Source organism: Ancylobacter sp. WKF20, assembly GCF_029760895.1.
Lineage (GTDB): Bacteria > Pseudomonadota > Alphaproteobacteria > Rhizobiales > Xanthobacteraceae > Ancylobacter.
In genome coordinates, this window is sequence record NZ_CP121679.1 from 2,963,626 (window position 1) to 3,012,500 (window position 48,875).

The window sequence follows — 48,875 nt, forward strand, 5'->3', positions numbered from 1 at the left end:
GGCAACACGGTCGGCCAGCTGACGCGCCCGGCCCCGGCGCGCCTCGGCCTGTTCGACAAGGCGGACGATGTCGGCGAGGTGGCTGTCCTCGACGCCGGCGCTGGCCCGCAGCTTCAGCGGCTGCGTGAGATTCACGCTGCCGGCGAGCACCCGCGTGCCGGGCCCAACCGCCCGTGGCAGGCTCTCACCTGTGACGATGGCAACATCGATATCGGAGCGTCCTTCCACGACGATACCATCGACCGCCACGCGCTCGCCGGGGCGAGAGAGGATGATCATGCCGGCGCGCACGGCATGGGCCGGCAGAACCGCGAGCGTTCCATCCTCCCGGCACACCGTCGCGCCATGGGCCTTCAGCATCAGCAGGCGCTCGACGGTGGCGCGGGAGCGGGCGCGCACGCGAAAATCGAGATAGCGCCCGACTAGCAGCACGAACAGCAACGCCGTCGCGCTGTCGAAATAGACGTCGCGGCCGTGGCGGATCAGTTCGATGAGGCTGATCAGGCTGGTGAGGATGAGGCCCAGCGCGATCGGCACGTCGATAGTGGTGCGTCCCTGCCGCAGCGCCCCAAGCGCCGAGCGGAAGAAGGGGCGCCCGGCATAGGCGACGGCGGGAAGGGCGACGAGCGCGGCCAGCCATTGGAACAATAGCTGCGTGCCGCCCGCCATGTCCTCGGCCTGCCCCGCCCAGACCGCCAGCGAGAGCATCATCACGTTGGACGAGGCGAAGGCGGCGATGGCGAGCGCGCGCAGGAGCTCGCGGCCGGCGTCGCTGTCGAGGCGGGTGAGAAAAGCGGGGTCGAACGGCGCCACCCGGTAGCCGAGAGCCTCGACCTGCCGGGCGAGCGTGTCGGCATGGGCGAGGTCGCCGCGCCATTCGACGCTGAGGCGGCGCAAAGCGAGGTTCAGCCGTGCCATCGTCACCGCCGGATCGTCGCGCAGCCGCTCCTCGATGGCGCTGATGCAGGCGGCGCAATGCGCGCCGTCGACCAGCAGGCTAAGCCGCCGGATGTCGCCCCTCGTCTCGACGAAACCGCAGATCGAGCGGGGCGTGAGGTCGTCTCCCGATAGGCTCCCGGCCGCATAGGCAGCGCTCATGGCATCACCTCGACCGTCTCGACCCGCTCGGTGGTGGCGCCCTGCTGCGTCAGCGTGAGCCGCACCGCCCAAGGCCCCGCCAGCGGCAGCTGCAGGTCGGCCGCGAAGCGACCGGCGCCGCGGGGATGCAGCAGGATCGGCACAAGCTGGGGGAAGCGCGTCGTCCGCTCGGCGGTGGCGAAGAGCTGTTCGGCGACGAGCGGTCGGCCGCCGCGGTCGGCCAGCGTCACCTCCAGCGTGCCGGCGAGGGGACCGGTCGGGGTGAAGGTCAGCCGCGCCGACCAGTCGGTCGCCGGCGCGGTGCCATGGGCAAGGCCCGCCGGCCGGGGATCGGTGACGAGGCCGGTGAAAGTTCGGTTCGCCAGCAGGACGAACCAGAGCTGGAGCCCGGCCAGCGCCACGAAGAACAGCACGAAGCCGGCGGGGATCCACAGGTCGCGGCGGCTCTGCGGGGCGGCGGGCATATGGCTCATCGCTCGGGCCCCCAGAAATAGCTGGGCAGACGGGCCAGTTCCTCGCCGGTCGCGGCATCGGCCAGCACCAGCTCGAAATCGCGACGCCCCTTGGGCGCGTTCGCGCGCGGCAGGGTGATCAGCAACCGTTCCTCGAGGCTGCGCCCCGTGCCGATGGCGATGTCGAGGTGGACGCCGGGCGGCTGGTCGAGCGTGCCGAGGCGGAGGCGTGCACCGTCGAGCCCCTCCACATGCAGGGTGACGGCGGAGAGCCCCGGTCGGCGATGGGCGAGACGCAGCGCCAGATCGTTGCGCACGCTGCCGTCGGAGAGCTGCACGAAGGGCGGGTTGCGCTGTGGCTCGGCATGGACGCTCACATCCGCCAGCGTCGCCATGCCATAGGCCGAGAGGCCGAAGGCCAGCAGGGCGGCGAGGCCGAAGGCCAGCGCCTTCGGCCTCATCCAGCCAATGCGCGGCGCGCTCTGCCGGCTGTCCCCCGGCGTGGTCTCGCCATCGAAGCGGATGAGGCCCGCCGGGCGCTCCAGCTTGCCCATGACCTCGTCGCAGGCGTCGATGCACAGGCCACAACCGATGCAGCCCATCTGCAGGCCGTCGCGAATGTCGACGCCGGTCGGGCAGGCGGTGACGCAGCGCGTGCAGTCGATGCAGTCGCCGCGCAGCGGGGCGGATGTCGGCGTGACCGTGAAGGCCGAGGCATCGCGCGCCAGGACGAACAACCCCGGCTCGATCAGCTCGGGCCGCAACGCATCGCGCTTGCGCCCGCGCGGCTCACCGCGCCATGCCTGATAGGTCACGACGAGGCTCTGCCGGTCGAGCAGCGCGGCCTGAAAGCGCGGCCACGGGCACATATGCAGGCAGACGCGCTCGCGGGCATGGGCGGCGAGGAGGAAGGTCGTCGCGGTCAGCAGCAGCACGGTGGCATAGGCGATAGCGGGCGCCTGTCCTCCGACGAGGAGGCCGGGCAAAGTGGGCGCGTCGATGAAATAGCTGGTGAAGCCAATGCCGGTCGCCAGCGCGATGAGGCCCCAGGCGAGAGTGCGCAGCCGGCGCTCCCGCGCCCCCTTGCCGACCAGACGTACGATCAGGCGGTCCACCGTGAAGAAGAGGTCGGACCACACCGTCTGCGGGCAGGCGAAGCCGCACCAGACCCGCCCGGCCAGCGTCGTCGCGTAGAACAGCGCCAAGGCCCCCGCCACCATCAGGCCGACCGCGATCGGCAGATCCTGCGGCCAGAACTCCAGCCCGACGACGAAGAGCCGGCGGCCCGGAAGATCGAACAGCACTGCCTGCCCCGGCAGCCCCTCCCCGCGCTCCCAGCGCAGCCACGGCACAAGGAAGAAGAAGCCGAGCATCCCCCAGGTGAGGCCGGTCTTGATGCGCCGGAACCGCCCGCGCACCGCGTGGGGAATGTCCGGCCGGATAGCGGCGCGGGCGGGAGCAAGACCGGGAAGGACGGTTGCCGGCATCAGCGCTCGCCCCCGCCCAGCGTATGGACATAGACGGCGAGCATGCGGATCGTCTCGGCGTCGAGCTTGGTGGCGAAGGCGGGCATCACGCCCATGCGCGGAGTGGCGATCTGGTGGCGGACCGCCTCCTTGGTTCTGCCATAGAGCCAGATGGCGTCGTTGAGCGTCGGTGCGCCGAATTCGCGGTTGCCCTCGCCATTGACGCCATGGCAGGCGGCGCAGTTCTGCTGAAACAGGGCGGCGCCGGGCATCTTGCCGCGCGCCGCCGCCTGGCCGGGATCGGCAAGGGTCAGCACATAATCGGCGATGGCGTCGATGTCGGTGGCGGAGAGCATCTCGCCAAAGGCCGGCATCATGCTCTGGCGAGTCTCGTCATGGCCGGAGCGTATGCCGTAGCTCACCGTCTGGTGGATGTCGGCGATGGTGCCACCCCACAACCAGTCATCGTCGATCAGAGCCGGGAACTGGCCGATCTGGCCGCCCGCGCCAACGCCATGGCAGGGCGCGCAGTTCTCGTTGAAGGCGGCCCGCCCGCCGGCGATGGCGAAGCGGCGCAATTCCGGGTTGGCCTCGATCTGGTCGAGCGGCGCCTCGTTGAGGAGCCGGCGCCAGTCGGCCTGCGCCGCCCGACCGGCGGCGACCTCCTCGGCAAGCTGGCCGCGGCTGGTCCAGCCCAGCTGGCCCTTGAACACGCCCATGGGCGTCGCCACCGAAGGGAAGAGCCACATATAGGCCACCGCGACGAAGCAGGAGCCGATGAAGACGGTGAGCCACCATTGCGGCACCGGCGTCGTCAGCTCCTTGATGCCGTCCCATTCATGGCCGGTGGTGCGGTAGCCGGTGAGCGGATCGCGTTCAGGCGTGGCCATCGGTGTCCTCCCCGCTGGCGAAGGGGATGCGGGAGCGGCGGTCCATCTCGGCGCGGGCGCCGGGGCGGAACACGCTCCAGAGGATGGCGGCGAACAGCGCGACGGCGACGACCAGCCAGGATTTCAGCGCGACGACGAGCAGGGCCTCGCTCATGGCGGCGCGCTCCCCTGTCCAGCAGGCGCGACCGGCGGCAGTTCGGCAAGCGTGCCGAGCACCTGCAGATAGGCGATCAGCGCATCCATCTCGGTGATGCGGTCGGGATGCCCATCGAAATCGCCGAGCCGCGCCTTGGGATAGCGGGCGAGCAGCCCGCCATCGCTGTCGTCCCCCGAGGCCTGGGCGCGGATGTCGGCGGCCGAACGGGCGATCATCGCGTCCGTATAGGGCACCCCCACCTTGCGCAGCGCCCGCATATGAGCGGCGAAGCCCTCCACATCGATCTCGCGGCTGGCGAGGAACGGATAGGCCGGCATGATCGACACCGGCACGACGCTGCGCGGGTCCATCATATGGGCGAGATGCCAGGCGTTGGAGTATTTCGAGCCGACGCGGGCGAGGTCCGGCCCGGTGCGCTTGGAGCCCCAGAGAAAGGGGTGGTCGTACATGCTCTCGGCAGCGACCGAGTAGTGGCCGTAACGCTCCACCTCGTCGCGGAAGGGGCGGATCTGCTGGCTGTGGCAGGTGTAGCAGCCCTCGCGCGTGTAGACGTTGCGGCCGATCTGCTCGAGCGGCGAATAGGGCCGCATGCCCGGCACCGGCTGCACCGTGGTCTCCAGCTTGAACAGCGGCACGATCTCGACCAGCCCGCCGATCAGGATGACCAGCAGGGTGAGCACGAAGAGCAGCGTGGTCGACCGCTCGATGATGGCGTGACCTTTGGGGGCTTCCTCGGTGTGGCTTGCCATGATGGGGCGCCTCACGAAGCCGGAGCCGCCGCCTGCGGCGCAGTCGCCGGCAGTCGGGCGGTGGCCGGCTGGCGGATGGTCATGACGACATTGATCGCCATGAGCACGCCGCCGGTGAGGTAGAGCACCCCGCCGACGAGGCGGATCACGTAATAGGGGTGCAGCATGGCGACGCTGTCGGCGAAGGAATATTGCAGGAAGCCGAAGGCGTCATAGGCGCGCCACATGAGGCCCTGGGCGATGCCGGCGACCCACATGGCGGTGATGTAGAGGACGATCGCCACCGAGGCGATCCAGAAATGCCACTCGACCAGCTTCACCGACCAGAGCGGGCGCCGCCACAGCCGGGGCACCATGTAATAGAGCGCGCCGAAGCAGATGAAGGCGACCCAGCCCAGCGCGCCGGAATGCACATGGCCGACCGTCCAGTCCGTGTAATGGCTGAGCGAATTGACCGACTTCAGCGCCATCAGCGGGCCCTCGAAAGTCGCCATGCCGTAAAACGCGACGGCCACCACGAGGAAGCGCAGGATCGGATCGGTGCGCAGTTTCCCCCACGCGCCGGAGAGCGTCATGATGCCGTTGATCATGCCGCCCCAGGAGGGCATCCACAGCATGATCGAGAAGGCCATGCCGAGCGTCTGCGTCCAGTCGGGCAGCGAGGTGTAGTGCAGATGGTGCGGGCCGGCCCAGATATAGAGGAAGATCAGCGCCCAGAAATGCACGATGGACAGCCGGTAGGAATAGATCGGCCGTTCCGCCTGCTTCGGCACGAAGTAATACATGATGCCGATGAAGCCGGCGGTGAGGAAGAAGCCGACCATGTTGTGGCCGTACCACCACTGCACCATCGCATCCTGCACGCCGGAGAAGGCCGAGTAACTCTTGGTGCCGACGAGGGAGACCGGCATCGCCAGGTTGTTGACGATGTGCAGCACGGCCACGGTGATGATGAAGGCGAGGAAGAACCAGTTCGCCACATAGATGTGCGGCTCGCGCCGGCGCACCAGCGTGCCGACGAAGATGGCGAGATAGGTCACCCAGACGATGGCGAGCCAGATGTCGGCGTACCATTCCGGCTCGGCATATTCCCGGCTTTGGGTGATGCCGAGCACATAGCCGGAAGCGGCGATGACGAGGAATGTCTGGTAGCCCCAGAACAGGAAATTGGCGAGGCGCGGACCACCCCACAGGCCGACCTGGCAGGTGCGCTGCACGACATAGAGCGAGGTCGCCATCAGCGCATTGCCGCCAAAGGCGAGAATGACGCCGGAGGTATGGACCGGGCGCAGTCGCCCGAAGGTGAAATATTCGCCGAGATTGAGCTGCGGGAAGGCGAGTTGCGCCGCCACCACGACACCGGCGGCGAAGCCGACCAGCGCCCACCCCACCGTCACCAGCGTGAAGCGACGGATGATCGCCTCATTATAGCCGGGGATTGTCGTGGCGTCACTGCGCGCCCTTTCTATTCCGGGCAATGAAGCAAGTGAAAGTGTTGATGCCGTCATATTGCCTCAACGTCTATTGATTTCGATCAATTAGAATGATGCTTTGATTATCGAATGAAATACAATATTGACTATTATTGATTTTTGATTTGTTTTTCTGACGTTCGAATATGTTTGGAGTCTTCCATGACGTCTTCCGTCCTCATAATCCTGGCGGCTGCGCCACTGGCGTTGCTGTTTCTCGCGCTGCGCGGGCGTGGCGATGTGGTCGGCTGGTGGCTCGGGCTCGGCCATGGCATGCTGGCCTTGCTGGCGCTGGCTGGCGTGGCCATGGCCGGGGATCGCGGCTTCGCGCTCTTCGCTGCCCTGGCGAGCGTCTATGCTGGCGCCATGTGCGCCGCCGAGGTGGTCCATCTCATGCGCCGCCCGGTCCGTTCGGCCTGACGCGGAGACCCGGCCATGCCCCAACTCGTCCGCTTCCTGCTGCGCCACGCGCTGGTCGGTCTCGTGCTGGCGGTGGTCTTCGTCGGTGCCCTGCTGGCCTTCGACATCGCGCGGCTCGGCTCGCTGATCGCGGCCTCGCCGATCGGCGTGATCGCGGTGCTGGTGCTGACCGTCTCGGTCGGCATCACCTTCGCCAGCGTGCAGATGGGATTTGCCATCATGCTGCTCGCCGATCGGGACGAGGATGACGGCAACGGACGGCGTGCCCCACTGGCGCGGCTGCTGCCGGCGCGCGTGCCCGTCGCCCTGCGACACAAGCCCCGCGCGCCGGCCCAGCGGCCGGGCGCACCCTGAGCCCTGCCCGGTCCGCCGGGTCGCGTCGGGCAGCGTTGCTGTGCCGGGCCTTGACGACGGCATGAGTCTCCCCGCCATTGCCACACGGGGTGTGCAACGGTTCTTTGGGCGGCCCGTCGGACCGCCGCGCGTGACAGATCAGGGGCATGACCTAGCAGGAGGGGGGAGGCGGCGCGCTTGGACAGAATGCCCAATGGGCGTCAAGGCGCCTCGCCCCTAGAAGCGGCAGCAAGGCGCGGTTCGTCCGCGCGCCGAACGCCGGTCCCCGCGGGACGAGAACACGCAGCCGCGCGCCGGCACCGGGAGTTTGAGTAGCCGTGGCGCCGCTGACCACCGTCGACACCACCAACCGCAAAAACCTGCTGCTGCTCGCGCAGCTGCGCTGGATCGCCGTCATCGGCCAGTTGGTGACGATCTGGCTGGTGCATTTCGAGTTCGCGATTCCCCTGCCGCTGGCGCAGATGCTGGCGGTGGTGGTTTTTCTGCTCGCTCTCAACATCGTCAGCCTGCTGCGCTACCGCCGGCAGGAGAGCGTGACCAATACCGAGCTGTTCATCGAGCTGCTGCTGGATGTCGCCGCGCTCACCGTGCAGCTCTATCTGAGCGGCGGCGCGCAGAACCCCTTCATCTCGCTGTTCCTGCTCCAGGTCATTCTTGGTGCGGTGCTGCTGGAGGCCTGGTCGGTCTGGACGCTGGTAGCGATCACCACAGGCTGCTTCGTCAGCCTCACCGTCTGGCATCGCGATCTGGTGATGCCGCACAGCCATATGGGCGGCTTCTGGAACCTGCATGTGCAGGGCATGTTGATCTGCTTCGTGCTGGCGGCCTGCCTGCTGGTGCTGTTCGTCACCCGTGTCACCGCCAATCTGCGGGAGCGCGACGCGCATCTGGCCGAGTTGCGCCGACAGTCGGTCGAGGAGGAGCACATTGTGCGCATGGGCCTGCTCGCCTCCGGGGCGGCGCATGAGCTGGGCACGCCGCTCACCACGCTCTCGGTCATCCTCAAGGACTGGGAGAGCCTGCCGGCTATTGCTACCGACCCGGACCTTGCACAGGACATCGCGGAGATGCAGGGCCAGCTCGCCCGCTGCAAGGCGATCGTTACCGGCATCCTTCTGTCGTCCGGCGAGGCGCGGGGCGAGGGCACGGTGCGCACCACCGTGCGGCACTTTCTCGATGAGGCGGTGGCGGATTGGCGCACGGCCCGCGCGCCGGCCGGCTTCGCCTATGACAATGGTTTCGAGCCCGATGAGGCCATCATCTCTGATCTCGCGCTCAGGCAGGTGCTGGTCAATGTGCTCGACAATGCGCTGGAGGCCTCGCCGGATGGGGTGGAACTGCGCGCGATCCGCCGCGATGGCAACCTTGTCGTCGAAGTGACGGATCGCGGCAGCGGTTTCCCCGCCGCTATTCTCGCCGAACTCGGCACGCCCTATCGCTCCACCAAGGCGCGGGCCGGCGCGGGGCTGGGGCTGTTCCTCGTGGTCAATGTGCTGCGGCGGCTGGGCGGCTCGGTCGTCGCGCGCAACCGCCCGGAAGGTGGGGCCTGCGTGACGCTGCGCCTGCCTCTTGCGGCACTGTCGGAGAGCAATGCGTGATGGATCGGCAGCTTCTGATCGTGGAGGACGACAGCAGCCTCGCCCGCGCCCTCCGGCGCTCCTTCGAGCGCCGTGGCTATGCTGTCGACCATTGTGCCGATCTCGATGCGGTGACGCGGCTTCTCGCCGACAGGGCCCCCGGTTTCGCCGTGGTGGATCTCAAGCTCGGCGGCGAATCCGGGCTGGAATGCGTGAAGGCGTTGCACGCCCACGATCCCGCCATCCGCATCGTGGTGCTCACCGGCTTCGCCAGCATCGCCACGGCGGTCGAGGCCATCAAGCTCGGGGCGAGCCACTATCTGCCCAAGCCCGCCAATACCGACGACATCGAAAAGGCCTTCGCGCGCGTCGAGGGCGATGTGTCGGTGCCGCTGCAGGGGCGCCCGACCTCCCTCAAGAGCCTCGAATGGGAGCGCATCCACGAGACGCTGGTGGAGACCGACTTCAACATCTCCGAGACCGCCCGCCGGCTCGGCATGCACCGCCGGACGCTCGCCCGGAAGCTCGAGAAGCGACCGATGAAGTAGACCGCCGTCTCGCAAAACTTGTCTCGTAGGCCTCGCGAGTGCGCGTACCTGGCCGGTGCGACGCCGGGGGGCGGCTTCGACGGACCTTCCTCTGGCCGCCCATGCGCTGCCGGGTGCCAAGCGGATCGAGCAGCCCATCACCGGCACCGAATTCCCGCCGCCGGCCAGCCGTGCGAATTCGCAACATTCCAGCGCTCGTGAAAGCCGGTCGGCGCGTGGGCTGCCATAGTACCTGACCGACAGGCCGCGCCGACGCCGGAGAAGGCGCCCCTGTCCGGATGGGGAGCCTCCATGTCAGACTCATCTGCGCCGGGCACGTCCGGCTCGCATTCACCCGCGCCGAAAGCTGGCGGTCCATCTTCCGCACGGGCGCCGCTGGCGGTGATCGGCTCGCTCGCCCTGATCGGCGGCATCGTCGTCGTTGTGGCGGGAGCCTTCGCCTATACGGGCGGCTTCCTCTCGCCCGGGCGGATCACACCGACCAAGCTGGTGGACGCGCTGGCGCCGCCCGGCGGGCCGGCCCTCGGCCACCGCCGCAACCACGCCAAGGGTATCTGCTTCACCGGCGTGTTCGAGGCGAACGGCAATGGCGCCGCCCTCTCGACCGCTCCCATGCTCGCCGCCGGCCGCCACCCCGCCATGGGCCGCTTCAATCTCGCCACGCCGGACCCGAAGGCGCCGGATGCCACCGTGCGCGTGCGCGGGCTGGGGCTTGAGATCGTCGCCGATGGCCAGACCTGGCGCGCGGCGATGATCGACCCGCCCTTTTTCCCCGTGGCAACGCCGCAGGCCTTTTTCGATCTCCTGACCGCCGCGCACAGCCCGGCGCCGGAGGCGATGAAGGACTTCATCGCCGCCCATCCCGAGTTCGCGACCTTCGCCGGCTGGGCCGGCAGCGCGCCGTGGACGGCGAGCTACGCGCAGGACCAGTTCAACAGCCTGAACGCCTTCCTGTTCACCGATGCCTCCGGCACCGCCCATGCGGTGCGCTGGAGCTACCGGCCGCAGGCGGCGGTGACGCCGATCTCCAAAGACGACCTCGAAAAGCTGGGGCCGGATCATCTGGAGCAGGAGATCACCAGCCGCGTCGCGCAGGCGCCGCAGCGCTGGACGCTGGAATTGACGGTTGCGAACCCCGGCGACCCGACCAACGACCCGAGCAAGGCCTGGCCGGAAGGCCGGCGCACGGTCGATGCCGGAACGCTGATCGTCGACAAGATCGAGCCGGAGCCCGACGGCCCCTGCCGCGACATCAATTTCGACCCGACCATCCTGCCGGCGGGCATCGCCGTCTCGGACGATCCCTTCCCGGCCGCGCGCTCGGCCGCCTATGCGCGCTCCTTCAATCTGCGCACGGCGGAATGGCGGGACTATCCCTATCAGACCCCTGCCGCACCGCCCGCGGCCGCCACCCCCGCCACACCCAAGCCGTGAGGACGCCATGAGCGAAGAGCACACGACCTTCTCGCCGCTTCAGCGGACCCTGCACTGGCTGATGGCGGCCGGCATCCTCACCATGCTGTTCGTCGGCGTCGGCATGGTCTCGACGGTGACGCCGAAATATCTGCCGCTGGTCAGCTTCCATAAGACGCTCGGCATCGCGCTGCTGGTGCTGGTGGCGGTCCGGCTGCTGGTCCGGCTGCGGCGCGGCGCCCCGCCTTTGCCGGCCGAGATGCCAGCGCCGATGAAGCTGGCGGCGCATCTGTCGCACTATCTGCTCTACGCGCTGATGATCGCCATGCCGCTGATCGGCTGGGCCATGCTCTCCGCCGGCGCCTACCCGATCGTGCTGCTCGGCGGCCTGCACCTGCCGCCCATCGTGGCGCCCAGCGACGCGCTCCACGCGCTGCTGTGGAACGCGCACCGCTATCTGGCCTTTCTGTTCTTTGCGGTGGTGCTGATGCATCTCGCCGCCGCCCTGTTCCACGGGCTGGTGCGGCGCGATGGCGTGTTCTCCAGCATGGCACCGCACGGCAAGCGCGGCGTCTCGGGCTGAGGCGGTGACGCTCAGCCCAGCCGCGCGCGGCGGTTGGCGACCCAGCGGCCGATCATGCGGTCGGCGATGATGCCGAGAAAGGCGATGGCAAGGCCGGCGGAGAGGCCCTTGCCGGGATCGGCCTGCGAGATCGCGACCTGGATCTGCTTGCCGAGATCATTGGTGCCGACGAAGGACGACACCACCAGCATGGACAGCGCCATCATGATCACCTGGTTCACCCCCAGCATGATCTCCGGCAGCGCATAGGGCAGCTCCACCTTGGCGAGGCGCTGCGCGCCGGTGCAGCCGGCCATGGTACCGGCCTCCTGCAGGCTGGGCGGCACGCGGCGCAGGCCATGGTCGGTGAAGCGGATCGCCGGCACCATGGCGTAGAGCACGATCGCCACCAGCGCCGAGACGTCGCCGATGCGGAACAGCATCACCACCGGCAGCAGATAGACGAAGGACGGCAGCGTCTGCAGCGTGTCGCACATCGCGCCGAGGAAATGGTGCATGCGCTCCGAGCGACTGCCGAGGAAGCCGAGCGGCAGGCCGATAAGCGTGGCGATGATGACGGAGATCGCGCACAGATAGATCGTCGTCATGCCACGCTCCCACAGGCCGGCCATCGGGATGAAGGCCATGAGCGCCGCCATGCCGAGGCCGAAGCGCCAGCCGCCCAGCGCCCATGCCCCGCCGCCGACCACCGCCAGCAGGCCGATCCACGGGAAGCCGATCAGGAAGGTCTTCACCGGCACGAGGATGTAGAGCAGCAGGAAGGTGCGCAGCGCGTCGGCGGTGGAGAACAGGTTGACGTTCACCCAGCTCACCACATCCGACCACATCGAGCCGGTGGAGATCCGGTACTCGGCCGGCAGCGCCTCGAGCGCGGGAAAAGCAAGGGAGAGCACGGTGAAGCCGATCAGCGCGGCAAGGCCGGCCCAGAAGAGCTGGCGCCGGCGGGTGGCGGCGGCGCCATGCACCGGACGCAGCTCCACCAGCGCGCGGCTCATCCGGTCGAGCACGATGGCGAGCGCCACCACGGCAAGGCCCGCCTCCAGTCCCTTGCCGAGGCCGTTGGCCTGACGCAGCGCGTTCAGCACGTCGAAGCCGAGGCCGCCGGCGCCGATCATGGCGGCGATGATGATCATGTTCAGCGTGAGCATGATGACCTGGTTGACGCCGACCAGCAGGTCGTCGCGGGCCGAGGGCACCAGCACCTTCCACAGCACCTGGCGCGGCTGGCAGCCGGTCATGCGCGCGAGTTCGTCGAGCTCCGGCGGCACGCGCTTCAGCGCCATCATGGTCACGCGCACCATGGGCGGCATGGCGTAGAGGATGGTCGCCAGCATGCCGGAGACCGGGCCGACGCCGACCAGAAACACCAGCGGCACGAGATAGGCGAAGGTCGGCACGGTCTGCATGAAGTCGAGCGCGGCGACCACCGCGTTCTCCAGCCGCGGCACGCGGTAGGCGAGGATGCCGAGCCCGATGCCGCCGGCGACGCCGCAGAGCACGGCAAGCAGCACCTGCGACAACGTCACCATGGCGCTGTCCCACTGGCCGAAGACCAGGATGTAGGTGAACCCGACAAAGCCGAGAGCGGCGAGGCGCAGCCCGCCGAGCAGATAGCTCCACACCGTGACGGCGACGATCAGCCCGGCCCAGGACAGGCGCGGAATATGCAGCGCCCCTTCCTCGTCGCCGAAGGTGATGCCGGTGGAGAGCAGCGCCTTGGGCACGGCCAGCGCATAGCCGAACAGGCCGGAGATGAAGCGCGTCATCTCCTTGAAGGTGAACAGGCCGAAGGAAAGATCCCGCGCCAGCCAGTAGAGGAAGGCTTTCAGCCAGTCGCTCACCGGCACGATCCACGCCGCCGGGTAAGCCTTGGCCCAGGCGAAGGTTTGCGGCGCCGCATAGGGCACCAGCACGGCGAGCGCGACCAGCCCGGCGACGATCCAGCCGGTGGGGATGCGGGCCAGCGCCCGGCTCTGCGGCAGCGCGACCTCGCTCACTGGCTGCTCCCGACGAGATCGGCGATGAGGCTCGCCCGGTCCAGCTTGCCGAGCAGCGCGCCATCGGCATCGACCACGGCAGCCGGGGCGTCGGCAGCAAGCACCGTCGCCGCCACCTCGGCCAGCAGCGCCTGCGCGGGAACCACCGGGCCGAGCGGCTCGCCGGGCGTGACCGGCACGCAGACGCCGCCGGCGGTCAGCACCTTGGCGCGGGCGACATGGCGGGTGAAGGCGGCGACATAGTCGGAGGCCGGCTTCAGCACGAGTTCCTCGGGCGTGCCGACCTGGATGATGACGCCGTCCTTCATGATGGCGATGCGGTCGCCGAGGCGGATGGCCTCATCGAAATCATGGGTGATGAAGACGATGGTCTTGGAGAGCATGCGCTGCAGACGCAGGAACTCGTTCTGCATCTCGTGGCGGATCAGCGGATCGAGCGCGGAGAACGGCTCGTCGAGGAACCACAGCGCCGGCTCGGCGGCGAGCGAGCGGGCGATGCCGACGCGCTGCTGCTGGCCGCCAGAGAGCTCGCGCGGGTAGTGTCCGGCGCGCTCGGTGAGGCCAACGAGCTCGATCACCTTGCGGGCGCGCTCCTCGCGCTCCTCCTTGCCCACGCCCTGCACCTCCAGCGGGAAGGCGACATTGCCGAGCACGGTGCGGTTGGGCAGCAGGGCGAAGTTCTGGAACACCATGCCCATCTTGTGCCGGCGCAGCTGGATCAGCTCGTCCGGCGTCATGCGCAGGAGGTTCTGGTGCTCATAGAAGACGACGCCGGCGGTGGGCTCCACGAGGCGCGAGAGGCAGCGCACAATGGTGGATTTGCCCGAGCCGGACAGGCCCATGATGATGAAGATCTCGCCCTGGCGGATTTCCAGCGTTGCGTCGCGCACGGCGGCGAACAGGCCGGCGGCGCGCATTTCGGCGGGCGTAGCTTCCGGGTTCTCGCGCAGGAAGGTCTCGGCATTGGCGCCATAAACCTTCCACAGATTGCGGCAGACCAGAGCAGGCGGCGCATCGGCCGCGAGACGGGCCTTGCCGGTCGGGAGTGCCGGCGCCGGCGGGGCTGAACCTTGGGCGGGCGCCCCCTGGGCGAGCGAAACCATGGCCATGGGGCCCTCATCTGTCGGTCGTGACGGCGGGGTCGATGCCGCCGCTCTCGGGCGGCGGCATCCGCGCTCAGGCCGGCCGGCGGAGTGCCGGCCGGGTCCGGTCGGCCGGGATCAGTATTCGGCCTTGTGCTTGGTCACATAGGCGGCGACCACCTCGTCGAGCGGCTTGCCGTCGACGTCCACTTCCTTGACCATGAGGTTCAGCTCCGGTCCGTCAACCTTCAGCTTCTTCAGCACGGCATAGGCGCCGGGCCACTTCTTCTTGGTCTCGGCGGAGGTGTATTTGAAGATGTCGCCATGCGGCTTGCCGCAGTCGAAGGCCTTGTCGGGATTGATGCCCCATTTCGGGTCGGTGTAGCAGGCGGCGGTATATTCGGGGAACTGCACCCACTCGCCCTCGAAGACGGAGGGCACCCAGTGCGGCGAGTAGACCCACAGCATGATCGGCGCCTTGCGCTCATAGGCCGACTTCAGCTCGGCGAACATCGCCGATTCCGTGCCGGCATCCACCGCGACGAAGGGCAGGCCCAGCGCCTCGATCCGCTCGGGGTCATGCCCACCCCAGGTCGCTTCCATGCCGAGATAGCGACCCTTGGGCGCGGTTTCCGGCGCCGAGAAGGCCTCGCCGCACTTCAGCAGCGCCTTCCAGTCCGGCAGACCCGGGCACTTCTCCTTCATGTAGAGCGGATACCACCACTCTTCCTTGGCCGCCGGGCCGAGCGGACCGAGATTCTCGGTCTTGCCGGTGGCGTCGGAGGCCTTCATCGCGTCGCCGGCCGTGGTCGCCCACAGCTCGGTCATCACCGTCACGTCGCCATTCTCCATGGCGGTGAGGCCGGTGAGATAGTCGATGGTGACGTACTCGACCTTGTAGCCCTTGGCCTTCAGCAGCTCGCCGGCGATGTGCGAGGTGATGTGCTGCCCGGTCCAGTCATGCAGGGCGATGATGATCGGATCCTTGGATTCCTGCGCCTGGGCGACCAGCGGGGCGGTGAGGCTGGAAGCGGCCAGCATGCCGCTCAGGATAGCGGCCTTGAGAAGACGGTGAACGCGCATCGTGCTTATTCCCTCGGATGGATTTTTGGAGGCAACGCGTCGTCAAAGGATCGTTCGTGGAGACGGTCTTTCGTCGTCAAAGTGTCCTTACAGGAACATCTCTTTCTTGAGAGGCAAATTGTGGGCCACACAGCTCGGCCGGGCGCGGGCGGGCGCCGCGGCGCTCACTCCTTTGGGTAGACGATGATCGACAGGTAGCTCATCGGCAGCGAATAGAGCTCCTCCGGCCCGTGCTGCACCGAGGCGTCGAAGTAGAGCGTGTCGCCCGGCTCCAGGTGGTAGAGCTTGTCGGCGTGGCGGTAGCCGACCGAGCCGGTGAGCATGTAGATCAGCTCAACCCCGCTATGGCGGAAGGCCGAATAGGGCGCCGCACCCTTCGGCAGGGTGATGAGGAACGGCTCCATCGCCACATCGGTGCCCAGCGATTGCGCCAAGAGCTCATAGATGTGGCCGGCCTTGGTGCCGCGCCGCTCGGTCGCCGCCCCCTGCCCGGCCTTGACGAAGGAGCAGTCGCGCCGGTCGTCATAGCCGGCGAACAATGAGGCGATGGGCACGTTCAGCGCGCTGGCGATGGCGGTCAGCGTCGCCAGCGAGGAGGAGATCTGCCCGTTCTCGATCTTCGAGATCATGCCGGGCGAGATCCGGGCTGTGGCGGCAAGCTCGGCGCTGGTGATGTCGAGCCGCTTGCGGTGCTGGCGGATCTGCGCGCCGATGGCCTGCTCGACGGTGAGGCTGACGACGCGCGGCTCGCTCGACGGCGCCGGCACAGCCGGGGACGCGGGCGCCGCCGCCGCGATGGCCGCGTCGATGAGGGCGACGGTCTGGTCCACCCGAACCTCGTCCTCCGGCGTGGCCGGCGGCCGGGTCATGCTCCGCAGAGGCATACGCATGAAGGCTCAGCCCCGAGACGTCAGGGTGGATCGCGGCGGCAGGGTCGACTGGCGCGGCGCCGTGCCGGTCGGCAGCGCGGCGCCGTCGTCGAAGGGCGCGAGATAGGCCACCGCCATCTCGCGGTAGCGCGTCGTGCCCTTATAGTCGGCGATGTCGGGATTGAGGTCGCGCAGCACGCGGTGCAGGCGCTTGCCCCAGATCTCGACGCGGGCGAGATCCTCGATGCTGCACAGGTAGCAGCGGATGCCGAAAAGAATGGCATTGGAGCGCGGCAGGCGGAACAGCGACTGCAGTTCCACGCGCAGATGCAGCTTCCGGCCGACATTTTCGGGCGTGACGGTGGTGCGGTCCGGCCCCCATTGCGGGTAGTTCTCCGGGCTGGTGTCGAGCCGCGGATTGACCGTCATCGTCCAGTTGAGCCGGCGCACCGGCGCGCCGTACTGGAGCCGCAGCAGGAATTTCAGCGCGCGGTCGAACACGCCCTTCTCATGCGCCAGCGGCACCGGCCCGTGCCATTGGTGGAAGGTCATGCCGACATTGAAGTCCATCGACCAGTCGGCCTGCGTCGTCACCATGCCGCCATCGATGAACAGATTGTCCTCGCGCTGGTCCTGCAGGGTGAAGTCGCCCTGCGCCTGCCGGGTGATGTACTCGAAGGGCGGCAGCGGCAGCGTTGAGGCATCGCCGAAGGTGAAGCTGTCGCGGATGCCGAGCGGGCGGTTCTCCCAGGTCCAGTTTATGCCCTCGCGGGTCAGGGTGAAGTGCTCGGGATAGGACGTCGCGAAGCTCTCCATGATGAGCTCCAGCGTGTCCCATTCCGCCGCCATCATGTGCGGCAGCACCTTGCAGCGGCTGGGATCCTGCTCCAGCACCTTCGCCCGCTCGCGGCATTCGGCGACATAGTGCTCGTCGACGTCGAACGGGTTGTCGAAGGCCGGGGTCGGCCCGCCCGGGACATGCGGCTCGATATTCACCGAGTACATGTAATTGTCGTCGGGGAACGGGAACGGGAAGCGCAGCACCGCCGCGTCCGAATTGGCGTAGCTGTAATCGTCCCGGAAGGTCTCGTTCGGCTTGAACGGAATGTTCATGGCGGGTCTCCGTCGCCGTCAGAGGTCGAGGACGAGGCGCGGCGTTCGCGAACGCGACACGCAGGTCATGATGAAGCGGTTGGAGGCGCGCTCCTCCGCGTCGAGGAAATGGTCGCGATGCTCCGGCACGCCGTCGGCCACCTCGATGAGGCACTGGCCGCAGGCCCCGCCCCGGCACAGGCACGGCGCCTCGACGCCCGCCGCCTCGATGGCGTCGAGCAACCCCGTCTCGGCATCCACCGCGACCTCGATGCCGGAACGCTTCAGCACGGCGATGAAGGGCTCACCGCCCGCCACCGCCCCGCCAAAGGATTCCGAATGCAGCCGCACCTTGGGCCAGCCAAGCGCCTGCGCCTGCCCCAAGACCGCGCCCATCAGGCTCTCCGGCCCGCAGGTATAAAGATGCGTGCCGAGCGGCTGGCGCCGCAGCGCGGCGTCGAGCCCGTCCAGCGTGCCGTCGCAATGGATATGCAGGCTGCCCCCGGCATAAGGGGCGAGCAGCGCCGCGAACACCTCGCGCTCGTCCGGCCGGCAGAAATGGTGCAGTTGCCAGGGCGTGCCCTCCGCCGCGAAGGCGGCGATATAGGCGAGGAAGGGCGTCACCCCGATGCCGCCGCTGACCATGAGATGGCGGCGCGCGGTGCGGGTCACCGGGAACAGGTTGGCCGGCAGCCCGGCCTCGATCACATCGCCCTCGCCCACCTGCTCATGCAGGAAGGCGGAACCGCCCTTCGAGGCGGCGACGCGGCGCACGATGATCGACAGATGGCTGCGATCGGCCGGGTTGGCGATCAGCGAATAGGCGTTCTTGTGGAGCTTTGCCCCATCGCGCAGGAACAGGCGCAGATGCGCGCCCGGCCCCGAGGGTGGCACAAGGCCGCCGGCGGCGGGCACGAAGGTGAAGGCCTTCAGCGTCGGCGAGAGCGGGGTGACCGCCGCCACCCGCAGGGCGATTGTCTGCGCCATCATGGAAACAGCTCCTCCACCGGGGGCAGGTCGCCCGGCGCCTCGGCATCGGCCTGCACGCCCATGAAGGCGGCATGGCTGCGGGAGAAATGGTCGCGCACCACGAGTTGCGCGCCACAGCCGGCGCAGGCGGCAAGGCTGGTGGTCACACCCTCGGTGATGGTCTTGCAGTGGACGCAGAACACCCGGCGGCGCAGCGAGCCGGCATGGGCGGTGCGGCATTCCTCGGTTTCCAGCCCGGCGGCGCGGGCGAGCTTCGCGACTTCCCAGATGAAGCCCTCCTCGCCCACCGCGTAGAGCCGCAGGCCCACCGTCTCCTGCCCGAGCCGATGGGTGAGCCGGTCGAACAGATGGGCGGCGGCGCGGAAGGCGCGGGTCTCGACCTCCGCCGCGTTGCCGGCCGGGCCCGTCTGCGGCTGGCCGTCGACGGCGGAGGTGCCGGCCACCACCCAATAGGCCAGCGGTGCGCCGGCGCTCTCGGTGCCGTCGATCACCTCACCGAGCGGGCGCGGCGCGTCGCTGAGCACCAGATGGCGGCGCCCGGCACCGTCAATCGCCAGGCGCTCATAAACCGGCCGGCTCTTGATGTTGGAAATCAGCATGGGAGCGGTCTCGCGAGCCGATTGGCACGAAGGATGCTCGCCCGGAACATGCCCCAAGCGGGAGGCAAAAAGTTTCCTTGCGATAAACAGAAGTGTTTCCCAGGAAACTTTGGCCGTCAAGAAGCGGGCCTGCTCATTGTTTAGGCGCGCTGATGATCGCGGCGGCGCGACCCCCGCCAAATTCTCATCAGGAAACTATATTGACAAGAAAGAAATATGAGCGAGGCTTTGCACCAAGACCGGCAAAAGGCCCGCCGCCCTAAGGACGGGCCAACCGGCACCTCCAGAGAACCGTCCAGAGACCAGTGTCGACCAGGACAACGGGAACACGCACATGAGCATCCGCGTCGCCATTATCGGTGCCGGCCCCTCGGGCATGGCCATGCTTCGAGCCTTCCAGTCCGCGCAGAAGAAGGGGGCGGAGGTGCCCGAATTCGTCTGCTTCGAGAAGCAGTCCGACTGGGGCGGCATCTGGAACTATACCTGGCGCACCGGGCTCGACCAGTATGGCGAGCCGGTCCACGGCTCCATGTACCGCTATCTCTGGTCGAACGGGCCGAAGGAGTGCCTGGAATTCTCCGACTATTCCTTCGAGGAGCATTTCGGCCGGCCGATCCCCTCCTACCCGCCACGCGCCGTGCTGCATGACTACATCATGGGCCGGGTCGAGAAGGCCGGGCTGAAGCCGAGCGTGCGTTTCAACTCGCCGGTGCGCTGGGTCGACTATTCCGATGAGACCGGCAAGTTCACCCTCACGGTGAAGGACCATGTGAAGGACCACCTCTATTCCGAGGTGTTCGACTATGTGGTCGTGGCCACCGGCCATTTCTCCACGCCGAACGTGCCCTATTTTCCCGGCATCGAGATGTTCCCCGGCCGCGTCATGCACGCCCATGACTTCCGCGCCGCCGATGAGTTCGTCGGCAAGGATCTGCTGGTCGTCGGTTCGTCCTATTCGGCCGAGGACATCGCCAGCCAGTGCTACAAATACGGCGCCAAGTCGATCACCTTCAGCTACCGCACCCGGCGCTCCAACTTCAAATGGCCGAGCTGCTTCACGGAAAAGCCGTTGCTTGAGAAGTTCGACGGGCGCACGGCGCATTTCATCGACGGCACCAGCACGGATGTCGACGCGGTGATCCTGTGCACCGGCTATCTGCACCACTACCCGTTCTTGCCGGACGAGATGCGCCTCAAGAGCTCGAACCGCATGAACCCGCCCGATCTCTACAAGGGCGTGATGTGGGAGAAGAACCACAAGCTGTTCTATCTGGGCATGCAGGACCAGTACTACACCTTCAACATGTTCGACGCCCAGGCCTGGTATGTGCGCGACATCATCCTCGGCCGCATCACCCTGCCCTCGGATGCCGATATCGCCGCCGACATCGCCCGCTGGCTGGCGAAGGAAGGCACCATCGAAACCGCCTTCGACGCCATCGACTTCCAGACCGACTACATGAAGGAGCTGATCCCGGCCACCGACTACCCGATGTTTGACCTCGACGCTGCCGCCGCGCTGTTCAAGGTGTGGGAGCACGACAAGGAGCGTGACATCATGGGCTACCGGGACAATTCCTACACCTCGATCATGACCGGCAACCAGGCGCCGCCGCACCACACCAAGTGGCTGGAGGCGCTGGACGATTCCTTCGACGCCTTCATCAATCCACCGGCGGTGGCGGCCGAATAGGCCGGCGTCGCCCCGCGGGAGGAAACGCCATGAACATTCAGCTCGGCACCATCCCGCCGGGATCGACCGGCACGGCGGCGCGGCGGATCAATCCCGCGCGGTTGCGCCATGTGGCGCAAGGTGGCGGCTTCGTCAGCTTCGAGCTGAAGCCCGGCGACCGCGCCCATATCATCGACCCCGAGGGCGGCCAGCCGGGCCTCCTCGTCGTAGCGGGACTGGATGGCCCGCTCGGCGATCTCACCCCGGCCCCCGCGCCCGAGGCGCAACCCGACGCCGTGCCGGAAGCCGCTCGCGCCTTTCTCGGCGCACCAGCGGTGGCCTTCGCGCTTTTTCCGCCCGAGGCCGTGCCGGGTAGCGCCGTCAATCTCACCGCCCCCGCTCCTCTGCGCTGCGTGCTCATCGCGCCGGGCGGGCCGATGGACCCGGCCGCGCAGGACGCGCCGACCGATCTGATCGTCGAGATCGAGCCCGCCGCGCCCTCCAGCGGCACGGTGCCCCCGCCGCTCGCTGAGCCCACGCTCGATCTGCGCATCCGCGCCGCCTCGGCCAGCGCCTATGAGGTGAAGGCCGGCGACTACATCCAGATCATCGACGTGGACGGGCAGCAATGCTCGGATTTCCTCGCCTTCGACGCCGCCAAGCTCAGGTCAGGCCGCGAGAAGGGGCTGGACCCGACCACCACCCGCACGCTGATGGGCTCCGCGAGCCCCGGCCCCGGCCTGCACTCGAAATATTTCGACGAGGACCAGACCGCGCTGGTCGAGGTGATCCGCGACACGGTCGGCCGGCACGACACCTTCATGCTGGCCTGCAACGCCAAATATTACGACGACATGGGCTATCCCGGGCACGACAACTGCACGGACAATTTCAACCGCGCGCTCGCGCCCTATGGCATCGCGCCGAAAATGGGCTGGCCGGCGGTCAATTTCTTCTACAACACCTTCGTTTCGCCGGGCGACCGCATCGGCATGGACGAGCCCTGGTCGCGGCCGGGCGACTATGTGCTGCTGCGCGCGCTCACCGATCTCGTCTGCGCCTCCTCCTCCTGCGCCGACGATATCGACGCCTCCAATGCCTGGCACCCGACCGACATCCATGTGCGCGTCTATGACGGCGCCAACAGCTTCTCCAGAGGGATCGCCCACCGCATGACGCCCGATTCCGCCCCGCGGCTGACGCGCGAGACCGCCTTCCACGCCCGCACCTCGGCGCTGACGCGCAAATTCAGCGAGTATAAGGGCTTCTGGCTGCCGGACTGCTTCAACGCCGGAGGCCCGATCGAGGAATACTGGGCCTGCCGCGAGCGCGCCGTGGTGATGGACCTCTCGGCGCTGCGCAAATTCGAGATCCTCGGCCCGGATGCCGAGCGGCTGGTGCAGCTCGCCGTCACCCGCGACATCCGCAAGCTCGCCGTCGGGCAGGTGGTCTATACCGCCCTGTGCTACGAGCATGGCGGCATGCTCGACGACGGCACGGTGTTCCGCCTCGCCGAGAACAATTTCCGTCTGGTCTGCGGAGATGATTATTGCGGGGTCTGGCTCCGGGAGCTGGCGGCGAAACACGGCCTCCACGCCGTGGTGAAATCCTCCACCGACCAGTTGCACAATCTCGCGCTTCAGGGGCCGAAATCCCGCGATATACTGCGCGCCATCCTCACCACCCCCGCGCACCAGCCGAGCGCCGATGAGCTGAAATGGTTCCGCTTCACCATCGGCAAGGTGACCTCCGAGACCGGGGCGGATATCCCCGTCATGGTCTCGCGCACCGGCTATACCGGTGAGCTCGGCTTCGAGATCTGGTGCCACCCGAACCGCGGCGCGGAGCTGTGGGACGCGATCATCACGGCGGGCGCGCCGCACGGGCTGGAGCCACTCGGCCTCCTCGCCCTCGACATGGTCCGCATCGAGGCCGGGCTCGCCTTTGCCGGCTATGAGTTCTGCGACCAGACCGACCCGTTCGAGGCCGGCATCGGCTTCACCGTGCCGGCCTCCAAGGAGGACGACTTCGTCGGCAAGGCGGCACTCGCCCGCCGGCGCGAGCATCCCTCAAAGAAGCTGGTCGGCCTCGCCATCGCCAGCAATGAGCCGGTCGGCCATGGCGACCCGATCTTCAACGGGCGCGCGCAGATCGGCGTCGTCACCAGCGCCACCCGCTCGCCGACGCTCGGCCACATCATCGCGCTCGCCCGGCTCGATGTCAGCGTGGCGGAGGCGGGCGGCAGCGTCGAGATCGGCAAGCTCGACGGCCACGCCAAGCGCATCACGGCCAGCATCGTCCCCTTCCCGCATTACGACCCGAGCAAGAGCCGCGTGCGGGCGTAGAACGCGACACCGACAGGCTGAAACGACAAGGCCGGAGCACAGGAGCTCCGGCCTTGTCACATCCGATGGCGTCATCCCGGCCAAGCGAAGCGCAGAGCCGGGATCGCTCTCCATCCTGCGCACGATCCCGGATCGGCCTCCGGCCGTCCGGGATGACAAAAGCCGTGCCCCGGACCAGCGGAGGCGAAGCCTGAGCGCAGAACCGGGATCGTATGACGCCCCATCCCCACCCGCGCGCCGTCATGGCCGGGCTTGTCCCGGCCATCCACGACTTGCCTTGCCGCACCCGGCTCCAAGTCGTGGATCCCCGGACCAAGTCCGGGGATGACGGTGTTCTGAGAGGGAGGCCGCGTCAACGAGCCGACACGCGATCCCGGATCGGCCGTCGGCCGTCCGGGATGACGCCCGGCAAAAGCCTCACCGCTCCTCGAGCGGGTGGGTGCGCAGGCGCAGCGGGTCGTAGAAGGGGGTCTTCACCAGCCGGCCGGTGAAGCTGCCCTGCGGGCCGACCACCTCGAATTCCGTGCCGAAGGCGCCCAGTTCCGGCACCACATGCACCAGCGCGATGGAGCGCATCAGGTGGCGGCTGTAGATGGAGGAGTTGAGCGAGCCGACCTCCACGCCGTCCTTGAACAGCTTGGCGCCGGGCTCGATCTGCTCGTGATGGTCGATCTCCATGCCACGCTGCACGACGCGCGCCTCGGCTTTCCGGCGGATCAGCGCCTCCTTGCCACGGAAGGCCGGCTTGTCGAGATCCACCGTCCAGTCGGCGCCGACCTCCCAGGGGGTCTCGTCGCCCTTCGGCATGTCATAGGGGAAGAACAGCAGCGCGCCCTCGACGCGGACAATGTCAAGGCTCTGCCAGGACACCGGCATGGCACCATAGGGCTTGCCGGCCTCCAGGATCGCGTCCCAGATGAACACGGTGTCGGCCGCCTTGGAGAACACCTCATAGCCGCGCTCGGCCGAATAGCCGCCGCGCGCCAGCGTCACCTCGCGGCCGAACAGGATGGCCGGGGCGTGCTCGAAATATTTCAGCGTGGTCAGGTCGATCGAGGCGTAGGGCTTGAGGATCTCCAGCGCCAGCGGGCCCTGCAGCGAGAGCACATGGGTGTCGCCATCATTGGCCACCGTCACGTCGCGCCCGGCGCTGAACTCAGCCAGCACCTCCTCGAGCTTGCCCGAGCCATGCGACAGGCGGAAATCCTGCGGGCCGTTGCGATAGACCAGCACGTCGTCGATCAGCGAGCCCTCATCGTCGACGATGTTGCTGATGGCCGACTGGCCCGGCTTCATCTTGGCGATGTCGGAGGTCAGCACCGCGTTGAGCAGCGCCTCGGCCTCCGGGCCGGTGACGTTGACGAGGTTGAGGGACGACACATCGATCAGCCCGGCCTTGGAGCGGATCGTCGCGACTTCCTCATAAGGATCGGTTGCATAGAATTGCGGCAGTGGCATCCCGTTCCAGGAAGATTCAAACTTGGTGCCGAGCGCGATGTGCCGCTCGTTCAGAATGGAATTGCGCGGAAAGGCAGCGGTCATGGCAGAGGAAACCTTCGTTCCACGAGGCGGGCGGCAGGACGCTGGACAGTTTCACTGGAAACAAGCCACCGCCGCCGGACGAATGCACGGCCACGGCTCAGGCTCACAGTGAGGATGCTTGCACCCACCCGTGAGGCTGTCAAGAATATTTCTCCAAGAGAAACGCATTTTCTCGCCATGAACAGAACGGGCGGCACCATGCGGCCAAGGGGCCCGCAAAACCGTGCGCAGACCGCCCGCAAGCCTCGGCTTTTCATGGCGTCGCTGTGGGATTTCGTGGCATTCAGGCGTGAGGATCACACAGGCGGGAGCTGCCCATGTCCGCGAAGCGTCGCACCGAGCTGATGCAGATCGTGCGCGGCACGGGCAGTTGCTCGATCACCGAACTGGCGGTGCGGCTCGGCGTTTCCACCGAGACGATCCGGCGCAGCATCGAGCCGCTGATCGCGGAGGGCGAGTTGCTGCGCTTCCATGGCGGGGTGATGGTGCCCGAGCGCGCCGAGGAGCCGCCCTTCCAGCGCCGCATGCAGGTGAACCGCGAGGCCAAGCTCGCCATCGCCCGGCTGGTGGCGGCGCGGATCGAGGATGGCGACAGCCTGTTCCTCGACAATGGCACCACCTCCGCCTATGTCGCGGACGCGCTGACCGCCCGCGCCCGGCTGACCATCGTCACCCATTCCGCCCACATCGCCTACCGCCTCGCCTCGCGCAACGGCAACCGCGTCTTCATGGCCGGCGGCGAACTCGGCGGGGAGGACGCGGCGGCGTTCGGCGCCTCGGCCATCGCCTTCATCGGCCAGTTCAAGCTGCGCTACGCCCTGCTCTCGGTCGGCGCCATCACCAGTGACGGCGCGCTGGCAGACTTCCATCTGTTCGAGGCCGAGTTCTCCCGCGCCGCCATGGCGCAGGCCGAGCACACATGGGTCATCGCCGACCACAGCAAGTTCGGCCGCGAGGCCTCCGTCACCGTCTGCCCGCTGGCCGCGGTCGACGCCATCGTCACCGACCTGCCGCCCCCCGACAGCTTCACCGCCCAATGCGCCGCGGCAGATGTGGCAATCCTGCTGCCGGAGGCGCGGGGGTGAGGGACTCGGGTGAGAGGCCGGCCCCGGCCTTGTCGGCCTCTCCCACCCTCCCGTCATCCCGGCCGGAGGCGAAGCCGCAGAGCCGGGATCGTCATCCGTTGGTGAGCCTGAGACGGAAGCATCAAGCATGGCGGCACGCGATCCCGGCTCGGCCTTTGGCCGTCCGGGATGACGGAAACAGAGACGACGGCAAACAGGGTTTGTAGGAAAAAAAACCTAGACACGCACCCCATTCTCCGTCATCCTTCCCGCACCTGTCCTCACCGAGGGGTGCGTCCGGAGCGGCCGGCGTGGGGGATGGGGGCGGTGGCTTATTGCGCGGGAGTAACGCACCCGGGCAATACGCGGCCCAAGTCGGGTGTTCCCGGGCGGCGGAGCGCCGTTCACGGGCGGGATGCTACGCGCCTTCAAGCGCGTGGGCGCCGCCTTCAGTGGAGGATAACAAGTCTGACTCCTCCAGGGGCCTCCCGAAGCAAGCCACAAAACACCGCGTGCGGGGCGCCGGGAGCGGCGCGTCGGTTGGCTGAGTGAAGGCTTGCACCACCTTTTAAAACAAAGGTGCAGGCGGCCGCCGTCGGCGTCCGCCCCGGTGCCCCGCGCGCCCTTCTTTGGGCTGTCGGCGCCTGAAACAGAACCCCGGCCGCGACAGCGGCGCGGGGGTTTTGGTGCGACATCCATTTTAGGGGCCGTCAGGCCGTCCCCGGACGTGAGCCGGGGGACGGCTTCCATTCAACTCTGGCGCGGCGCCCTACACCCTCAGGCCGTCATGGCCGGGCCATCCACGACTTGCCGCTGTCGCGCCCGGCCCAAGTCGTGGATCCCCGGGCCGAGCCCGGGGATGACGGCGTTCTGTGAGGGGAACCGCGTGAACTAGGCGGCATGCGATCCCGGATCGGCCGGCGGCCGTCCGGGATGACGGTGGACGAGGGACGAGGGCAAGGGACAGGTGGGCGTCGCGGCGGGCAGGGCCGGCACCCCGACCACGACAACAGCTCCTCCAAACCCACAAATCATGTGGCATTGTGTGGAAATTTGTTGACATACCCCACTGCCTCGCCCGACCCTTCCGGCACCCTTCGCAGCAGGAAAGCCCCGCGATGTCCGCCTTCCCCACCCAGGCCCGCATCGTCATCATCGGTGGCGGCATCATCGGCGCCTCCACCGCCTATCACCTCGGCAAGATGGGCTATCGCGACACGGTGCTGGTCGAGAAGCACAAGCTGACCTCCGGCTCCACCTTCCACGCCGCCGGCCTTGTCGGGCAGCTGCGCTCCAATGCCGGCATCACCCAGCTGCTGGGCGAGAGCGTGAAGCTCTACCGCACGCTGGAGGCCGAGACCGGCCTTGCCACCGGCTGGAAGATGAATGGCGGCCTGCGCCTCGCCTGCAATGAAGAGCGCTGGACCGAGGTGAAGCGCCAGGCCACCACCGCCCGCTCCTTCGGGCTGGAAATGCACCTGCTCACCCCGCTGGAGGCGCAGAAGCTCTGGCCGCTGATGGACGTGTCGGATGTCGTCGGCGCCGCCTTCCTGCCGACGGACGGGCAGGCAAACCCTTCCGACATCACCGCCTCGCTCGCCAAGGGCGCGCGGATGAACGGCGTCACCATCTGCGAGGATACGCGCGTCACCGGCCTCACCGTCGAGAAGGGCCGCGTCACCAGTGTGCGCACCGATCGCGGCGACATCGCCTGCGAGATCGTGGTGAACTGCGCCGGGCAATGGGCACGCGAGGTCGGCGCCATGGCCGGCGTCAATGTCCCCCTCGTCTCGGTGCAGCACCAGTACATGGTGACCGAACGCATCGAGGGCGTGACGCCGGACCTGCCGACCCTGCGCGATCCCGACCGGCTGACCTATTACAAGGAAGAGGTCGGCGGCCTCGTCATGGGCGGCTATGAGCCGAACCCGATTCCCTGGGCCGAGGGCGGCATTCCCGAGGGCTTCAACTTCCAGCTCCTGCCCTCGAACTTCGACCATTTCGAGCCGATCATGGAGCTGGCGCTCGGCCGCGTGCCGGCGCTGGAGACGGCGGGCGTCAAGGAACTCATCAACGGGCCGGAGAGCTTCACGCCCGACGGCAATTTCATTCTCGGCCAGGCGCCGGAGCTGACCGGCTTCTATGTCGGCGCCGGCTTCAATGCCTTCGGCATCGCCTCGGGCGGCGGCGCCGGCAAGGCGCTGGCGGAATGGATCGCCGGCGATGGCCGCCCACCCTACGACCTCTCGCCCGTCGATATTCTGCGCTTCGGCCGCAACCATCAGGATGTCGCCTGGGTGCGGGCCCGCACACTGGAGGCCTATGGCAAGCACTACACCATCGCCTGGCCGCATGAGGAGCACGCCAGCGGGCGCCCGCTGCGCCGCTCCCCGCTCTATGACCGGCTGGCCGCGCAGGGCGCGGTGTTCGGCGAGAAGCTCGGCTGGGAGCGGCCGAACTGGTTCGCCGCGCCCGGCGACGAGCCACGCGACATCTACACCTATGGACGGCCGAACTGGGCGGACGCGGTGGCGCGCGAGAACCGCGCCGCCCGCGCCTCGCTCGCCATTCTCGACCAGAGCTCCTTCGCCAAGTTCCTTCTGATCGGCCGCGATGCCGAGGCGGCGCTGTCGATCATCAGCGCGGCCGATGTCGCGGGCCCGGTCGGCACGGTGACCTACGCGCCCATGCTGAACCGCCGCGGCGGTATCGAATGCGACATCACCGTCGCCCGGCTGTCGCCGACCTCCTACTACCTGATCGCCGGCACCGGCGCGGCGACCCATGATTTCGACTGGATCCGCCGCAACATCCCCGAAGAGCTCGACGCCCATCTCATCGACATCACCTCGGCCTATGGCGTGCTGACGCTGATCGGCCCGAACAGCCGGGCGCTCCTGGAAAAGCTCACCGGCGACGATGTGTCGAACGCCGGCTTCCCCTATGCGTCGCTGCGCGAGATCCGCCTCGCCGGCGCGCCGGTGCGGGCGCTGCGCCTCACCTATGCCGGCGAGCTCGGCTATGAGCTGCATATGCCGACCGAATTCACCGCCAGCGTCTATGAGGCGCTGATGGCGGCGGGGGCGGAATTCGCCATCACCAATATCGGCTACCGGACGCTGGAAAGCCTGCGGCTGGAAAAGGGCTACTGGGCCTCGGGCTCGGATGTCGGGCCGGATCATTCCCCGATCGAGGCCGGCCTCGGCTGGGCGGTGAAGCTCGGCTCCGGCCTGCCCTTCATCGGCCGCGAGGCGCTGGAGGCCAAGGCCGGCCAGCCACTCACCAAGCGCCTCGCCGGCTTCACCGTGGCGGACCCCGCCATCATCCTGCTCGGGCGCGAGACCATCTACCGCGATGGCGTGCGCATGGGCTGGCTCGCCTCGGCAGGCTTCGGCCCGACGATCGGCCTGCCCATCGGCTATGGCTATGTGCGCCGGCCGGAAGGCGGGCTCGACGACGATTTCCTGATGGCGGGGAGCTATGAGCTGGAAGTCGCCGGCGAGCGCGTGCCGGCCAAGCTGCATCTCGCCCCGCTCTACGACCCGGAGAATGCCCGCATTTTCAGCTGAGAGAACGAATGGTTGTCCTCTCCCCCTTGGGGAGAGGTGGCCCGCGAAGCGGGTCGGTGAGGGGCTAGCAGGTTGCGAAGCGTTGAGCCCCCCTCACCCCACCCCTCTCCCCACCGGGGAGAGGGAGAGGCCACGCCCCCGCGAGCAAGCATTGCGGACACATCGGCACGCCGATTGCCTCGCCTGGCGCCAGCACGCATCCTTTCTCGCCCACCGGATAGCCCGCCCATGACCACCGCCGCCGACCGCATCCGCGCCCTGCCGATCTGGCGCTCCCGCGTCGAGCCGCAACCGCTCGGCGGGGGCATCACCAACACCAATTTCGTGGTGGAGGATGAGGGAGCAAAATTCGTCGTGCGGCTCGGCGACGACATTCCCCGCCACAATGTCATGCGCTTCAACGAGCTCGCCGCCGCCCGCGCGGCGGAGGCGGCGGGCATCTCCCCTCGCCTGCGCCATGCCGAGCCGGGGCTGCTGGTCATCGACTTCATCGAAGGCCGCACCTATGGCGAGGCCGATGTGCGGGCCAACCTGCCGCGCGTGGTCGAGCTGGTGCGCCGGGCGCATGTCGAGGTCACCCGCCACCTGCGCGGGCCGGCACTCGCCTTCTGGACCTTCCATGTGCTGCGCTCCTATCTCCACGCGCTGCGCGACGGTGACCACCGGCTGAAGCACGACCTGCCCAGCTATGCGGCGCTGGCCGCGCGGGTGGAGGCGCTGGTCGGGCCGAGCGAGATCGTGTTCGGCCATAACGACCTGTTGCCGGCCAATTTCATCGACGACGGCGCGCGGCTCTGGCTGATCGACTGGGACTATGGCGGCTTCAACACGCCGCTGTTCGACCTCGGCGGCCTCGCCTCGAACAATGGCTTCGACGCCGCCCAGCGGGCGGAAATGCTCGGTCTCTATTACGACCGCGCGCCGGATGATCCGCTGATCCTGAAATTGCAGGCCATGCTGGTCGCCTCGCTGCTGCGCGAGGCGCTCTGGAGCATGGTCTCGGAGATGCACTCGACCATTGATTTCGACTACCGCGCCTATACGGCCGAAAACCTCGCCCGCCTCGCCGCCGCCGTCGCCGAACTGCAGGCACTGGGAGGCTAGTCCCTCAGCCCCCGCGCGAGCGCCGCGAAGACGCGCTCGTCCAGCGTCTGCGCCACGTTGAAGCGCAGGAAGCCGCTCGCGGTCTGGCCCCGGCTGAACGCATTGCCGGGCGCGAGCACCACGCCTTCCTTGAGGCAGGCGCGGGCAAGGCTCGCCGCGTCGCGCCCCTCCGGCAGCCGGCACCAGAGGAACATGCCGGCGCGCGGCACGAGCCAGGGCGTGATGCCGAGCGGTTCCAGCCTGTCGATGGTCCGCGCCATCGCGACGGCGAGCCGGGCGCGCACGCTCTCCATATGCTTGCGGTAGCCGCCATCGGTGAGGGCGGCGAGCAGGATTTCCGAGGCCAGCCGTCCGCCGCCGAAGCTGGTGGCGATCTTCAGATCCGCCAGCGCGTCGATGAAATCCGGCCGCGCGGCGATGTAGCCGCAGCGCACCGAGGCCGAGAGCGTCTTGGAAAAGCTGCCGATGTGGATCACCCGCGCGAGGCCATCAAAGGCGGCGAGGCGCGGCGCCGGCGTCGGCTCGAAATCGGCGAAGATGTCGTCCTCGACGATGAGGAGGTCCGCCCGCTCGGCAAGCTTCAGCACCCGGTGCGCGACGACGGGGGAGAGCACGGCGCCGGTCGGGTTGTGGATCGCCGAATTGGTGATGTAGAGGCGCGGCGCATGGGTGGCGAGCGCCTGCTCGAACGCCTCCACATCCGGCCCCGTAGGCGTGTAGGGCACGCCCACCACGTTCACCCGATGCGCCGCCAGCAGCGCGTGGAAGTTGAAATAGCAGGGATCGTCCACCAGCACCGTGGCGCCCGGCTCCAGCAGAAGCCGGCCGATCAGGTCGATGGCCTGCGTGCCGGACTCGGTGAGCAGGATCTGCTCCGGCCCCGCCTCGATGCCACTGACCGCCAGCCGGCGGGCCAGCACCTCGCGCAGCGCCAATAGGCCGAGCGGCGTGGCGTAGTCGGTCAGCGTCGCCGCCTGCGCGCGGGCAAGGCTCCGCAAGGCGCGCCGCAGCCCGGCCTCATGCATCCACGACGCCGGCAGCCAGCCGCAGCCGGGCTTGAGCACCTCCTCGCCAGCCTCCAGCGACTGGCGGGAAATCCAGAGCGGATCGACCTCGCGCTCGCGCGGCGGGCCGGGTATCGCCAGCATCGCGGGGGCCGCCACGCCCGTCACATAAAAGCCCGAGCCGGGCCGCGCCTGAATGACGCCTTCGGCGGCGAGCCGCTCATAGGCTTCGACCACCGTGGACACGGAGACCTTCATCGCCCGTGCCTGCGCCCGCACCGAGGGGAGCTTCGCCCCGGCGGCAAGGCCGCGCGGCCCGATCCGCCCGCGCAAAGCCGCCATCACCGCCTCGATCCGCGTCGCCATCCGTACCGCCTTCAACACCCATACAGTTCTTGCCAACTGTACGGGACCGTCTCTGGAGCGTCCACGCCGCGCGGCGCATGACGCTCCGAGGCCAGGGAGCGAATGATGACCGTGAGCGCAAGCGTCGGGACGAGGGACAAGACGGGCGGCTGGATCAGCGGCTTCACCGGCATGGTGATCTTCTCCGGCTCGCTGCCGGCGACGCGCGCCGCCGTGCTCGCCTTCGATCCCGTCTTCCTCACCACCGCGCGGGCGAGCATCGCCGGGCTGCTCGGGCTGGCGCTGCTGATCCTGCTGCGCGAGCGCCGGCCGGCGCGGGCGGATATCGTGCCGCTGCTGGTCGTCGCGCTCGGCGTGGTCGTCGGCTTCCCGCTGCTCACCGCGCTGGCGCTGCAGCACATCACCTCCGCCCATTCCGTCGTCTTCATCGGCCTGCTGCCGCTCTCCACCGCTTTGTTCGGCGTGCTGCGCGGGGGCGAGCGGCCGCGCCCGGCCTTCTGGGTATTCTCGCTCTTCGGCAGCGCGCTGGTGGTCGGCTTCGCCCTGCGCGAGGGCGTTGGCGCCGCGCCGCTGGGGGATGCGCTGATGCTGGCGGCGATCATTGTCTGCGGTCTCGGCTATGCGGAAGGCGCCCGCCTCTCGCGCCGACTCGGCGGCTGGCAGGTCATTTCCTGGGCGCTGGTCCTGTCGCTACCGCTGATGCTGGTGCTGACCGCGCTGATGTGGCCGGCCTCGTTCGCGCAGGTGCCGGTGAGCGCCTGGGCGGGGCTCGCTTATGTTTCGCTGTTTTCCATGCTGATCGGCTTCATCTTCTGGTATCGCGGCCTCGCGCGCGGCGGCATCGCCGCGGTCGGCCAGTTGCAGCTGCTCCAGCCCTTCTTTGGCCTTGCTCTGGCCGGGCTGCTGCTCGGCGAGGCGGTGAACGCCACCATGCTGGCGGTGACGCTCGGCATCGTCGCCTGCGTCGCCGGCGCCCGGCGCTTCGCCGGCTCCGCCACGCCGCGCGCCGCGCCCGTTCCGGCGCGTTGAAGTGTTCGGCTGGAAGTCGTGCGAGTGAGCGCGTCTGCTATCCAGGGTGGTGCAGCCGCGCAACACTCGACGGCTTCTTGGTGGGTAGGGTTCCCCAGGGAAGTTTTCCCCTCTTGATGCCTGCGGGCATATTGGTACCGTTCAAATCTTGCTGGATGTTACGGCAAGAGGACTCTTCCTCTAGGGCACTGGGGTGCTCTGGCGGCAGGGCGGGTTGGCCGGCCACGCCGGTCTAGGTACTCACCTGCCAGAAAAAGGCGGGGAGCGGGGGGTGCAATGTCCAAGTTCGATTTCCGGAGGACGCTGTTCGCGTCCACCGCGCTGATTGCTTGCTCTCTGTCGAGCGCAGCTGCTTTCGCCAATGGCTATGACACTCTGTACGTCAGCGCCCCCCCACCGGGCCTGAGCGAGACGCTCAGCGCGACGGAAACCTTCTATGCTGCCTATATCGGTATCGCCGATGGCGAGAGCGGCACGCTGACCATCGCTCCGGGCGTGACGATGACGACGCTCGGCCTCGTCGGCTTCATCTCCGATCCCTATGGCGGCATCATCGGCCAGGACCAGGGCTCGACCGGCACGGTCATCATCAGCGGCACGGGCTCCACCTGGACCGACGAGAGCGACTACGTCATCGTCGGCCAGTCGGGCACCGGCACGCTGCAACTCTCAAGCGGCGGGACGTTGAATACCAACAACGTCACGATCGGTGAGTACGAGACCGGCAATGGTACCGTCACGATAGACGGCGTGGGCACCACCTGGGACAATCTGTACACGACGAATATCGGCCCACGCGGTACGGGCAGCGTCACCGTTTCCGGCGGAGCTGTTGTCACCAATGGCGAGACCCTGAATATCGGCGGGCGTGGCTTTCTATCCCGGGCACCGGCACCGCTGTCGGGCACGGGCTCACTGACCGTCACCGGCACCGGCACGACCTGGTACAATACGGGCGGCGTCAATGTGGGGCGCGGCGATGAGTCGACCGGCTCCCTCACCGTCGAGAACGGCGCCAGTTTCCAGACCTATGACGGCAGCATCTATGCCGGCCTTGGCGCGACGATCACCGTCACCGGGCCGGGCACCACCATGCTGCTCGGCACCCGCAACACGACGCCTCCGGTGGACTGGGACGCGGCCGCCGGCTATTTCAGCCCGGATGACGGCGCGACCTCGGTCATCAGCAATGGCGCCACGCTGAACGCCGACGCGACCTATATCGGTGGCGCGGGCACGGCGGCGGTCACCACCCTCACCGTCACCGGCGCCGGCACGACGTGGCACAACTGGCTGAACATCTATGTCGGCGGCACCGGCAATGGCGATGGCGGTTATGGCGCGGCGACCGTGTCGGACGGCGCCGTGGCCACCGCCTATACGGCTGGCGTTGGCGTGGATGCCGGCTCAGTCGGCACGCTGCTGCTGACGGGCCAGGGGACGCTGTTCCAAGTGCTCTCCCGCGACGGATTCTCCGGCAATTTCCGGGTCGGCTATGAGGGCAACGGCACCGTCACCGTTCAGAACGGCGCGACGCTGACCGCGGCGAATCTGGTGCATATCGCCAATGAGGTCGGCTCCGTCGGCGTGCTCAATATCGGCGCCGCCGAAGGCGAGGCGCCGGTCGCGCCGGGCACGGTGCTCGGCACCAATGGCGTGTTCTTCGGCAGTGGCGACGCCACGCTGGTGTTTAACCACACCAGCACTGGCCTTACCTTCAACAATGAACTGTCCGGCACGGGCGGCGCGATCCGCCACCTCGCCGGCGTCACCAATTTCACCGTCGATTCCCCGGACTTCGAGGGCACGCTGGATGTGATCGGCGGCACGGTGAAGCTGAACGCATCCATCCCGGATCTCGCCGTCACGGTCGGCGCCGGCGGTACGCTGGGCGGCAACACCACGATCGCCTCCCTCTCCGTCGAGGCGGGCGGCACGGTGACGCCGGGCAACTCCATCGGCACCCTGGTCGTCACCGGCGACGTGACTTTCGCGCCGGGCTCGATCTATGTCGTGGAGCTGGACGGCGCCGGCAATAGCGACCTCATCACCGCCTCCGGCCAGGCCTTCCTGAACGGGGCGACGGTGAACCTCGTCGCGCTGGACCCGCAGGCGAGCTACAAGTCCGCGCAGGTCTACACCATCGTCGCCGCGACCGGCGGCGTGGTCGGGGCCTTCGGCGCGGTGACCACGGATTCGCTGTTCCTGACGGTGGACGTGAACGACCTCGCCAACGGCATCAATGTGGTGATCTCGGCCTCCGACAACGCCTTCACCAGCGTCGCGGTGACGCCGAACCAGATCGCCACTTCGGCGGCGCTGGGTACGCTGCCGCAGACGGGGGCGTCGCTCGCGCTGTACAACTCGGTGCTGTTCCTCACCTCGGCCAGCGAGGCGCAGTGGGCCTATGACCAGCTCTCCGGCGAGGTGCATGCCTCGACGCAGAGCCTGTTCATGGAACAGTCCTCGCTCATTCGCGGCGCGCTGAATGATCGCCTGCGGGCGGCGCAGGGCGGCGTCGGGGCGTCGGCTGGCACGGTGGTCAATGTGGTCGAGACGTCCTCGGGGGCGCTAGCCTATGCCGCGCCCTCGCCCGTCAAGGTGGCGGCGGATCTCAGCATCCCCGTGAAGGCGGCGCCCGCCGTCGCGCCGGTGGAACGCTTCGCTTTGTGGTCGACCGCCTTCGGCAATTGGGGCGACATGGACGGCAACTCGAATGCCGCCGGCGTCTCCGATTCCACCGGCGGCTTCCTGATCGGCGCCGATACGCTGGTCGGCGACGGCTGGCGCCTCGGCGTGGCCGGTGGCTACAGCTACACCGATTTCTCGATCTCGGGCCGCAACTCCTCCGGCTCGAGCGACAACTGGCATATCGGCCTTTACGGCGGCAACGAATGGGGCCCGCTCGCGCTGCGCACCGGCCTAGCCTATACGTGGCAGGACATCTCGACCAACCGTAGCGTCGCCTTCACCGGCTACACGGACAGCCTGTCGGCCGATTATGACGCCGGCACGGTGCAGGCCTTCGGCGAACTCGGCTACCGCATCGACGCGGCCGGCATCGCCTTCGAGCCCTTCGCCAACCTCTCCTATGTCAGCCTGCACCAGGACGGCTACAGGGAAGAGGGCGGCGCGGCGGCCTTGACGGGCGATTCCCAGACCATGGACACGACCTTCACCACGCTGGGCGTGCGCCTTGCCAAGGAGATCGCCTTCGGCTCGACGGCGGCGACGCTGCGCGGCGCGCTGGGCTGGCGCCATGCCTTCGGCGACATCGACCCGACGGTGACGCAGGCCTTTGCGGGCTCGGACGCCTTCACCGTCACCGGCGCGCCGATCGCCGAGGACGCGGCGGTGGTCGAGGCCGGGCTCGACGTGCTGATCAGCGCCACCGCCACGCTGGGCATCGCCTATACCGGCCAGTATGGCGACGGGGTCAGCGAGAACGGTTTCAATGCGCGGCTGAGCGTCAGGTTCTGAGCATACGGTTCTGAGGCGGGGGAAGACGTCGCCCTCCCCTCACCAACCCTGCAAACGAAAACCGCCCCGCATCGCTGCGGGGCGGTTTGTTTTTGGGTGACGCGCGAAGCGATCAGCCGGCGCGCAAATTGCGCACGAAGTCCGCCACCTCGCGCTGGAGGTCGCCGGCCTGCGCCGAGAGCGAGTTCGACAGCGAGGAAAGCTGCGTCGAGGCCGCGCCCGTCATCTCGGCCGAGCGGCCGACGCCGGCGATGTTGTCGTTCACCGCGCCGGTGCCGTTCGCCGCCATATGGGTATTGCTGGCGATCTCCTGCGTCGCCGCGGTCTGCTCCTCCACCGCCGAGGCGATCATCGAGGTGACGTCGCGGATCTGCGTGATGGTGCCGACGATCTTCTCGATCGAGGTCACCGTACGGCTCGTCGCCTGCTGGATGTCCTGCACCTTGGAGGCGATCTCCTGCGTGGCGCGGGCGGTCTGCTCGGCGAGCTGCTTGACCTCCTGCGCGACCACGCCGAAGCCGCGGCCGGCATCGCCGGCGCGTGCTGCCTCGATGGTAGCGTTGAGCGAGAGCAGGTTGGTCTGGCCAGCGATGTCGGTGATGAGCTTCACCACTTCGCCGATCTGGTTGGCCGCTTCCGAGAGTTCGCGGATCTCGCTGGCGGCGCGGGTCACCTCATCCGAACCGGACACGGCGATGTTGGCCGCCTGCGTCACCTGCGAGCCGATCTCGCGGATCGAGGAGCTCATTTCCTCGGTGGCACTGGCCACCGTCTGCACATTGGTTGAGGCTTCCGAGGCGGCATTGGTCACGGCGACCGCCTGGCGGGAGGTCTCCTCGGCGGTCGCCGAGAGGTTGCGCGCCGCGACCGAGACTTCGCCGGAGGACGAGGCGAACTGGTCGGCCAGCGCGCCCATCTTCACCTCGAAATCGTCGGCGATGGCGTTGCGCTCGGCGACCATGCGCTGGGCGGCGCGCAGCTCGGCCATACGGGCTTCCTCGCGCAGGCGGTCGGCCTCTTCCAGCGCGGCGCGCAGCGCCTCGGCGGCCTTGGCCATGATGCCGATCTCGTCCTTGCGGTCGGTGCCGGAGACGGTCATGTCGAACTTGCCGGCGGCGAGTTCGCTCAGCGTCTGGCTGAGGCCGGTGATCGGGCGGACGATGCCGAGGCGGGTGACGAAGAAGGCGATGAGCAGGACGAGAACCAGCACCCCAGCGGTGCCTGCATAGACCATGGTGACGGTCTCGTCGGCATCGGCATGGAGCTGATCGGTCAGTGTGCCGAGAGCCTTTTCGCGCTCATCGACGAATTTGGCGATGTCGGCGACGATGCCGCGCGAGATCGGGATACAGGTCTTGGTGTACTCAGCGGCAATAACGCCGGCCTGCGCCACATCGGCGTTGTCGATGGCGCGCTTTACGATGTCACTACAATCCACCTTGATCATCTGATCGAAGCGGCGGACGAACTCGCTCGCCGTGGCGGCCAAGGCCGGATCGAGCTCGGCAACCGCGTCCATGCGCTTGTGGAAGCTATCGACCGCCTGCTGCTGAACCTCGATCGCCCGCTTGTTGTCTTCGGGCGTCATCGCCACGGCAGACTGATAGACGGCCTGATTGTACCAGACGACGAAGCGGTTGGCGCGGGCGGCGGCGACCGCGGCGCGGGCCGGGCCTTCCAGCGCGTCGCCATAGGAATCGTCGATGGCCTGCATCTTGGTGCCGGCGAAATAGACGAGGCCGGTGGCGAACAACGCCAAGAGCAGAAGAAGCGAAGAAATCTTGCCGATCAACGGCAGGTTCTTGAAGGACATGGGCGATCCAATGGGGGTGCGGGGCGGATTTCGACCCTGCCCAGCCGACCCGGCGCCGGGCATGGCGCTCAGCCCGTTTGTCGCCCTCTTGCCTTGCGCCAAACTGTCGGTCGCGCCCTAACCGCCGGCCGTCGGGCGCGCGCCGCGCAAACGGAAACCGCCCCGCATCGCTGCGGGGCGGTTTGTTTTAGGCGCGTGCCGAGGCGGAGCGGATCAGCCCGCGCGCAAATTGCGCACGAAGTCCGCCACCTCGCGCTGGAGGTCGCCGGCCTGCGAGGACAGCGAGTTCGACAGCGAGGAAAGCTGCGTCGAAGCCGCGCCCGTCATCTCGGCCGAGCGGCCGACGCCGGCGATGTTGTCGTTGACCGCGCCGGTGCCGTTCGCCGCCATATGGGTGTTGCTGGCGATCTCCTGCGTGGCGGCGGTCTGCTCTTCCACGGCCGCGGCGATCATCGAGGTAACGTCGCGGATCTGGGTGATGGTGCCGACGATCTTCTCGATCGAGGTCACCGTGCGGCTGGTGGACTGCTGGATGCCCTGCACCTTCAGCCCGATTTCCTGCGTGGCGCGGGCGGTCTGCTCGGCGAGCTGCTTGACCTCCTGCGCGACCACCGCGAAGCCGCGACCCGCCTCACCCGCACGCGCCGCCTCGATGGTGGCGTTGAGCGCGAGCAGGTTGGTCTGGCCGGCAATGTCGGTGATGAGGTTGACCACCTCGCCGATCTTGTTGGCGGCCTCGGAGAGCTCGCGGATTTCGGCGGCGGCGCGGGTCACCTCATCCGAACCGGAGACGGCAATGTTGGCGGCCTGAGTCACCTGCGAGCCGATCTCGCGGATCGAGGAGCTCATCTCCTCGGTGGCGCTGGCCACCGTCTGCACATTGGTCGAGGCTTCGGCGGCGGCGTTGGTCACGGCGACGGCCTGGCGCGAGGTCTCCTCGGCGGTGGCCGAGAGGTTGCGGGCGGCGACGGACACCTCGCCGGAGGAGGAGGCGAACTGGTCGGCCAGCGCGCCCATCTTGACCTCGAAATCGTCGGCGATGGCGTTGCGCTCGGCGACGACGCGCTGGGCGGCGCGCAGCTCGGCCATGCGGGCTTCCTCGCGATCACGCTCGGCCTGCTCCAGCGCGGCGCGCAGCGCTTCGGCGGCCTTGGCCATGCGGCCGATCTCGTCCTTGCGGTCGGTGCCGGAGACGGTCATGTCGAACTTGCCGGCGGCCAGCTCGTCGAGCACATGGCTGACATTGCTGATCGGGCGGACAATGCCGAGGCGGGTGACGAAGAAGGCGATGAGCAGAACGAGAACCAGCGCGCCAGCGGTGCCGGAATAGACCAAGGTCAAGGTGCGGCTGGTCTTGTCGCCGAGGTTCGCCGCCAGATCCTGCATGTACTGTTCGTTGTTATCGACGAACTTGGCAACATCGGCGACGATGCCGCGCGAGATCGGAATGCAGGTTTGCGTGTACTGGATGCCGAGCGCCACATTCTCTTCGGCATTGGTGCTGGCATTGGCGCGCTTGACGATGTCGCCGCACTGGCCGGTGATCATCTGGTCAAAGCGGCCAGTCAACTCGTCCACGGCGGCGGCCTTGGCCGGATAGAAGGTCTTCACCGCTTCCATGCGCTTGTGGAAGCTATCGACGGCCTGCTTCTGAACATCAATCGCGCGCTGGTTGTCCTCATCCGAGACGGCGGTGATGGACTGGTAGACGGCCTGATTGTACCAGACCACGAAGCGGTTGGCGCGGGCGCTGGCGACGGTCGCGCGGGCGGGGCCCTCAAGCGCCTCGCTATAGCTGTCATCGATATTCTGCATCTGGGATCCGGCGAAATAGATCAATCCGGAAGCGAAGGCGGCCAGCAGCAGGAGAAGCGAGGAAATCTTGCCGATCAACGGCAGGTTTTTGAAGGACATGGGCGATCCATACGATGGAAGACGGGTTCTGATCCTGCCCGGCCCACACGGCGCCAGGCATGCGCTCGGACCGTTTTTCGATTCATTCCCTTGCGCGAAGCTTTCGCGCCCGCCCAAAAAGCAACGGCGCCCGGGGTCTCCCCCGAGCGCCGCCCTGTCCTACACGCGCGGTAAAGCGCGTCAGATATCCAGCGTGTTGTCGCGCTCCCACTGGGTGAGATGGCGCGAATAGGCGTTCCATTCCTCGTTCTTCAGCTTGATATAGCCGTCGACCAGCGGCGCGCCGAGCGCGTTGCGCAGCACGGACGACTTTTCCAGCGCGCGGATAGCGTCGAGCAGGTTGAGCGGCAGCTTCTTGGCGCCGCGCACCTTGTGCCCGTCCGTGTACATGTTGATGTCGAGCCGCTTGCCCGGATCGCGCTGGTTCTGGATGCCGTCGAGACCGGCCGCAAGCATCGCCGCCGGGGCGAGATAGGGGTTGGCCGCGCCGTCCGGCAGGCGCAGCTCAAGCCGCCCGCCATCGGGAATGCGGATCATGTGGGTGCGGTTATTGCCGGTATAGGTGACGGTATTGGGCGCCCAGGTGGCGCCGGAGATGGTGCGCGGGGCGTTGATGCGCTTGTAGGAGTTCACCGTCGGGTTGGTGAAGGCGCACATCGCATCGGCCGAGTGGATCAGGCCGCCGATGAAATTGTAGCAGAGGTCGGAAACGCCGAGCTCGCCATCCTCGTCGGCGAACAGGTTCTCGTCGCCATTCCACAGCGAGGTGTGCATGTGGCAGCCCGAGCCGGTGAGGTCGATGAAGGGCTTGGGCATGAAGGTGGCGCGGAAGCCGTGCTTCTCGGCGATGGAGCGCGCCATGTACTTGAAGAAGACATGGCGGTCGGCCGTCACCAGCGCGTCGGCGAAGTCCCAGTTCATCTCGAACTGGCCGTTCGCATCCTCATGGTCGTTCTGGTAGGGGCGCCAGCCGAGCGTGAGCATGCTGTCGCAGATTTCCTTGATGACCTCGTAGCGGCGCATCAAAGCGGACTGGTCGTAACAAGGCTTGGTCGCGGTGTCCGAGCCGTCGGAGATCTTGGTGCCGTCGGCATTGGTGAGGAAGAACTCGCACTCCACGCCGGTCTTCATGTGGTAGCCGATGGACTCGGAAGCCAGCATGGTGCGCTTCAGCACATTGCGCGGCGCCTGCGCCACCAGCTCGTCATTCATGACGAGATCGGAGGCGAGCCAGCCCACTTCCGGCTTCCAGGGAAGCTGGATGAGGCTCGACGCGTCCGGCACGGCGAACAGGTCGGCATCGGCCGGGCTCATATCGAGCCAGGTGGCGAAGCCGGCAAAGCCCGCGCCGGCCTTCTGCATGCCGCCAATGGCGGCGGCGGGAACCAGCTTGGCCCTCAGCCCGCCGAACAGATCGACATAGGAGATGAGGAAGTATTTGATGCCAAGTTCATTGGCGGCGTGCTTCAGGTCGGTGTAATCGCTGGCCATGGATGCAATCCGGTTGCGTGCTGTTCCCCGGCCCCTTTGGGGCTCGTTGGTGATGCATTTTCAGGGCCGCCTCCCGGCCCTGTCACTCTGTGCCGTCATCCCGGAACGGCCGTCAGGCCGTATCCGGGATCGCGAAACAGTTCGGCGTGCGATCCCGGCTCTTCGGCTACGCCTCCGGCCGGGATGACGACCACCAGGTCGGGTCAGAAGCTGCCGTTGGCGCCCGGGATCCAGTTGGTCCCGGCGAGCGGCACATTGGCCATGGCCGCCGCCTCGATGGTGAGAGCCACCAGATCTTCCGGCTCCAGATTGTGGACGTGGCTCTTGCCGCAGGCGCGGGCGATGGTCTGGCACTCCAGCGTCAGCACGGCGAGGTAGTTGGCGAGGCGCCGACCGGCGGCGACCGGGTCGAGCCGCGCCATCAGCGCCGGGTCCTGCGTGGTGATGCCGGCAGGGTCGCGGCCCTCGTGCCAGTCATCATAGGCGCCGGGCTTGGTGCCCAGGGCCTCGTACTCGGCGGCATAGTGGGGGTCATTGTCGCCGAGGGCGACGAGGGCCGCGGTGCCGATGGCGACGGCATCCGCGCCGAGCGCCAGAGCCTTGGCCACATCCGCGCCGTTGCGGATGCCGCCGGAGACGATGAGCTGCACCTTGCGGTGCATGCCGAGATCCTGCAGCGCCTTCACCGCCTGACGCACGGCGGCGAGCGTGGGGATGCCGACATGCTCGATGAAGATTTCCTGCGTGGCGGCGGTGCCGCCCTGCATGCCATCGACCACCACCACATCGGCGCCCGACTTCACGGCCAGCGCCGTGTCGTAATAGGGGCGCGCGGCGCCGACCTTCACATAGATCGGCTTCTCCCAATCGGTGATCTCGCGCAGTTCCTCGATCTTGATTTCGAGATCGTCCGGCCCGGTCCAGTCCGGGTGGCGGCAGGCGGAGCGCTGGTCGATACCCTGCGGCAGGGTGCGCATCTTGGCGACGCGCTCGGTGATCTTCTGGCCGAGCAGCATGCCGCCGCCGCCGGGCTTGGCGCCCTGCCCGACCACGACCTCGATGGCATCGGCCCGGCGCAGATCGTCCGGGTTCATGCCATAGCGCGAGGGCAGATACTGGTAGACGAGCTGTGTCGAGTGCCCGCGCTCCTCATTGGTCATGCCGCCATCGCCCGTGGTGGTCGAGGTGCCCATGGCCGAGGCGCCGCGCCCGAGGGCTTCCTTGGCATTGGCCGAGAGCGAGCCGAAGCTCATGCCGGCAATGGTGATCGGGATCTTCAGCTCGATCGGCTTCTTGGCGAAGCGGGAGCCGAGCACGACCGAGGTGTCGCAGCGCTCGCGATAGCCTTCCAGCGGGTAGCGCGACATGGAGGCGCCGAGGAAGAGCAGGTCGTCGAAATGCGGCAGCTTGCGCTTCGCGCCGGCGCCGCGAATGTCATAGATGCCGGTCGCCGCCGCGCGGCGGATCTCCGAGAGCGTGTACTCATCGAAGGTGGCGGAGACGCGCGGGGTGGTGCGGGGGGTGTTGCTGTGGTCGGTCATGGCGCGCCCCTCAGTAGCTCGACACGTTGTCGACGTGGAAATGATAGAGGGTGCGGGCCGAGCCATAGCGGCGGAACTCGCCAATATCGACCTCGCCGAGAATGCCGGCAGCGGTGAGCTTTTCGGCCAGCAGCGCCTTGTGCTCCTCGCGCATCTCCTTCTCGATGCAGTCGGCGCCGAGCGAGGCGACCGAGCCGCGCACGAAGAGCTTGGCCTCATAGAGGCTGTCGCCCAGCGCCTCGCCGGCATCGCCGAGCACGACGAGCGAGCCGGCCTGCGCCATGAAGGCGCTCATATGGCCGATCGAGCCCTTCACCAGGATGTCGATGCCCTTCATGGAGATGCCGCAGCGCGCCGAGGCGTTGCCGTCGATCACCAGCGTGCCGCCCACACCGGTCGCACCGGCGGCCTGACTGGCATCGCCCTTCACATGGACGAAGCCGCTCATCATGTTCTCGGCAACGCCGACACCGGCCGTGCCGTTGACGATGACGCGGGCCAGCTTGTTCATGCCGGCGCAGTAATAGCCCACGGGCCCGTCGATCTCGACGGTGACGGGGGCGTTGAGGCCGGCGGCGATGGCGTGCAGGCCGGCGGGGTTGGCGACCTTCCAATAGGTCTCGTTGCTTTCGGCCGTCAGCTTGTGCAGGGCGGCGTTGAGCTCGCGCAGCGGCGCGGTGGCAAGATCGAAGTTCACGGTGCTCTCGTCCGGGACGCGGGGAATGGCGCGGTTCAGGGCGTTCATGCGGCGCGGTCCCAGAAATAGACCTTGGCCGGTTCCGGCTCGAACAGCCGGGCGGTGCCGATGCCCGGCAAATTGGCGAGCGCGCGGTATTCCGAACCGAAGGCGACATAGCTGTCGGTCTCGGCCATCACCGCCGGCTTGCAGGCGATGGGATCGCGCAGCACGCCGAAGCCGCTCTCGGTGCCGACCACGAAGGTGTAGAAGCCGTCGAGATCGCCCAGCGAATGCTCCAGCGCCTCGCCCAGGCTATCGCCCCCGCGCATGCGGTAGGTGAGGTAGGCGGCGGCGACCTCGCTGTCATTCTCGGTGTCGACCTTCACACCCTCGCGGGCGAGGCGGCGGCGCACGCCGGCATGGTTCGACAGCGAGCCGTTGTGCACGAGGCACTGGTCCGGGCCGGTGGAGAAGGGGTGGGCGCCATCCGTGGTCACGGCGCTCTCGGTCGCCATGCGGGTGTGGCCGATGGCGTGAGTGCCGGACATGGTCTCCAGCTTGAAGCGGCGGGCGACGTCGAGCGGCAGGCCGACTTCCTTATAGAGCTCCATCCGGCTGCCGGCGCCGACCACGCGCAGCTCCGGGGCGATGCGCGCGAGGGCGGCGCGCACGAGCCCCTCTTCCGCCACCGGCACGCTCAGCACCGCATGGGTGTCGCGCGGCAGGATGGGGTGGCCGATCTGCGCGCCGAGGGCGGCGAAGTCGGTGCCGGCCGGGCCGCGCAGTGTGAGCTTCACGAAGCCCGGCGTGCCCGCGCCATAGACGGCGAAGCCGGCCGAATCCGGCCCGCGGTCGCACATGATGTCGAGCATATCCGACAGCAGGGCGCCGAGTTCCGGCTCCAGCTTCGGATCCTTGAGGAACAGGCCGACGATGCCGCACATGCGGGGGCGCTCCCTAAAGATTGGTGTCCAGGAAGCTTGTAGGCGCGGCGCGTTTGCCGGTCAATCAGGTGGAATAAATTTTTCTCTTGAAGAAAAACCTGTTTCCTCCGGCCCGCCTCACGCGTAGCGCGCCAGCGCCAAATCCCCCGCCTCGATGGCAGGCTTCCGACCCGAGACGAGGTCGGCCAGCACCCGGCCCGAGCCGCAGGACATGGTCCAGCCGAGCGTGCCGTGACCGGCATTGATGAACAGGTTGGCCACCCGCGTCGGCCCGATGATGGGCGTGCCATCCGGCGTCATCGGCCGCAGCCCGGTCCAGAAGGTCGCCTGCGACTGGTCACCGGCGCCGCCGAACAGATCCTCGACCGAATGCTCCAGCGTCGCCCGGCGCGCGGGGGAGAGATCGTGGTTGAAGCCGGCGATCTCCGCCATGCCACCGACGCGGATGCGGTCGCCCAGACGGGTGATGGCGATCTTGTAGGTCTCGTCCATCACGGTGGAGACCGGCGCGCGCGCCGCCTCAATGATCGGCACGGTGATGGAATAACCCTTCACCGGGTAGATCGGCAGGTCGAGCCCGAGCGGGGCGAGCAGCGCCGGCGTGTAGCTGCCGAGCGAGGCGACGACGACATCGCCGGCCACTTCGCCCTGCCCCGTGCGCACGGCGGCGATCCGCCCGCCTTCGACGCGCAGGCCGTCAATGCTGACATTGTAGCGGAAGGTGACGCCCAGCCCCTCGCACAGCGTCGCCAGCGCGCTGGTGAACTTGAAGCAATCGCCGGTCTCGTCGCCGGGCAGGCGCAGGCCGCCGACGATCTTGTGGCGCGACGGTGCGAGACCCGGCTCGGCGGCGACGCAGCCGGCGGGGTCGAGCAACTCAAAGGCGACGCCGTCGGCCTTCAGCACCTCGATATCCTTGCCGATGCCGTCGATCTGCTTCTGGGTGCGGAACACCTGCAGCGTGCCCTGCATCCGCTCGTCATAGGAAATGCCGGTGGCCGCCCGCATCTCCATCAGGCAGTCACGGCTATATTCGGCGAGGCGGACCATGCGCCCCTTGTTCACGGCGTAGCGCTCGGCCGTGCAGTTGCGCAGCATCTGCGCCATCCAGCGCAGCGTCGCCACATCCATGCGCGGCTGGATGATGAGCGGGGCGTGCTTCATGAACAGCCACTTCATCGCCTTCACCGGAATGCCCGGCGCCGCCCAGGGGGAGGAATAGCCGGGCGAGACCTCGCCGGCATTGGCGTAGCTGGTCTCCAGCGCCGGGCCGGGCTGGCGGTCCAGCACGGTGACCTCGTGGCCGTCGCGGGCGAGATAGTAGGCGGTGGTGACGCCGATGACCCCGGCGCCGAGGATGACGATCTTCATGATGTGCTTCCGCTCGGGTCTCAGGCTGCCTCGGCCCCGGCATAACGGCGCTGGTAGCGCGTGCCGAGCCGGGTCAGTATCTCATAGGAAATGGTGCCGGCCGCAGCCGCGATCTGATCGAGCGTCTGGTGCGGGCCGATGAATTCCAGCATCTGCCCGGCGCTCACCGCGCCCTCGGGCACAGCGGAAATGTCGACCGTCAGGCTGTCCATGGAGACACGGCCGATAATGGGCAAGCGGGTCTCGCCGAGATAGAGCGCGCCGCTGCCGCTGAGATGGCGCGGAATGCCATCGGCATAGCCCGCCGCCAGCGTCGCCAGCCGCATCGGCGCCGCCGCCACATGCGCGCCGCCATAGCCGATCTTCGCGCCGGCCGGCACGCTGCGGGTCTGCACCACGCGGATATCGAGCCGCACCACCGGCTCCATCGGGTTCGGCACGCCGGCCGTCGGCGCCGCGCCATAAAGCGCGATGCCCGGGCGCACCAGCGCGCCGCGAAAAGCCGGGTCGAGGAAGATGCCGCCGGAATTGGCGAAGCACAGCGGCACGCCGGCAAAGGCCGCTGCCAGCCGGTTCATTGCGCCGAGCTGCTCGCCATTCTGCACGCTCGCCGGCTCATCCGCGCTGGCGAGATGGCTCATCACATAAAGCAGGCGGACCCCGTCGAGCCGCGCGGGGGCGGCGGCGAGGGCCTCCACTTCGTAAGGCGCGAGGCCGAGGCGGGACATGCCGCTGTCGAGCTGGATCAGCGCCGGCAGTTCAACGCCGCGCGCCCGGCCGAGCGCCGCCCAGGCGTCGACCTGCTCGAGGCAATTGAGAACGGGAATGACACCGGCCGCCCGCGCCGCCTCTTCCGCGCCGGGGGCGAGGCCGTTCAGCACATAGACCGCCGCATCGGCGGGAAGGATCGGCCGCAGCGCCAGCGCCTCGGAGAATTGGGCGACGAAGAAATCCCGGCAACCCTGCGTGTAGAGCGCCGGCGCGACGAGGTTCGCCCCGAGCCCATAGGCATTGGCCTTAACAACGCCGGCCACCCGCGCCGGCACCGCGCGCTGGACGAGCGCCGCGTAATTGCGCCGCAGCGCCCCGAGATCGACGGTGAGCTGGCCGGGCGCTATGTCCCAATCGGACGTCACATACGTCTCACGCGACATGGTCTTCGCCTCATGCGACCCGAGGGCGCCCGCCAATCGCCGAGGCCCGCTGAAAAGGATACCAACAGGATACCGCGCGATATCAGCAAGAGGCGGTCATTTGATGCACGGTTGTTTCATTTTATTGGAGATAACGGCATAATCTGCGAGACTTTCGCAGGATCATCCACGACGCCCATGGCCACCCTCGACGCCACCGACCATAATCTCCTGCGCTTGCTGCGCCTCAACGCCCGTATGAGCAATGCCAAGCTCGCGGCCGAGGTGGGGCTGTCGCCCTCCACCTGCCTGCGCCGCATCCGTCTGCTGGAACGCGCGGGAGTCATTCGCGGCTACACCGCGCTGATCGACCATAATGCCGGCGAGCCGGCGCTGGCGGTCATCGTCAACATCACGCTGGAGCGACAGACCGAGGATTATCTCAACCGCTTCGAGGCGGCGGTGCGCCGCCATCCCGAGATCCGCGAATGCTATCTGATGACCGGCGGCTCGGATTATCTGCTACGGGTCGAGGCGCAGAATGCGGGCGATTTCGAGCGCATCCACACCGACATATTGTCGACGCTGCCCGGCGTGCTGCGCATCCACTCCAGCTTCTCGATCCGCAATGTTCTTGGCGCGCGGCGGCGCGGCGCCAGCGGCGGCAATGCGCGGAGCTGACGGTCAACCGACGATACTTAGCCGGCTTTTGCCTTGGCGGTGACCGTGACGACAAAGCGCGTTATGTCATCGAGCACCGGCGCAAGCGGGCGCAGCAGCGGCGACACCGTGCCCAGAATGGTGCGGTGGTCGAGGTTCGGATAGATCACCGCGCGGGCCTGCGCCCCGACCCGGGCGGCACGCTCGGCCAGCCGCGTGCTGTTGCCGGGATCGACCGTCCGGTCCTTGGCACCGGCGATCAGCAGCAAGGGCGGCGCGTCCGGCGCGACGAAATTGATCGGCTGCGTGCGGTCGCGTTTGGTCTCCGGCCCGAAGATGATCTGCAGCACCGGGTCTTTCAGCGGCAGGAAATCATAGGGACCGGCGAGGCCCGCCATGCCGGCAATGTCGCGAGGGCTGAGCCCGGCACTCTCCAGCCATTGCGGATCGAGCGCCAACATGGCGGCGATATGCGCCCCGGCGGAATGGCCGAGGAGCACGAGACGGTCGGGATCCCCCTCTTGCGACGCCGCATGGTCGCGCGCCCAGCGCACCGACGCCGCGGCATCGTCGAGAAAATCCGGGAAGCGCACCTGCGGATAGACGCGGTAATCGGGAATGATGGTGAGGATGCCTCGGCTGGCCAGCGCCGCGCCGACGAAGCGGTAGAGCGCTCGGTCGCCCTCCTGCCAGCTGCCGCCATAAAAGAACACCGCGACCGGATGCGGCCCCTCCCCGCGCGGGCGGTAGACATCGAGCTTTTGGCGCGGATCGGCGCCATAGGCGATGCCGGTCACGCGGTCATAAGCCCCGAAGCGGGCGGCAGTGTTGAGCAGGGTCAGCGGCGACATGAGCGCGAGGATAGAGATCCCGAGCAGCGGGATTAGGGCGAACCCGAGGATCATTAGCCGGCGATGTCGCCACAATGCTAGGCGCCGCATCGGCGGAACGTGCGGATGATGAAGGACGGACGTCATGGGGAGTCTACGCGGGCCCGGCAAGGCCGGATCAGACAAGTGCGTTTGGGCGATCGCACGGCGTGATGGTCGGTCCGGCCGCGTGTGCGGGTCTTCGGAGGCACCGAAGGCCAGGGGCGCTTTCAGCAGCAATCACGCGACGACCTTGGATGTGTGACCGGCCGCCAACAGCCGGTCGCGCTACCGCCCCGTCCCGCCCCTTGTGGGCACAGCAAAACGCCGCCCGGCATTTCTGCGCGGGCGGCGTTTTGTTGAGTTTGCGAAGAAGCGTTTTGCTGTGTTTAGC

The 48,875-nt window shown here is 67.9% G+C and carries 39 protein-coding genes (1 of these 39 running past the window's edge); 14 read left to right on the forward strand and 25 right to left on the reverse strand.

Going from position 1 to position 48,875, the window contains the following annotated elements; translation table 11 throughout:
- The 7 genes in view from AncyloWKF20_RS13670 to ccoN are tightly spaced (at most 11 nt apart) and all read right to left on the reverse strand, a layout consistent with a single transcriptional unit that may run on beyond the window.
- A protein-coding gene (locus AncyloWKF20_RS13670) for a heavy metal translocating P-type ATPase (RefSeq protein ID WP_279314579.1) crosses the window boundary here: on the reverse strand, positions 1-1,098 show its start. It extends 1,116 nt beyond the left edge of the window; the window shows 1,098 of its 2,214 coding nt (coding positions 1-1,098); its start codon is at positions 1,096-1,098; its stop codon lies beyond the left edge, outside the window.
- A complete protein-coding gene (locus AncyloWKF20_RS13675) occupies positions 1,095-1,571 on the reverse strand; it encodes a FixH family protein (protein WP_279314580.1) in 477 nt (158 codons plus the stop codon). The genes AncyloWKF20_RS13670 and AncyloWKF20_RS13675 overlap by 4 nt, the downstream gene beginning before the upstream one ends.
- Positions 1,568-3,037, reverse strand: a complete 1,470-nt coding sequence (ccoG, locus tag AncyloWKF20_RS13680; protein ID WP_279314581.1) for a cytochrome c oxidase accessory protein CcoG — start codon at positions 3,035-3,037, stop codon at positions 1,568-1,570. Before ccoG ends, AncyloWKF20_RS13675 begins: the two co-directional genes overlap by 4 nt.
- Complete coding sequence (ccoP, locus tag AncyloWKF20_RS13685; RefSeq protein ID WP_279314582.1) at positions 3,037-3,906, reverse strand: cytochrome-c oxidase, cbb3-type subunit III; 870 nt, start codon at positions 3,904-3,906, stop codon at positions 3,037-3,039. Before ccoP ends, ccoG begins: the two co-directional genes overlap by 1 nt.
- Entirely contained in the window at positions 3,893-4,060 is a 168-nt protein-coding gene (locus AncyloWKF20_RS13690) for a cbb3-type cytochrome c oxidase subunit 3 (RefSeq protein ID WP_279314583.1), read from the reverse strand. The genes ccoP and AncyloWKF20_RS13690 overlap by 14 nt, the downstream gene beginning before the upstream one ends.
- Entirely contained in the window at positions 4,057-4,812 is a 756-nt protein-coding gene (gene ccoO, locus AncyloWKF20_RS13695; protein ID WP_279314584.1) for a cytochrome-c oxidase, cbb3-type subunit II, read from the reverse strand. The genes AncyloWKF20_RS13690 and ccoO overlap by 4 nt, the downstream gene beginning before the upstream one ends.
- Positions 4,813-4,823: 11 nt before the next feature.
- On the reverse strand, positions 4,824-6,251 hold the full coding sequence (gene ccoN, locus AncyloWKF20_RS13700; RefSeq protein WP_279317975.1) for a cytochrome-c oxidase, cbb3-type subunit I: 1,428 nt from the start codon (positions 6,249-6,251) through the stop codon (positions 4,824-4,826).
- 195 nt (positions 6,252-6,446) lie between these two features.
- Between ccoN and AncyloWKF20_RS13705 the strand changes: the two genes are divergently transcribed.
- The 6 genes from AncyloWKF20_RS13705 to AncyloWKF20_RS13730 all read left to right on the forward strand — a co-directional run bounded on the left by AncyloWKF20_RS13705 (position 6,447) and on the right by AncyloWKF20_RS13730 (position 11,179).
- Positions 6,447-6,704, forward strand: a complete 258-nt coding sequence (locus tag AncyloWKF20_RS13705; protein ID WP_279314585.1) for a hypothetical protein — start codon at positions 6,447-6,449, stop codon at positions 6,702-6,704.
- 15 nt (positions 6,705-6,719) lie between these two features.
- Positions 6,720-7,058: a hypothetical protein gene (locus AncyloWKF20_RS13710; protein WP_279314586.1), complete on the forward strand. Its 339-nt coding sequence runs from the start codon at positions 6,720-6,722 to the stop codon at positions 7,056-7,058.
- A gap of 317 nt (positions 7,059-7,375) precedes the next feature.
- Complete coding sequence (locus AncyloWKF20_RS13715; protein ID WP_279314587.1) at positions 7,376-8,656, forward strand: ATP-binding protein; 1,281 nt, start codon at positions 7,376-7,378, stop codon at positions 8,654-8,656.
- Positions 8,656-9,183: a response regulator transcription factor gene (locus tag AncyloWKF20_RS13720; RefSeq protein WP_279314588.1), complete on the forward strand. Its 528-nt coding sequence runs from the start codon at positions 8,656-8,658 to the stop codon at positions 9,181-9,183. Before AncyloWKF20_RS13715 ends, AncyloWKF20_RS13720 begins: the two co-directional genes overlap by 1 nt.
- A gap of 291 nt (positions 9,184-9,474) precedes the next feature.
- A complete protein-coding gene (locus AncyloWKF20_RS13725; RefSeq protein ID WP_279314589.1) occupies positions 9,475-10,617 on the forward strand; it encodes a catalase family peroxidase in 1,143 nt (380 codons plus the stop codon).
- Positions 10,618-10,624: 7 nt separating this feature from the next.
- Positions 10,625-11,179 (forward strand): cytochrome b, encoded by a 555-nt coding sequence (locus AncyloWKF20_RS13730; protein WP_279314590.1) that lies wholly within the window; start codon positions 10,625-10,627, stop codon positions 11,177-11,179.
- An 11-nt stretch (positions 11,180-11,190) separates the two neighbouring features.
- On the opposite strand, the gene AncyloWKF20_RS13735 is transcribed toward AncyloWKF20_RS13730, so the two are convergent.
- The 7 genes from AncyloWKF20_RS13735 to AncyloWKF20_RS13765 all read right to left on the reverse strand — a co-directional run bounded on the left by AncyloWKF20_RS13735 (position 11,191) and on the right by AncyloWKF20_RS13765 (position 18,891).
- The gene (locus AncyloWKF20_RS13735; RefSeq protein ID WP_279314591.1) at positions 11,191-13,176 is read right to left on the reverse strand and encodes an ABC transporter permease subunit; all 1,986 of its coding nucleotides are present in this window, start codon (positions 13,174-13,176) and stop codon (positions 11,191-11,193) included.
- Complete coding sequence (locus AncyloWKF20_RS13740; RefSeq protein WP_279314592.1) at positions 13,173-14,285, reverse strand: betaine/proline/choline family ABC transporter ATP-binding protein; 1,113 nt, start codon at positions 14,283-14,285, stop codon at positions 13,173-13,175. Before AncyloWKF20_RS13740 ends, AncyloWKF20_RS13735 begins: the two co-directional genes overlap by 4 nt.
- A gap of 111 nt (positions 14,286-14,396) precedes the next feature.
- On the reverse strand, positions 14,397-15,341 hold the full coding sequence (locus AncyloWKF20_RS13745; RefSeq protein ID WP_279314593.1) for an ABC transporter substrate-binding protein: 945 nt from the start codon (positions 15,339-15,341) through the stop codon (positions 14,397-14,399).
- 164 nt (positions 15,342-15,505) lie between these two features.
- Positions 15,506-16,231 carry an XRE family transcriptional regulator gene (locus tag AncyloWKF20_RS13750; protein ID WP_279314594.1) on the reverse strand — a complete coding sequence of 242 codons (726 nt, stop codon included), beginning with the start codon at positions 16,229-16,231 and terminating at the stop codon, positions 15,506-15,508.
- Positions 16,232-16,237: 6 nt separating this feature from the next.
- Positions 16,238-17,323: a DUF3445 domain-containing protein gene (locus AncyloWKF20_RS13755; RefSeq protein WP_279314595.1), complete on the reverse strand. Its 1,086-nt coding sequence runs from the start codon at positions 17,321-17,323 to the stop codon at positions 16,238-16,240.
- A gap of 18 nt (positions 17,324-17,341) precedes the next feature.
- Positions 17,342-18,292: a PDR/VanB family oxidoreductase gene (locus AncyloWKF20_RS13760; protein ID WP_279314596.1), complete on the reverse strand. Its 951-nt coding sequence runs from the start codon at positions 18,290-18,292 to the stop codon at positions 17,342-17,344.
- Positions 18,289-18,891, reverse strand: a complete 603-nt coding sequence (locus AncyloWKF20_RS13765) for a dimethylamine monooxygenase subunit DmmA family protein (RefSeq protein ID WP_279314597.1) — start codon at positions 18,889-18,891, stop codon at positions 18,289-18,291. Before AncyloWKF20_RS13765 ends, AncyloWKF20_RS13760 begins: the two co-directional genes overlap by 4 nt.
- A 334-nt stretch (positions 18,892-19,225) precedes the next feature.
- On the opposite strand from AncyloWKF20_RS13765, the gene AncyloWKF20_RS13770 reads away from it, so the two are divergent.
- Positions 19,226-20,584 (forward strand): NAD(P)/FAD-dependent oxidoreductase, encoded by a 1,359-nt coding sequence (locus tag AncyloWKF20_RS13770; protein ID WP_279314598.1) that lies wholly within the window; start codon positions 19,226-19,228, stop codon positions 20,582-20,584.
- Positions 20,585-20,613: 29 nt separating this feature from the next.
- Complete coding sequence (locus AncyloWKF20_RS13775) at positions 20,614-22,908, forward strand: aminomethyltransferase family protein (RefSeq protein ID WP_279314599.1); 2,295 nt, start codon at positions 20,614-20,616, stop codon at positions 22,906-22,908.
- A gap of 417 nt (positions 22,909-23,325) precedes the next feature.
- Here AncyloWKF20_RS13775 and AncyloWKF20_RS13780 read toward each other — a convergent pair whose 3' ends face one another.
- Entirely contained in the window at positions 23,326-24,450 is a 1,125-nt protein-coding gene (locus AncyloWKF20_RS13780; RefSeq protein WP_279314600.1) for an aminomethyltransferase family protein, read from the reverse strand.
- Positions 24,451-24,767: 317 nt separating this feature from the next.
- Here AncyloWKF20_RS13780 and AncyloWKF20_RS13785 point away from each other — a divergent pair, with 317 nt between their 5' ends.
- From AncyloWKF20_RS13785 to AncyloWKF20_RS13795, 3 genes are all read left to right on the forward strand, one after another.
- Positions 24,768-25,535, forward strand: coding sequence for a DeoR/GlpR family DNA-binding transcription regulator (locus tag AncyloWKF20_RS13785; RefSeq protein WP_279314601.1), 768 nt, complete (start codon positions 24,768-24,770; stop codon positions 25,533-25,535).
- A 1,097-nt stretch (positions 25,536-26,632) separates the two neighbouring features.
- Positions 26,633-29,083: an FAD-dependent oxidoreductase gene (locus AncyloWKF20_RS13790; RefSeq protein ID WP_279314602.1), complete on the forward strand. Its 2,451-nt coding sequence runs from the start codon at positions 26,633-26,635 to the stop codon at positions 29,081-29,083.
- A 228-nt stretch (positions 29,084-29,311) separates the two neighbouring features.
- Positions 29,312-30,187, forward strand: coding sequence for a choline kinase family protein (locus tag AncyloWKF20_RS13795; RefSeq protein ID WP_279314603.1), 876 nt, complete (start codon positions 29,312-29,314; stop codon positions 30,185-30,187).
- Here AncyloWKF20_RS13795 and AncyloWKF20_RS13800 read toward each other — a convergent pair.
- Positions 30,184-31,557: a PLP-dependent aminotransferase family protein gene (locus AncyloWKF20_RS13800; protein WP_279314604.1), complete on the reverse strand. Its 1,374-nt coding sequence runs from the start codon at positions 31,555-31,557 to the stop codon at positions 30,184-30,186. The genes AncyloWKF20_RS13795 and AncyloWKF20_RS13800 overlap by 4 nt on opposite strands.
- Positions 31,558-31,728: 171 nt before the next feature.
- Here AncyloWKF20_RS13800 and AncyloWKF20_RS13805 point away from each other — a divergent pair, with 171 nt between their 5' ends.
- Both AncyloWKF20_RS13805 and AncyloWKF20_RS13810 read left to right on the forward strand, forming a co-directional pair.
- Positions 31,729-32,586 carry a DMT family transporter gene (locus tag AncyloWKF20_RS13805; RefSeq protein ID WP_279317976.1) on the forward strand — a complete coding sequence of 286 codons (858 nt, stop codon included), beginning with the start codon at positions 31,729-31,731 and terminating at the stop codon, positions 32,584-32,586.
- 276 nt (positions 32,587-32,862) lie between these two features.
- Positions 32,863-36,066 carry an autotransporter domain-containing protein gene (locus tag AncyloWKF20_RS13810; protein ID WP_279314605.1) on the forward strand — a complete coding sequence of 1,068 codons (3,204 nt, stop codon included), beginning with the start codon at positions 32,863-32,865 and terminating at the stop codon, positions 36,064-36,066.
- A 112-nt stretch (positions 36,067-36,178) separates the two neighbouring features.
- Here the strand turns inward: AncyloWKF20_RS13810 and AncyloWKF20_RS13815 are convergent, their stop codons facing one another.
- The 8 genes from AncyloWKF20_RS13815 to alr form a co-directional block, all read right to left on the reverse strand.
- Positions 36,179-37,879 carry a methyl-accepting chemotaxis protein gene (locus tag AncyloWKF20_RS13815; protein ID WP_279314606.1) on the reverse strand — a complete coding sequence of 567 codons (1,701 nt, stop codon included), beginning with the start codon at positions 37,877-37,879 and terminating at the stop codon, positions 36,179-36,181.
- Positions 37,880-38,092: 213 nt separating this feature from the next.
- Positions 38,093-39,793: a methyl-accepting chemotaxis protein gene (locus AncyloWKF20_RS13820; protein WP_279314607.1), complete on the reverse strand. Its 1,701-nt coding sequence runs from the start codon at positions 39,791-39,793 to the stop codon at positions 38,093-38,095.
- Between the two features lie 180 nt (positions 39,794-39,973).
- Positions 39,974-41,284: a type III glutamate--ammonia ligase gene (glnT, locus tag AncyloWKF20_RS13825; RefSeq protein WP_279314608.1), complete on the reverse strand. Its 1,311-nt coding sequence runs from the start codon at positions 41,282-41,284 to the stop codon at positions 39,974-39,976.
- A 203-nt stretch (positions 41,285-41,487) separates the two neighbouring features.
- Positions 41,488-42,825, reverse strand: a complete 1,338-nt coding sequence (locus AncyloWKF20_RS13830) for an FMN-binding glutamate synthase family protein (RefSeq protein ID WP_279314609.1) — start codon at positions 42,823-42,825, stop codon at positions 41,488-41,490.
- A gap of 10 nt (positions 42,826-42,835) precedes the next feature.
- Positions 42,836-43,570: a protein glxC gene (locus tag AncyloWKF20_RS13835; protein WP_279314610.1), complete on the reverse strand. Its 735-nt coding sequence runs from the start codon at positions 43,568-43,570 to the stop codon at positions 42,836-42,838.
- Positions 43,567-44,448, reverse strand: a complete 882-nt coding sequence (locus tag AncyloWKF20_RS13840; RefSeq protein WP_279314611.1) for a glutamine amidotransferase family protein — start codon at positions 44,446-44,448, stop codon at positions 43,567-43,569. The genes AncyloWKF20_RS13835 and AncyloWKF20_RS13840 overlap by 4 nt, the downstream gene beginning before the upstream one ends.
- A 117-nt stretch (positions 44,449-44,565) precedes the next feature.
- Complete coding sequence (locus tag AncyloWKF20_RS13845) at positions 44,566-45,819, reverse strand: D-amino acid dehydrogenase (protein WP_279314612.1); 1,254 nt, start codon at positions 45,817-45,819, stop codon at positions 44,566-44,568.
- Between the two features lie 20 nt (positions 45,820-45,839).
- Complete coding sequence (alr, locus tag AncyloWKF20_RS13850) at positions 45,840-46,973, reverse strand: alanine racemase (RefSeq protein WP_279314613.1); 1,134 nt, start codon at positions 46,971-46,973, stop codon at positions 45,840-45,842.
- A gap of 177 nt (positions 46,974-47,150) precedes the next feature.
- Between alr and AncyloWKF20_RS13855 the strand changes: the two genes are divergently transcribed.
- Entirely contained in the window at positions 47,151-47,633 is a 483-nt protein-coding gene (locus tag AncyloWKF20_RS13855) for an Lrp/AsnC family transcriptional regulator (protein ID WP_267584877.1), read from the forward strand.
- A gap of 17 nt (positions 47,634-47,650) precedes the next feature.
- Here the strand turns inward: AncyloWKF20_RS13855 and AncyloWKF20_RS13860 are convergent, their stop codons facing one another.
- Entirely contained in the window at positions 47,651-48,517 is an 867-nt protein-coding gene (locus AncyloWKF20_RS13860; RefSeq protein ID WP_279314614.1) for an alpha/beta hydrolase, read from the reverse strand.
- Positions 48,518-48,875 lie beyond the last annotated feature (358 nt).

Bases quoted from the DNA above. Each gene is read 5' to 3' on its own strand.
- AncyloWKF20_RS13675 (WP_279314580.1), bottom strand. From the start codon at position 1,571: ATGAGCCATATGCCCGCCGCCCCGCAGAGCCGCCGCGACCTGTGGATC.
- ccoG (WP_279314581.1), bottom strand. From the start codon at position 3,037: ATGCCGGCAACCGTCCTTCCCGGTCTTGCTCCCGCCCGCGCCGCTATC.
- ccoP (WP_279314582.1), bottom strand. From the start codon at position 3,906: ATGGCCACGCCTGAACGCGATCCGCTCACCGGCTACCGCACCACCGGC.
- AncyloWKF20_RS13690 (WP_279314583.1), bottom strand. From the start codon at position 4,060: ATGAGCGAGGCCCTGCTCGTCGTCGCGCTGAAATCCTGGCTGGTCGTC.
- ccoO (WP_279314584.1), bottom strand. From the start codon at position 4,812: ATGGCAAGCCACACCGAGGAAGCCCCCAAAGGTCACGCCATCATCGAG.
- AncyloWKF20_RS13705 (WP_279314585.1), top strand. From the start codon at position 6,447: ATGACGTCTTCCGTCCTCATAATCCTGGCGGCTGCGCCACTGGCGTTG.
- AncyloWKF20_RS13710 (WP_279314586.1), top strand. From the start codon at position 6,720: ATGCCCCAACTCGTCCGCTTCCTGCTGCGCCACGCGCTGGTCGGTCTC.
- AncyloWKF20_RS13720 (WP_279314588.1), top strand. From the start codon at position 8,656: ATGGATCGGCAGCTTCTGATCGTGGAGGACGACAGCAGCCTCGCCCGC.
- AncyloWKF20_RS13725 (WP_279314589.1), top strand. From the start codon at position 9,475: ATGTCAGACTCATCTGCGCCGGGCACGTCCGGCTCGCATTCACCCGCG.
- AncyloWKF20_RS13730 (WP_279314590.1), top strand. From the start codon at position 10,625: ATGAGCGAAGAGCACACGACCTTCTCGCCGCTTCAGCGGACCCTGCAC.
- AncyloWKF20_RS13740 (WP_279314592.1), bottom strand. From the start codon at position 14,285: ATGGCCATGGTTTCGCTCGCCCAGGGGGCGCCCGCCCAAGGTTCAGCC.
- AncyloWKF20_RS13745 (WP_279314593.1), bottom strand. From the start codon at position 15,341: ATGCGCGTTCACCGTCTTCTCAAGGCCGCTATCCTGAGCGGCATGCTG.
- AncyloWKF20_RS13750 (WP_279314594.1), bottom strand. From the start codon at position 16,231: ATGCGTATGCCTCTGCGGAGCATGACCCGGCCGCCGGCCACGCCGGAG.
- AncyloWKF20_RS13755 (WP_279314595.1), bottom strand. From the start codon at position 17,323: ATGAACATTCCGTTCAAGCCGAACGAGACCTTCCGGGACGATTACAGC.
- AncyloWKF20_RS13760 (WP_279314596.1), bottom strand. From the start codon at position 18,292: ATGATGGCGCAGACAATCGCCCTGCGGGTGGCGGCGGTCACCCCGCTC.
- AncyloWKF20_RS13765 (WP_279314597.1), bottom strand. From the start codon at position 18,891: ATGCTGATTTCCAACATCAAGAGCCGGCCGGTTTATGAGCGCCTGGCG.
- AncyloWKF20_RS13770 (WP_279314598.1), top strand. From the start codon at position 19,226: ATGAGCATCCGCGTCGCCATTATCGGTGCCGGCCCCTCGGGCATGGCC.
- AncyloWKF20_RS13775 (WP_279314599.1), top strand. From the start codon at position 20,614: ATGAACATTCAGCTCGGCACCATCCCGCCGGGATCGACCGGCACGGCG.
- AncyloWKF20_RS13780 (WP_279314600.1), bottom strand. From the start codon at position 24,450: ATGACCGCTGCCTTTCCGCGCAATTCCATTCTGAACGAGCGGCACATC.
- AncyloWKF20_RS13785 (WP_279314601.1), top strand. From the start codon at position 24,768: ATGTCCGCGAAGCGTCGCACCGAGCTGATGCAGATCGTGCGCGGCACG.
- AncyloWKF20_RS13790 (WP_279314602.1), top strand. From the start codon at position 26,633: ATGTCCGCCTTCCCCACCCAGGCCCGCATCGTCATCATCGGTGGCGGC.
- AncyloWKF20_RS13795 (WP_279314603.1), top strand. From the start codon at position 29,312: ATGACCACCGCCGCCGACCGCATCCGCGCCCTGCCGATCTGGCGCTCC.
- AncyloWKF20_RS13800 (WP_279314604.1), bottom strand. From the start codon at position 31,557: ATGGCGACGCGGATCGAGGCGGTGATGGCGGCTTTGCGCGGGCGGATC.
- AncyloWKF20_RS13805 (WP_279317976.1), top strand. From the start codon at position 31,729: ATGGTGATCTTCTCCGGCTCGCTGCCGGCGACGCGCGCCGCCGTGCTC.
- AncyloWKF20_RS13810 (WP_279314605.1), top strand. From the start codon at position 32,863: ATGTCCAAGTTCGATTTCCGGAGGACGCTGTTCGCGTCCACCGCGCTG.
- AncyloWKF20_RS13815 (WP_279314606.1), bottom strand. From the start codon at position 37,879: ATGTCCTTCAAGAACCTGCCGTTGATCGGCAAGATTTCTTCGCTTCTT.
- AncyloWKF20_RS13820 (WP_279314607.1), bottom strand. From the start codon at position 39,793: ATGTCCTTCAAAAACCTGCCGTTGATCGGCAAGATTTCCTCGCTTCTC.
- glnT (WP_279314608.1), bottom strand. From the start codon at position 41,284: ATGGCCAGCGATTACACCGACCTGAAGCACGCCGCCAATGAACTTGGC.
- AncyloWKF20_RS13830 (WP_279314609.1), bottom strand. From the start codon at position 42,825: ATGACCGACCACAGCAACACCCCCCGCACCACCCCGCGCGTCTCCGCC.
- AncyloWKF20_RS13835 (WP_279314610.1), bottom strand. From the start codon at position 43,570: ATGAACGCCCTGAACCGCGCCATTCCCCGCGTCCCGGACGAGAGCACC.
- AncyloWKF20_RS13840 (WP_279314611.1), bottom strand. From the start codon at position 44,448: ATGTGCGGCATCGTCGGCCTGTTCCTCAAGGATCCGAAGCTGGAGCCG.
- AncyloWKF20_RS13845 (WP_279314612.1), bottom strand. From the start codon at position 45,819: ATGAAGATCGTCATCCTCGGCGCCGGGGTCATCGGCGTCACCACCGCC.
- alr (WP_279314613.1), bottom strand. From the start codon at position 46,973: ATGTCGCGTGAGACGTATGTGACGTCCGATTGGGACATAGCGCCCGGC.
- AncyloWKF20_RS13855 (WP_267584877.1), top strand. From the start codon at position 47,151: ATGGCCACCCTCGACGCCACCGACCATAATCTCCTGCGCTTGCTGCGC.
- AncyloWKF20_RS13860 (WP_279314614.1), bottom strand. From the start codon at position 48,517: ATGATCCTCGGGTTCGCCCTAATCCCGCTGCTCGGGATCTCTATCCTC.